47 protein-coding genes (2 of these 47 running past the window's edge) are annotated in these 57,671 nt (G+C 65.3%); 31 read left to right on the top strand and 16 right to left on the bottom strand.

The genetic code is table 11. From position 1 onward, the window contains the following. The 5 genes from P6U31_RS23220 to P6U31_RS23200 all read left to right on the top strand — a co-directional run. On the top strand, positions 1–1,989 hold the 3' portion of the coding sequence (locus P6U31_RS23220; RefSeq protein WP_407184105.1) for a hydantoinase/oxoprolinase family protein. 21 nt of this gene lie to the left of the window's left edge; only the last 1,989 of its 2,010 coding nucleotides appear in the window; its start codon lies beyond the left edge, outside the window; the stop codon is at positions 1,987–1,989. After that, positions 1,986–3,566 carry a hydantoinase B/oxoprolinase family protein gene (locus P6U31_RS23215; protein ID WP_407184104.1) on the top strand — a complete coding sequence of 527 codons (1,581 nt, stop codon included), beginning with the start codon at positions 1,986–1,988 and terminating at the stop codon, positions 3,564–3,566. The genes P6U31_RS23220 and P6U31_RS23215 overlap by 4 nt, the downstream gene beginning before the upstream one ends. A 10-nt stretch (positions 3,567–3,576) precedes the next feature. After that, positions 3,577–4,872, top strand: coding sequence for an aminotransferase class III-fold pyridoxal phosphate-dependent enzyme (locus P6U31_RS23210; protein WP_407184103.1), 1,296 nt, complete (start codon positions 3,577–3,579; stop codon positions 4,870–4,872). Positions 4,873–5,009: 137 nt separating this feature from the next. Further along, a complete protein-coding gene (locus tag P6U31_RS23205) occupies positions 5,010–5,942 on the top strand; it encodes an N-carbamoyl-D-amino-acid hydrolase (RefSeq protein ID WP_407184102.1) in 933 nt (310 codons plus the stop codon). Between the two features lie 5 nt (positions 5,943–5,947). Continuing rightward, complete coding sequence (locus P6U31_RS23200; protein WP_407184101.1) at positions 5,948–6,607, top strand: flavin reductase family protein; 660 nt, start codon at positions 5,948–5,950, stop codon at positions 6,605–6,607. Here P6U31_RS23200 and P6U31_RS23195 read toward each other — a convergent pair. Next, positions 6,604–7,266 carry an aspartate/glutamate racemase family protein gene (locus tag P6U31_RS23195; protein ID WP_407184100.1) on the bottom strand — a complete coding sequence of 221 codons (663 nt, stop codon included), beginning with the start codon at positions 7,264–7,266 and terminating at the stop codon, positions 6,604–6,606. The genes P6U31_RS23200 and P6U31_RS23195 overlap by 4 nt on opposite strands. Positions 7,267–7,324: 58 nt before the next feature. Between P6U31_RS23195 and hydA the strand changes: the two genes are divergently transcribed. The 13 genes from hydA (at position 7,325) to P6U31_RS23130 (ending at position 22,942) form a co-directional block, all read left to right on the top strand. Continuing rightward, positions 7,325–8,794, top strand: a complete 1,470-nt coding sequence (gene hydA, locus P6U31_RS23190) for a dihydropyrimidinase (protein WP_407184099.1) — start codon at positions 7,325–7,327, stop codon at positions 8,792–8,794. Positions 8,795–8,810: 16 nt separating this feature from the next. After that, positions 8,811–9,785 carry an NAD-dependent epimerase/dehydratase family protein gene (locus P6U31_RS23185; protein ID WP_407184098.1) on the top strand — a complete coding sequence of 325 codons (975 nt, stop codon included), beginning with the start codon at positions 8,811–8,813 and terminating at the stop codon, positions 9,783–9,785. Between the two features lies 1 nt (position 9,786). Continuing rightward, complete coding sequence (locus P6U31_RS23180) at positions 9,787–10,536, top strand: SDR family oxidoreductase (protein WP_407184097.1); 750 nt, start codon at positions 9,787–9,789, stop codon at positions 10,534–10,536. Next, entirely contained in the window at positions 10,533–11,969 is a 1,437-nt protein-coding gene (locus tag P6U31_RS23175) for an NAD(P)-binding domain-containing protein (protein WP_407184096.1), read from the top strand. Before P6U31_RS23180 ends, P6U31_RS23175 begins: the two co-directional genes overlap by 4 nt. A 119-nt stretch (positions 11,970–12,088) precedes the next feature. Beyond that, complete coding sequence (locus tag P6U31_RS23170; protein ID WP_407184095.1) at positions 12,089–13,708, top strand: ABC transporter substrate-binding protein; 1,620 nt, start codon at positions 12,089–12,091, stop codon at positions 13,706–13,708. A 31-nt stretch (positions 13,709–13,739) separates the two neighbouring features. Next, positions 13,740–14,771, top strand: coding sequence for an ABC transporter permease (locus tag P6U31_RS23165; protein ID WP_407184094.1), 1,032 nt, complete (start codon positions 13,740–13,742; stop codon positions 14,769–14,771). Next, complete coding sequence (locus P6U31_RS23160; protein ID WP_407184093.1) at positions 14,768–15,616, top strand: ABC transporter permease; 849 nt, start codon at positions 14,768–14,770, stop codon at positions 15,614–15,616. Before P6U31_RS23165 ends, P6U31_RS23160 begins: the two co-directional genes overlap by 4 nt. Next, positions 15,613–17,283, top strand: a complete 1,671-nt coding sequence (gene nikE, locus P6U31_RS23155; protein WP_407184092.1) for a nickel ABC transporter ATP-binding protein NikE — start codon at positions 15,613–15,615, stop codon at positions 17,281–17,283. The genes P6U31_RS23160 and nikE overlap by 4 nt, the downstream gene beginning before the upstream one ends. 154 nt (positions 17,284–17,437) lie before the next feature. Then, positions 17,438–19,039: an ABC transporter substrate-binding protein gene (locus P6U31_RS23150; RefSeq protein WP_407184091.1), complete on the top strand. Its 1,602-nt coding sequence runs from the start codon at positions 17,438–17,440 to the stop codon at positions 19,037–19,039. 17 nt (positions 19,040–19,056) lie between these two features. After that, the gene (locus tag P6U31_RS23145) at positions 19,057–19,998 is read left to right on the top strand and encodes an ABC transporter permease (protein ID WP_407184090.1); all 942 of its coding nucleotides are present in this window, start codon (positions 19,057–19,059) and stop codon (positions 19,996–19,998) included. Further along, positions 19,995–20,918, top strand: coding sequence for an ABC transporter permease (locus P6U31_RS23140; protein ID WP_407184089.1), 924 nt, complete (start codon positions 19,995–19,997; stop codon positions 20,916–20,918). Before P6U31_RS23145 ends, P6U31_RS23140 begins: the two co-directional genes overlap by 4 nt. Positions 20,919–20,963: 45 nt before the next feature. Beyond that, a complete protein-coding gene (locus P6U31_RS23135; RefSeq protein WP_407184088.1) occupies positions 20,964–21,953 on the top strand; it encodes an ABC transporter ATP-binding protein in 990 nt (329 codons plus the stop codon). Continuing rightward, positions 21,950–22,942 carry an ABC transporter ATP-binding protein gene (locus P6U31_RS23130; protein WP_407184087.1) on the top strand — a complete coding sequence of 331 codons (993 nt, stop codon included), beginning with the start codon at positions 21,950–21,952 and terminating at the stop codon, positions 22,940–22,942. The genes P6U31_RS23135 and P6U31_RS23130 overlap by 4 nt, the downstream gene beginning before the upstream one ends. A gap of 334 nt (positions 22,943–23,276) precedes the next feature. On the opposite strand, the gene P6U31_RS23125 is transcribed toward P6U31_RS23130, so the two are convergent. From P6U31_RS23125 to P6U31_RS23075, 11 genes are all read right to left on the bottom strand, one after another. Beyond that, entirely contained in the window at positions 23,277–23,564 is a 288-nt protein-coding gene (locus P6U31_RS23125; RefSeq protein WP_407184086.1) for a YciI family protein, read from the bottom strand. A gap of 71 nt (positions 23,565–23,635) precedes the next feature. Beyond that, positions 23,636–24,610 (bottom strand): sugar ABC transporter substrate-binding protein, encoded by a 975-nt coding sequence (locus P6U31_RS23120; protein WP_407184085.1) that lies wholly within the window; start codon positions 24,608–24,610, stop codon positions 23,636–23,638. Positions 24,611–24,651: 41 nt separating this feature from the next. Further along, positions 24,652–25,629 carry an ABC transporter permease gene (locus P6U31_RS23115; RefSeq protein ID WP_407184084.1) on the bottom strand — a complete coding sequence of 326 codons (978 nt, stop codon included), beginning with the start codon at positions 25,627–25,629 and terminating at the stop codon, positions 24,652–24,654. Continuing rightward, positions 25,626–26,576 carry an ABC transporter permease gene (locus P6U31_RS23110; protein ID WP_407184083.1) on the bottom strand — a complete coding sequence of 317 codons (951 nt, stop codon included), beginning with the start codon at positions 26,574–26,576 and terminating at the stop codon, positions 25,626–25,628. Before P6U31_RS23110 ends, P6U31_RS23115 begins: the two co-directional genes overlap by 4 nt. Continuing rightward, the gene (locus P6U31_RS23105) at positions 26,569–28,092 is read right to left on the bottom strand and encodes a sugar ABC transporter ATP-binding protein (protein WP_407184082.1); all 1,524 of its coding nucleotides are present in this window, start codon (positions 28,090–28,092) and stop codon (positions 26,569–26,571) included. The genes P6U31_RS23110 and P6U31_RS23105 overlap by 8 nt, the downstream gene beginning before the upstream one ends. A 38-nt stretch (positions 28,093–28,130) precedes the next feature. Next, positions 28,131–29,525: an FAD-linked oxidase C-terminal domain-containing protein gene (locus P6U31_RS23100; protein WP_407184081.1), complete on the bottom strand. Its 1,395-nt coding sequence runs from the start codon at positions 29,523–29,525 to the stop codon at positions 28,131–28,133. A gap of 62 nt (positions 29,526–29,587) precedes the next feature. Then, positions 29,588–30,472 carry an intradiol ring-cleavage dioxygenase gene (locus tag P6U31_RS23095; protein WP_407184080.1) on the bottom strand — a complete coding sequence of 295 codons (885 nt, stop codon included), beginning with the start codon at positions 30,470–30,472 and terminating at the stop codon, positions 29,588–29,590. Positions 30,473–30,486: 14 nt separating this feature from the next. Continuing rightward, complete coding sequence (locus P6U31_RS23090; RefSeq protein ID WP_407184079.1) at positions 30,487–31,389, bottom strand: NAD(P)-dependent oxidoreductase; 903 nt, start codon at positions 31,387–31,389, stop codon at positions 30,487–30,489. 21 nt (positions 31,390–31,410) lie between these two features. After that, positions 31,411–32,784, bottom strand: a complete 1,374-nt coding sequence (locus P6U31_RS23085) for an amidohydrolase family protein (RefSeq protein WP_407184078.1) — start codon at positions 32,782–32,784, stop codon at positions 31,411–31,413. A gap of 4 nt (positions 32,785–32,788) precedes the next feature. Then, positions 32,789–33,868 carry a maleylacetate reductase gene (locus P6U31_RS23080; protein WP_407184077.1) on the bottom strand — a complete coding sequence of 360 codons (1,080 nt, stop codon included), beginning with the start codon at positions 33,866–33,868 and terminating at the stop codon, positions 32,789–32,791. Beyond that, positions 33,865–34,188 (bottom strand): Dabb family protein, encoded by a 324-nt coding sequence (locus P6U31_RS23075; protein WP_128924919.1) that lies wholly within the window; start codon positions 34,186–34,188, stop codon positions 33,865–33,867. The genes P6U31_RS23080 and P6U31_RS23075 overlap by 4 nt, the downstream gene beginning before the upstream one ends. 107 nt (positions 34,189–34,295) lie before the next feature. Here P6U31_RS23075 and P6U31_RS23070 point away from each other — a divergent pair, with 107 nt between their 5' ends. The 5 genes from P6U31_RS23070 to P6U31_RS23050 all read left to right on the top strand — a co-directional run bounded on the left by P6U31_RS23070 (position 34,296) and on the right by P6U31_RS23050 (position 40,400). After that, positions 34,296–35,219: a LysR family transcriptional regulator gene (locus P6U31_RS23070; RefSeq protein WP_407184076.1), complete on the top strand. Its 924-nt coding sequence runs from the start codon at positions 34,296–34,298 to the stop codon at positions 35,217–35,219. 13 nt (positions 35,220–35,232) lie between these two features. Further along, positions 35,233–36,678, top strand: coding sequence for a xylulokinase (gene xylB, locus P6U31_RS23065; protein ID WP_407184075.1), 1,446 nt, complete (start codon positions 35,233–35,235; stop codon positions 36,676–36,678). Between the two features lie 131 nt (positions 36,679–36,809). Further along, positions 36,810–38,333, top strand: a complete 1,524-nt coding sequence (locus tag P6U31_RS23060; protein ID WP_407184074.1) for a sugar ABC transporter ATP-binding protein — start codon at positions 36,810–36,812, stop codon at positions 38,331–38,333. Further along, positions 38,326–39,363 carry an ABC transporter permease subunit gene (locus tag P6U31_RS23055; protein ID WP_407184073.1) on the top strand — a complete coding sequence of 346 codons (1,038 nt, stop codon included), beginning with the start codon at positions 38,326–38,328 and terminating at the stop codon, positions 39,361–39,363. The genes P6U31_RS23060 and P6U31_RS23055 overlap by 8 nt, the downstream gene beginning before the upstream one ends. A gap of 89 nt (positions 39,364–39,452) precedes the next feature. Beyond that, entirely contained in the window at positions 39,453–40,400 is a 948-nt protein-coding gene (locus P6U31_RS23050; protein ID WP_407184072.1) for an ABC transporter substrate-binding protein, read from the top strand. Between the two features lie 118 nt (positions 40,401–40,518). Here the strand turns inward: P6U31_RS23050 and P6U31_RS23045 are convergent, their stop codons facing one another. The 3 genes from P6U31_RS23045 to P6U31_RS23035 form a co-directional block, all read right to left on the bottom strand. Then, the gene (locus P6U31_RS23045; RefSeq protein WP_407184071.1) at positions 40,519–42,054 is read right to left on the bottom strand and encodes a hypothetical protein; all 1,536 of its coding nucleotides are present in this window, start codon (positions 42,052–42,054) and stop codon (positions 40,519–40,521) included. A 26-nt stretch (positions 42,055–42,080) separates the two neighbouring features. Then, complete coding sequence (locus P6U31_RS23040) at positions 42,081–43,256, bottom strand: glycosyltransferase family 4 protein (RefSeq protein WP_407189920.1); 1,176 nt, start codon at positions 43,254–43,256, stop codon at positions 42,081–42,083. A gap of 211 nt (positions 43,257–43,467) precedes the next feature. Then, entirely contained in the window at positions 43,468–44,814 is a 1,347-nt protein-coding gene (locus tag P6U31_RS23035; protein WP_407184070.1) for a lipopolysaccharide biosynthesis protein, read from the bottom strand. Positions 44,815–45,218: 404 nt separating this feature from the next. On the opposite strand from P6U31_RS23035, the gene P6U31_RS23030 reads away from it, so the two are divergent. Next, a complete protein-coding gene (locus tag P6U31_RS23030; RefSeq protein WP_407184068.1) occupies positions 45,219–46,442 on the top strand; it encodes an FAD-dependent oxidoreductase in 1,224 nt (407 codons plus the stop codon). A 28-nt stretch (positions 46,443–46,470) separates the two neighbouring features. On the opposite strand, the gene P6U31_RS23025 is transcribed toward P6U31_RS23030, so the two are convergent. Further along, a complete protein-coding gene (locus tag P6U31_RS23025; protein ID WP_407184066.1) occupies positions 46,471–47,607 on the bottom strand; it encodes a GNAT family N-acetyltransferase in 1,137 nt (378 codons plus the stop codon). Between the two features lie 275 nt (positions 47,608–47,882). On the opposite strand from P6U31_RS23025, the gene P6U31_RS23020 reads away from it, so the two are divergent. The 7 genes from P6U31_RS23020 to P6U31_RS22990 all read left to right on the top strand — a co-directional run. Beyond that, positions 47,883–48,878 carry a Bug family tripartite tricarboxylate transporter substrate binding protein gene (locus P6U31_RS23020; protein ID WP_407189919.1) on the top strand — a complete coding sequence of 332 codons (996 nt, stop codon included), beginning with the start codon at positions 47,883–47,885 and terminating at the stop codon, positions 48,876–48,878. Between the two features lie 295 nt (positions 48,879–49,173). Then, a complete protein-coding gene (locus P6U31_RS23015) occupies positions 49,174–51,441 on the top strand; it encodes a TonB-dependent receptor (RefSeq protein ID WP_407189918.1) in 2,268 nt (755 codons plus the stop codon). 302 nt (positions 51,442–51,743) lie between these two features. Beyond that, a complete protein-coding gene (locus P6U31_RS23010) occupies positions 51,744–52,823 on the top strand; it encodes a HoxN/HupN/NixA family nickel/cobalt transporter (RefSeq protein WP_407184064.1) in 1,080 nt (359 codons plus the stop codon). After that, positions 52,804–55,116, top strand: a complete 2,313-nt coding sequence (locus P6U31_RS23005; protein WP_407184062.1) for a TonB-dependent receptor — start codon at positions 52,804–52,806, stop codon at positions 55,114–55,116. The genes P6U31_RS23010 and P6U31_RS23005 overlap by 20 nt, the downstream gene beginning before the upstream one ends. A gap of 138 nt (positions 55,117–55,254) precedes the next feature. Further along, a complete protein-coding gene (locus tag P6U31_RS23000) occupies positions 55,255–56,574 on the top strand; it encodes a DUF3422 domain-containing protein (RefSeq protein ID WP_407184060.1) in 1,320 nt (439 codons plus the stop codon). Between the two features lie 67 nt (positions 56,575–56,641). Further along, positions 56,642–57,658 (top strand): HupU protein, encoded by a 1,017-nt coding sequence (locus P6U31_RS22995; RefSeq protein ID WP_407184058.1) that lies wholly within the window; start codon positions 56,642–56,644, stop codon positions 57,656–57,658. Beyond that, positions 57,655–57,671, top strand: partial view of a nickel-dependent hydrogenase large subunit gene (locus tag P6U31_RS22990; protein WP_407184056.1) — the beginning only. Its footprint extends 1,423 nt past the window's final position; only the first 17 of its 1,440 coding nucleotides appear in the window; the start codon lies at positions 57,655–57,657; the stop codon falls past the right edge of the window. The genes P6U31_RS22995 and P6U31_RS22990 overlap by 4 nt, the downstream gene beginning before the upstream one ends.

Here is a 57,671-nt window from a genome sequence, read left to right as displayed (position 1 = left end):
TGGGAAGTCGGCACGGATATCGGCGGCACTTTCACCGATATCATCGCGATCCGGCGCGATTCCTCCGAGGCGCGGATTGCAAAGGTGCCGTCGCGCCCCGACGCTCCGGTTCAGGCGATGCTGGAGGCGATCGAGGCGGTGGGCCTGCGCAAGAGCGAGGTCAAGCGCTTCGTTCATGGCACCACGCGCGTGACCAACGCCATCGTCGAGGGCCGCTTGCCGAAGGTGGCGCTGGTCGCGACCGAAGGCTTTGCCGATGTGCTCGAAATCGCACGCTACCGCCGCCGCGATCTCTACCGTCTCGACATTCCCCCGAAATCGCCGCCGCTGGTGCCGCCGGAGCGCTGCTTCAGCCTGGCCGAGCGCCTCGATCACGAGGGGCGGGTCCTCAAGCCGCTGGAGCAGGCTGAGATCGAGCGTCTGGTCGCCTGGCTGAAGGCGACCGGCGTTCAGAGCGTCGCGGTGGCTCTGCTTCATGCTTATGCCAACCCCGTGCACGAGAAGATGCTCGGCGAGCGCCTCAAGAACGTCGTCGCCCATGTCTCGCTGTCGCACGAGATCAATCCCGAGGCGCGCGAATATGAGCGGACCTCGGCGACCGTGTTCAATGCGGCCGCGATGCCGATCGCGGTGGAATACCTCAGCGAGCTGGAGCAGCGGCTGCCGATCGGGCCGGGCCTGCAGGTGTTTCATTCCGCCGGTGCCATGATCCCGATCTCGGCGGTGAAGCGGCGCCCGCTGGTGATGGCGATGTCGGGCCCGGCGGCCGGCGTGTCGGCCTCGGTGAGCATCGCCCGCCAGCTCGGCACCTCGCGCATGCTGACCTTCGACATGGGCGGCACCACCACCGATGTCTGCCTGATCGTGAACGGCCAGGCCGAGATGACCGACGGCCGCATGCTCGGCGACAAGCCGCTGCGCCAGCCGATGCTTGCGGTTCATTCGATCGGCGCGGGCGGCGGGTCGATCGTCCGCCACGGTCCCGGCGGCCTGACGGTCGGACCGGAGAGCGCCGGCTCCGAGCCGGGCCCGGCCTGCTACGGCCGGGGCGGCCTCGAGCCGACCATCACCGACGCCAATGCGGTGCTCGGCTATCTCAATCCCGCGACCAAGCTCGGCGACCGGATCGGCATCGATCTCGAAGCCGCCGGGCGCGTGATCGAGCCGATCGCGCACGCGCTGGGCATGAGCCTGACCAGAACGGCGCTTGGCATCATCAAGGTCGCAAACGCGACGATGGCCCGTGCGCTGCGCCGCGTCACGGTCGAGCGCGGCATCGACGGACGCGACTGCACGCTGCTCGCCTTCGGCGGTGGCGGCCCGATGCACGCCGCCGGCCTTGCCGATCTCTACGGGATTGCAGAGGTCGTCGTGCCCAGTGCATCGAGCGCGTTCTCGGCGCTGGGCTGCCTCACCGCCGATTTCAGCTTCCTGCAGCAGCAGACCTTGCGCGCGGCGCTCGACGGCATCGACCTGGCGCGCGTATCGGAGCGCATTGGGACGCTGATCGACGATGCCTCAGGGCCGCTGATCGCCAACGCCGTTTTGCGGTCGGAAATCCAGGTCGAGCTGGTCGCGCTGATGCGTTACGCGGCGCAGAACGATGCCATTCCGGTCTCCTTTACGCTGCCGCTGGACGTGGCGAAGCTCAAGAAAGATTTCCTGGCGCGACATCACGAACTGTTCGGCTACGCGACGAGCGAGCCTTGCGTCATCGAATCCGTGCGGGTCCAGGCGCGCCGCCCATCCACGACCGTCGTGAGCCGGCCGGCGGTGGCGATAAGGGCGGTGTCATCAGGTACGCGAACCTGCTCGTTCGACGACCTCCATGGGATCGAGACCGCGATCGTCGATCGTGCCGCGATGACCGATATCGTCAGCGGTCCCGCGATCATCGAGGATGCGTGGTCGACCGTGGTGGTGCCGCCCGGCTGGGAGGCGAAGCCTGATGCCGGTGGCAATCTGTTCCTGACGCGGAGGGCCGCATGACGCTCGATCCGTTCGTCGTCGAGGTCATCAGGCACGGCCTCTCCGCGGCGGCGGAGGAGATGAGTCTCGTCATGACGCGCTCGGCGCGCTCGCCGCTGCTGCGTGAGGCCGGCGACCTGTCGTCCGCGATCACCGACGGCCATGGAGGCCTGGTCGGGCAGGGCCGCGACATTCCGATCCATCTCGGCGCGATGGCCTATACCATCCCTGAATTGCTGAAGGTGATGCCGCGCGACAGCCTGAACGACGGTGACGTCGTGATCTACAATGTCGGTGCGCTCGGCGGCAATCACCTCAACGACGTCAAGGTGGTGCGGCCCGTCTTTGTCGACGGCGAGATCGTGGCGTTCGCGGTCAGCCTCGCGCATTGGCCCGACATCGGCGGCACCTGGCCCGGCAGCTATTTTTCCAAGGCCATCGACACCTTCCAGGAGGCGATGCGGATTCCGCCGGTGCTGATCGCGACCGCGGCCGGTGTCAATGCGCCGATCGTGCAACTGCTGAAGGCCAACATCCGTGACGCCGAATCCGGGGAGGGTGATCTGCTTGCTCAGATCGCAGCGACCAAGGCGGGCGAGCGGCGCATCGTCGACCTCTGCCGCGAGCACGGCAAGGCGGTGTTCATGGCGACGCAGTCGCGCCTGCACGATCTCTCCGAAATCGAGATGCGGGAGGCGCTCCGCGCGCTGCCAGACGGCGTCTACGAGGGCGAGGACTATCTGGACGACGGCAGCGACAACAACGCGCCCGCGCGCATCCATGTGAAGATCACGATCGCGGGCGACGAGGCGACCTTCGACCTCTCCGGAAGCTGCGACCGCGTCTCGAACTTCTGCAACACGACCCCGTTCATGGCGCGTTCCGCCGTCGCCTATGCCGCGCGCATCATGAGCGGGCGGGACATGCAGCAGAACGCGGGCGCGCTCCGGCCGTTGACCATCATCACGCGTCCGGGGTCGATCCTGGAGCCGGGCTGGTCGGCGTCGGTCGCCGCCGGTAATCACGAGACCTCGATGCGCATCGTCGATGCGATCTTCCGCGCGATGCAGGACACCATCCCCGAACGTTTGTCGGCAGGCGGGGCGACCACCGCAGGTGTCCTGTTCTTTGCGCAGCCGCGGCAGGACGGCTCGTGGAAGATGCTCTATGAGGTCCATGGCGGCGGCGAAGGCGCGCGGCATGACCGGGACGGCATCTCGGCAACGCGGGTGCATCTGTCCAATACCTCGAATACGCCGGTCGAGGTGATCGAGGCGAATTACGCAATCCGCCTGGAGCAGCAATCCATTCGCCGGCAGTCCGGCGGCACTGGCGCCCACCGCGGCGGCGATGGCGTCGTGCGCGTCTACCGCATTCTGGCTCCATCGATGCATCTGACCACCTGCATCGAGCGCATGGTGATCCCGCCGTTCGGCATGCAGGGCGGAAAGCCCGGCAAGCCGTGCCGCATCTCGCTGATCCGACATGGCGCAAATGTCGCAATCGACGGCAAGTCGAACCTGGTGTTGCAGCAAGGCGATCTCCTGACCGTCGAGACCTGCGGCGGTGGGGGCTACGGCATTGGAGCTGCGGAATGAGGGGATTGCCATGAGCCGATTGTTGCGAACCGGGCTGAATGCCGGCGACAGCGCGCCCATGGCCGTGGTCGGCGGCGAGGGCGTCTATTTTCATCTTGCGGACGGGCGCAAGCTGATCGACGGCAGCAATACCGGCGGTGGGCTGGGGCACCGCCATCCCGCCATGGTGGAGGCGATCCGCCGGGCGGCGGATACGCCCGTCGTCAACGAAGGCTGGACCTGGATCGGCCGCGAGCAGGCAGCGGACGATCTAATGGCCATGGCGTTCGAGGGCGAAGAGGATTGGGTCGGCGCGGTACGCTTCTGCATCAGCGGCAGCGAGGCCAACGACATGGCGCTGTCGCTCTGTCAGGCATTGACGCAGCGCGCACCGCTCGCGACGCGCGAGCGGGCCTATCACGGCATCACCGGCCTGTCGCGCAGCATGACGGTGCAGCCGCAATGGCATGGCGGCCTTGCGGTGCATGCCGGCGGCTCGAAGCTGCCGGCGCCCATGGCGCCGGTGCGGATCCTGCCGGCACCGGATGGCGCTATCTACGGCGCGCCGGCCAACAATACGTCGCCCAGCGAGTATCTCGCAGCCGCGCCGCGCCTCTTGTCGGACACGGCGGCGACGATCATCGACTACACCCAAGGCGGCATCTACTACGATGGCGCCTATCAGGACGAAGTGGCGAAGTGCGCGCGGCAGGCGGGCTCGTACTGGATCGCCGACGAGGTCGTCACCGGCGCGGGCCGTGCCGGGCGCTGGTTCGCGTTTCAAGGGGCACAAAGTCGCCCTGATATCGTGACTCTCGGCAAATCGCTCGGCGGGGGCGCGGCCGCCGTTGCCGCCGTCGTGGTGTCGAAGGAGATCGTCGAGCGGTTGAAGGGCACGAGCTGGCAGAACTATGGCACGCTGCGCGGTCATCCGATTAGCATGGCGGCCGTCAGCGCCTATCTCAAAGTTGTCACCGAGGAGAAGATTCTGGAGCACGTGCGGCGCCTCGAGCAGCTGTTCGTCCGCCGCCTGCTCGCGATCGCGCAGAAGCATCCCAGCGTGCGGCGCGTCGCGGGGCAGGGGTTGCATTGGACGGTGGAGCTGCACGGACCGGATTGGCGCTCCTGGCATGCGGACACCACCGAGGTGCCGATCGCCTCGCGCGTTGCGGAGCGCGCGCTCGAGGCCGGTGCCGTGATCGGAACCAGCGGCGAGCAGACCTCGCTGTTCCTGGCGCCGCCGCTCGTCATCTCCGAGCGCGAGGCCGAGCTGCTTTTGGACGCGCTCGACCATGGCCTCGATGTTGCCGATGAGGAGCACGGGTGAGTGCGGATCACGCCACGCACATCATGTCGGCGCGCAGGCATCCGGCTGGAAATTCCGGGCGAGGCTGCGTTAAGCTGCCCGCGCCGGCACGTCGCTGAAGCTGCGGCTTCGTCCGAGAGATCACCAGGAAATCGCTGATGCGTATCGTCAATGTTGCCGCTGCCCAGATGGGCCCGATTCAGAAGGCCGACAGCCGCGAGGCCGTGGTCAACCGCATGATCGCCCTGATGGACGAAGCCAAGAGCAAGGGCGCCGACCTGATCGTCTATCCCGAGCTTGCGCTGACGACGTTCTTCCCGCGCTGGTACGTGGAGGACCGTTCCGAGTTCGACATCTGGTTCGAGCGCGAGATGCCGAACGCGGCGACGAGGCCGCTGTTCGAGCGCGCGGCACAGCACGGCATCGCGATGAATTTCGGCTATGCGGAGCTGACGCCCGACGGCCATCACTTCAACACCGCCATCCTCACCGACAAGTCCGGCAAGATCGTCGGCAAGTACCGCAAGGTGCATCTGCCGGGCCATGTCGAGTACGACACCAAGCGTTCGCACCAGCATCTCGAGAAACGCTATTTCGAGCCCGGCGATCTCGGCTTCCCGGTCTGGCGGGAGCTTGGCGGCATCATCGGCATGGCGATCTGCAACGATCGGCGTTGGCCGGAAACCTATCGCGTCATGGGCCTGCAGGGTGTCGAGATGGTGCTGATCGGCTACAACACGCCGTCGGTGAATGCGGAGAAGAGCGAGGAGGGCGTCGAGAAGCGCCTGTTCCACAATCGATTGTCGGTGCAGGCCGGCGCTTATCAGAACGCGACCTGGGTGGTCGCGGTCGCCAAGGCCGGCAATGAGGATGGTCACCCGCTGTTCGGCGGCAGCCTGATCGTCGATCCCAATGGCGAGATCGTTGCGGAGGCCAAGACCGACGATGACGAGGTCCTCGTCCACGCCTGCGACCTTGATGCGACGGTCTTCGGCAAGACCACGATCTTCGATTTCGCCCGGCATCGCCGCATCGAGCATTACAGCCTGATCACCAGCCGGACCGGCGCGGTGCCGCCGCCGGAGAGGTGACGCCGATGGCCGGCAAGAGCATATCGCTGCGCGAACTGGACCCCCGGGATCGCTACAAGCTGCTCTGCGGCGTGGTGGTGCCGCGGCCGATCGCGCTGGTGACGACGCTCGACGAGAACGGGGCCGTCAATGCCGCGCCGTTCAGCTTCTTCAACGTGTTCTCCGAAAGCCCCGCACTGATCGTGCTCGGGCTCCAGCACAAGCCGGATCACTCGCCCAAGGACACGACCCGCAACATCCACCGCGATGGCGAGTTCGTGGTTCACATGGTGGATGAGGCTTTGTCGGCGGCGATGAACGATTGCGCGGTCGACTTTCCCTCCGGCGATAGCGAGGTTGCCGCGACCGGGCTGGCCACGCTCGCCTCCGTCGACGTGAAGGTGCCGCGCCTTGCCGCTGCGCCCTTCGCGCTCGAATGCCGGCGCCAGATCGTGTTGACCTTCTCGCCGGATCGCGAGCTCCTGGTCGGCGAGGTGCTCAGGGTTCATGTCCGCGACGGGCTGGTCGATGAGGCCAACATGTATGTCGACCTCGACGCCTACCGGCCGATCGGCCGCATGTTCGGCAATCTCTACACGACCCAGCGAGATACGTTTTCACTGACCCGCGAGAGCCATGCACAATGGCTGGCGCGGCGGGCCACCAAAGAGCTGAAGGACGCCTAGTGAGCCGAGAATTGCACCGTACCCACTGCCATGGTGACGGCCGCCTGCGTCGGGTCGATCACGGCAATGCCGAGCGCGTCCTCCAGCGGACGGCGGTGGCGCGCCATGCCGGCGCAGCCCATCACGATGGCCCGGGCGCCGTCCTCGTCGCGCAGCGCGCGGCCGACCTCGATCATCTTGGCCAGCGTTCCTTCGCCCGACGCGGTTTCGGCGACGCTCATGTTCAGCGGCCGTTCGCCCGCGAGGCGCTCCGTCAATCCCATCTGCCGGAGATAGCGCATGTGCCGGGGGATCGAGCGCTGGGCGATCGCGATGACGCCGAAAGTCTCGGCGCGGGCGAGTGCGGTCAGCACGCCGCATTCGGCAATGCCGAACACGGGCCGGTCGGTGCCTTCTCGGCAGACCTGAAGGCCGGGGTCGCTGTAGCAGGCGATGACGAAGGCCGCCGAGCTGTTGTCGCTTTCGACCAGCCGGCGCAGCGGCATCGCGACGCTGTCGACGTCGGCCTGGCTCTCGATCCCGAACGGACCTTCCGCCAGCGTCCGGCAGACCACCTCCGGCCCGCGCTCGAACTCGAGCGGCTTCAGCGCATCCTCCAGCCCTTGCGTGACGGCGGGGTTGGAGTTCGGATTGATGACGAGAATGCGCGGCCGGGACATGACGGTCTTCCCTTACGAAATTTCGAGTACGTGCCTTGAGCCTATCACGGAGTGCCTCATGACTGAACCCGCTTACGACCTGATCATCCGCGGCGGCCGCATCGCCACCACCACGGACGTCTTCGAGGCCGACGTCGCCATCACAGGCGAGACCATCGCGGCCGTCGGTAAGCGCCTTCCGGCGGCAAAGCGCGAGATCGATGCGCGCGGCAAGCTGGTGCTGCCCGGCGGCGTCGATAGCCACGCCCATATCGAGCAGCTGTCGGCCGCCGGCATCATGAATGCCGACACCTTCGAGAGTGCGACCGTCTCCGCCGCGTTCGGTGGCACCACCACCGTGATCCCGTTCGCGGCCCAGCATGTGGGTATGAAGCTGCCGCAGGTGGTGGAAGACTATCACGCGCTGGCCAGGAAGGGCGCGGTGATCGACTACGCCTTTCACATGATCATCGCGGATGCGACCAAGGAGACGGTCGAGGAGCACATCCCGGCGCTGGTGAAGCAGGGCCATGCCTCGATCAAGATCTTCATGACCTATGACCGGCTCAAGGTCGACGACGAGCCCTTGCTCGACATTCTGCTGGCCGCGCGCCAGTCCGGCGCGATGCTCTGTGCCCATGCCGAAAATCACGGCATCATCGCCTGGATGGTGAAGCGTTTGCTTTCGCGCGGCTACACCATGCCGAAATATCACGCCGTCAGCCACGCCCGCGTGTCGGAGGCCGAAGCCTTCACCCGGCTGATCGGCATGGCGGCGCTGATCGATCAGCCCATCATGATCTTCCATGTCTCGACCGCCGAAGGCGCCAAGGTCATCCGCGACGCGCGCGGGCAGGGGCTCAAGGTGTTCGCCGAGACGTGCCCGCAATACCTGTTCCTCACCGCTGGCGATCTCGACAAGCCTGGCGCCGAGGGTGCGAAATGGATGTGCAGCCCGCCGCCGCGCACGCATGCGGACCAGGAGGCACTGTGGCAGGCGCTCGCGCTCGGCGATCTCCAGACGATTTCCTCCGACCACGCGCCGTATCGCTATGACGAGACCGGTAAGCTGCGCGCCGGTCCCAATCCGAACTTCAAGCAGGTTGCCAACGGGCTGCCGGGGCTTGAGCTGCGGCTGCCGCTGCTGTTCGACGCGATGGTGTCGAAGGGACGGCTGGGCCTGGAAAAATTCGTCGAGCTGACCGCGACCGCGCCGGCAAAAATCTACAATCTGCATCCGCGCAAAGGCTCGATCGCGGTCGGCGCCGACGCCGATATCGCGATCTGGGATCCCAACCGCGAGACCGTGATCGCCGACGAGATGATGCACGACCTCGCCGGCTACACGCCGTTCGCGGGCCGCAAGCTGAAGGGATGGCCGGTGACGACGCTCTCGCGCGGCCGGGTGATCATCGACGGCAACAAGTGCCTCGCGTCCGCCGGCAGCGGAAAGTTTTTGGCGCGCAGCGGCGGCGAGGCGGCAAAGCCGACCGGCCGGCTCGTCGCCGACATGGATCCGGAACGGAATTTCGGGGCAAAACTGCTGTGACGGCGGATCGCGCGCGATGAAGATCGTCATCTTCGGCGGCACCGGCTTTGTCGGCCTCAATCTCGCCGAGGTGCTGCTCGCGCGCGGACACGAGGTGACGCTGCATGACCGTGCGCCGCTGCCGCCGGCTGCGCAGCGATCCATGGCCGATCATCACGAGCGGCTCAAGGTCGTGCTGGGCGACGTCACCGACGCCGAGGCCATCGACGCTCTCATCGCCGAAGGCTGCGACGCGATCGTGCTGGGCGCCGCGGTCACCGCGGGCGATGAGCTTGAACGCGCATCGCCGGCGCGCGTTCTCGAGATCAACGTGATGGCCCAGATCCCGATTCTGCAAGCCGCGATCCGCCATGGTGTTCGCCGCCTCGTCAATCTCTCGTCGGCATCGGCTTACGGCCCTGCAGGTCACCGCGTTTCGGTGCTGGACGAGGAGACGCCCTGCGATCCCGTTTCCTTCTACGCGATCAGCAAGTTCACCTCGGAGCGCTCCGTGGCGCGCCATGCCGAGCTCTTTGGCGGTGATTTCCTGAGCGTCCGCTTGAGCGCAGTGTTCGGTCCGTGGGAGCGGCCCGGCTCGGTGCGCGATACGCCGAGCCTCCAGCACCAGATCCTGGCGGCGTTCGCGCGCGGCGAGCCGGCGCTGCTACCCGCGCCGGGGGTGAAGGACTGGACCTACGCGCCCGACGCCGCTGAAGCCGTCGCCGTGCTGATCGAGGCCGAGCGTCCGCGGCATCGTCTCTACAACATCTCCAGCGGCGTGGCATGGTCCGCGCTGCAATGGGGTGAGACCTTTGCGGCCCTGCATCCCGGGCTGCAGTGCCGGCTCGCGGCGCCCGGAGAGAAGACCTTCATCAAGCTCCACGGCGGCGACCGTGCGCCGATGTCGGTCGCGCGGATGGCCGACGAATTCGGCTGGCGCGCCCGGTTCGGCTGCGCGGAGTCGGCAGCCGCGATGAGCGCCTGGTGGATGCAGCACAAGGAGGGGATTTGAGATGCGGCTGCAGGGGCGCACGGCGATCATCACGGGAGCAGGGTCGGGTATCGGCCGCGCCAGCGCAAAACTGTTCGCGGAGGAGGGCGCGCGGCTCGCTCTGGTCGATCGCGATGCGGCGGGCCTTCAGGAAACGCTGAGCCTTGTGAGCGAGGCAACGATCCATGTCGGCGACGTCGGCGATGCCAGTCTCGCCGAAACCGTGGTCAGCGACGTCGTCGGGAGGCACGGGCAGGTCGATGTCCTGATGACCGCCGCCGGCTTCTCCTGCGGCGGCACGGTGCTGACGACGAGCGTGGACGACTGGGACGCGGTGTTCCGCGCCAATGTCGGCGGCACCTGGCTGTGGGCGCGGGCGGCGGTGCCTCACATGCAGCGGCGGAAAAGCGGCTCGATCATCACGCTGGCCTCGCAGCTTGCGATCGCCGGCGGCAAGGGCAACAGCGCCTATATCGCCGCCAAGGGCGCGATCGTCAGCCTGACGCGGACCATGGCGGTGGATTTCGCCACCGACGGCATTCGCGTCAACGCGATCGCGCCGGGCGCGATCGACACGCCGATGCTTCGCCGCAGCTTTGCCCGTCACGCCAATCCGGACGAGGTGCGCGAAGCCTCGCGCAACCGCCACGCCATGAAGCGTTTCGGCGTGCCTGAGGAGATCGCGCAAGCCGCGCTGCATCTCGCCAGCGATGCCTCCTCGTTCACGACCGGGACGGTGATGGTGGTCGACGGAGGCTGGCTCGCGGCATGAGCGACGCGCTGACACAGCTCGAGGCGCAGGTTCGCGCCGATCTCGCCAGGATCGCGCATCCCGGCGCCGCGTGGCTTGAGCCGAAGACCGGGCCGGACGGCAAGCCGGCGCTGGATGTCCTCATCATCGGCGCGGGCCAATCCGGCATCGCGATCGGCTTCGGCTTGATGCGCTCGCGCGTCAGCAACGTCCTGCTGCTCGACAAGGCCGCGGAGGGGAAAGAGGGCCCTTGGCTCACCTATGCCCGAATGCCGACGCTGCGCAGCCCGAAGGACTATACGGGGCCGGACCTCGATATTCCGAGCCTGACCTACCAGTCCTGGCACGAGGCCCGCTTCGGCAGGGAGAGCTGGCAACAACTCGGCCTGATCGAGCGCGAGCATTGGGCGGCGTATCTGCTCTGGGTGCGGCGCACGGTCGGCTTGCCGGTGCGCAATGATTGCGAGCTTCTGGAGATTGCACCGGCGGCTGGTGGCCTGCTCGCCGCGCGCGTGACACAGGCTAGCGCGATCGAGACGCTCTACGCTCGCAAGATTGTGCTGGCGACGGGGCAGGAGGGTATGGGCGGCTGGATCATTCCGGAGCCGCTGCGTCATCTGCCATCGAGTGTGGTCGCAACCGTCGCGGACGATATTGACTTCGAAGGCTTGCGCGGCAAGCGCGTCGCGGTGATCGGCGCGGGTGCATCCGCCTTCGACAATGCGGCGACTGCGTTGGAAGCCGGCGCCGCCGAGGTTCATCTGCTGTGCCGCCGCGCGCAGATCCAGCTGATCCAGCCCTATCGCTGGCTGACCTTCCGCGGCTTCCTGCGTCATCTCAGCGATCTCGACGATGCCTGGCGCTGGCGCTTCATGCGCACCATCCTGGAGATGCGCGAGGGCTTTCCGCAGGCAACCTACGACCGCTGCTCGAGTCACGCCAATTTCACGCTGCACGAGGGCGCGCCGGTCGAAGCCGTGCGTGAGGCCGGCAAAGCGGTGGAGTTGCAGACGCCGCACGGAAGCCTCACCGCTGATTTCGTCATCTGCGGCACCGGCATCGACATGAACTTCGCCGGGCGCGGCGAGCTCGGCCATTTCGCCGGCAATATTGCGACCTGGGCCGATCGCTACCAGCCGCCGGCAGGCGAGCGCAACGAACGGCTCGGCCGCTTCCCCTACCTTGCCGACGATTACGCCTTCACCGAGCGCGTGCCGGGCAAGACGCCATGGATCTCCGATATCCATCTCTTCGCCATCGCCTCCACCATGAGCTTTGGTGCGTCTGGATCCTCGATCAACGCCATGACGACGGCGGTGCCGAAGCTGGTTCACGGCCTGACGCGCGTCCTGTTTCGCGCCGATGTCGTGCGGCACTGGGCCGCGCTCAGCGCCTATGACGTGCCGCAGGCGGTGGTCACGCGGCCTGCGCGAAAAATGGAGGAATTGCAGTGATCACCCATGCGCCGCCGCGACGAAGCGTCCGCAAGCGCGCGCCATGAGACTGGCGCGCAACTTGCTTTCTTCTTAACCTGCCTTGCTGGCGCTCTCGTTCGAAATTCAGGGAAAAACCAATGCGTTTTGTGTCTTTCAGGTCGGCGTCCTCCGTCCTCGCCACCACCGCGCTGTTGCTCATCGCCACCGCGCCTACGCAGGCGCAAACCCGGGCCGAGACGCTGCGTTACGTCACCGGCGCATCCGTCAACACGCTCGATCCCAACATTCCCGGCTCGACGCGCGAATCCTTCGCCCTGAGCATGAGCACCTACGACCGGCTGGTGGCGTTCGGCCGCAAGCAGCTCAACGGCAAATGGGTGTTCGATCTCGACAAGATCACGGGCGAACTCGCCGAATCCTACGAGGTCAGCCCCGACGGCTTGAAGCTCACATTCCGCCTGCGCAAGGACGCCAAGTTCCAGGACGGCTCGCCGGTCACCGCCGAGGACGTGAAATGGTCGCTCGATCGCTGCGTCACCGCGCCGATCCTCGGCAAGGCGCAGTTGCTGACGGGCTCCCTGACGTCGGCCGACCAGTTCAAGGTGATCGATCCCCTGACCATTGAGGTGACGCTGCCCAAGCCCGACAAGCTCGCGCTCCCCAACCTCGCCACCGTCTATCCCATGATCATCAACGCGAAGGTCGCCAAGGAGCACGCAACGCCTGACGATCCCTGGGCGACGGCCTGGCTGAAGGAGCATACCGCCGGCAGCGGCGCCTATGTGATCGAGAGCTTCAAGCCCGGCGAGCAGGTGATCGTCAAGCGCAACGAGGCCTGGAATCGCGGCTCCCCCGACAAGCCGGCCTTCTTCAAGCGCGTGATCATCCAGTCGGTGCCGGAGCCGGCGACCCGCGCCAACCTCGTCGAGCGCGGCGATGCCGATCTCGTCGTCGACCTGCAGGCCAGCGACGTGCAATCGCTGGAGGCCAAAGGCAAGCTCAAGGTGATCTCGACGCCGCAATACAATTCGATCACCTTCGTCTCGATGAACAACCAGATCCCGCCCTTCGACAACGTCAACGTCCGCCGCGCCGTCGCCTTCGCGCTGCCGTATGACGACATGTTCAAGGCCGCCCTGTTCGGCCGCGGCGCGCCGCTGTTCGGCGCGAGCTGGCCGGACGGCAAGCCGTTGAATGGCGTCTATCCGTTCCAGCAGCCGGTGCAGCTGGATCTCGATAAGGCCAGGGAATATCTCAAGGCCGCCGGCCTGCCGGAAGGTTTCTCGACCACCTTCAGCTTCAACGTCGGCCAGGCCTCGACGGCCGAGCCGATGGCGGCGCTGGTCAAGGAGTCGCTTGCCAAGATCGGGATCAAGGTCGACATCCAGAAGCTGCCGGATGCGCAGATGTCGACACAGATCAACGAGAAGAAGCTTCCCTTCTTCACCGAAGGCATCGTCGCCTGGCTGCCGTCGACCGATTACTTCTACCGCAACTTCTACACCGGCAATCAGCGCTGGAATTATAGCTCGATCAACAATCCGGACCTTGCCGCGATCGCGCAGGAAGCCCGCTTCGAGCCGGACAAGGCCAAATACGAGGAAGCCGGCCGCAAGCTCAACGCGATGCATTTCGACCTGATGCCGCAGGTCATGCTGTGGCAGCCGAACCAGGACGCCGTGATGGCCTCGTCGATCGAAGGCTACACCTACGAATTCCATCGTCAGGTCGACTATCGCGATGTCAGCCGCAAGTGATATCGGTAGGCGAGGGAGGCTCTGAACGGCGATGACCGGTCTAGGCGCAACGATGGTGCGGGCGGGCAGGCGGCTCTTGTCGTCGCTGCCGGCGCTGTTCGGCGTGCTGGTCTTCACCTTTCTGCTGATGCGCGTCCTGCCCGGCGACCCCGCCGTGTTCTTCGCCTCGGGGCCCAATGCCGGCAAGGAGGAGATCGAGCAGATCCGCAAGCAGATGGGGCTCGACAAATCGGTGCCGGAGCAGCTGGTGTTCTATCTCTCCGATATCGGCCGCGGCAATCTCGGCCGCTCCATGATGACCGGGCAGCCGGTGCTGAAGGATCTGCGCGAGCGGCTGCCGGCCTCGCTCGAGCTCACCTTCACCGCACTTCTGATCGCGCTCATCGCGGCAGTGCCGCTCGGCGTGCTCGCGGCGCTGCGGCCCGGGTCGATCGTCGATCACGGCGTGCGGCTGTTCTGCGCGCTCGGCGTCTGCGTGCCGACCTTCGTTTCGGGCCTGCTCTTGATCTACGTCTTCTACTATCTGCTCGGGCTCGCGCCCGATCCCACCGGGCGGATCGACGTGTTCACGTCGATGCCGCCACAGCGCACCGGCTTTCTGTTGATCGATTTCCTGCTCGCCGGCGACATCGAGGGTTGGTGGACGGCCTGCAAGCAGTTGATCCTGCCGGCGGTGAGCATGGCGCTGTTCGTGATCGCGCCGCTGGCGCGCATCACCAGGGCCTCGATGCTGGTGTCGCTCGGCAGCGATTTCGTGCGCACCGCGCGCTCGGTCGGATTGTCCTGGCGCAAGGTGGTCGTCACCTACGCGCTGCGGAATGCGATCCTGCCCGTCATCACCATCGCCGGCATCGTGTTCTCGACCATGCTGGGCGCCAATGTGCTGGTGGAGAAGGTGTTCTCCTGGCCGGGCGTCGCCTCCTATGCGCTCGATGCGCTGCTGTCCTCCGACTACGCGCCGGTGCAGGGTTTCGTGCTGCTGATGGCCAGCTTGTTTGTGCTGGTCAATCTGGTCGTGGACATCTGCTACGGCATCGCCGATCCCCGGGTGTCGATCGGATGACCAGCGCAACCCTTCGCCATTCGGTCTGGATCCTGCGCGGCAACCCGCTGACCGCCGTTGCAGCGACCGGCGTGCTCCTGTTCGTCCTGGTCGCGATCTTCGGGCCATGGATCGTGCCCTACGATCCCGTGGCCTCGAATGTCTCGGAGGCCCTGCTGCCGCCAAGCGCGGCGCACATTGCGGGCACGGACCAGCTCGGCCGCGACGTGTTCAGCCGTCTCATTATTGCCGCGCGGCTCGACCTTGCCATCGCCGTCTCCGCGGTCGGCATCTCCTTCCTGATCGGAGCCGTGGTCGGCTCGTTCTGCGGCTATGCCGGCGGCCGGCTCGATCGCGGCGTCGGCCGCTTCGTCGACGTCATGATGGCCTTTCCGCTGTTCGTGCTGGCGATGGCGATGGTCGCGGCGCTCGGCAACCGCATCGAGAACATCGTGATCGCCACCGCGATCATCAATCTTCCCTTCTACATTCGCTTCGCCCGCGCCGAGGTCAATGTGCGCCGCAATGTCGGCTGGGTCGAGGCGGCCCGCGCCTGCGGCGAGAGCCATTTCTCGGTGGTGCTGCGCTTCCTGCTGCCGAACATCCTGCCGGCCATGGCGGTGCAGATCTCGCTCAATCTCGGCTGGGCCATCCTGAATGCCGCCGGTCTGTCCTTCATCGGTCTCGGCGTCAAGCCGCCGACGCCGGAATGGGGCATCATGGTTGCGGAGGGCGCGCGCTTCATCTCGGCGGGACGATGGTGGCTGGTCGCGTTTCCGGGCCTCGCGCTGATGATGGCCGTGCTGTGCTTCAACCTCCTCGGCGACGGCATGCGGGACATTCTCGATCCCCGGATGCGCACATGAGCGAGGCATTGCTAGCGATCGACGATCTCCACGTCACATTCTCGACGCGGCGCGGCATGGTCGAGGCGGTGCGCGGGGTGACGCTCTCGGTCGCGAAAGGCGAGATGCTCGGCCTTGTCGGCGAGAGCGGCTCGGGCAAGTCGGTCACCGGCTTTGCCACGACGCGGTTGCTCGATGCGGCCGGGCGCATCACCGGCGGCAGGATCCTGTTTCGCGGCCAGGACGTGACGAAGCTGCGCGGCGATGACCTCCGTCATCTCCAGGGCGCCGCGATGTCGATGATCTTCCAGAACCCAAGGGCCGCGCTGAACCCGATCCGCGCGATCGGCCTGCAGATCGCGGACGCGATCCTCACCCACAAGAAGATATCGAAGGACGCCGCGCGCGCCGAGGCGCTGGACCTGTTGCGCGCCGTCCAGATCCGCGATCCCGAAGCGCGTATGAACGCCTATCCGCATGAGCTTTCCGGCGGCATGTGCCAGCGCGTCATGATCGCGATCGCGATCTCCTGCAATCCTGCGCTGTTGATCGCGGACGAGCCGACCACCGGCCTCGACGTCACCACCCAGAAAGTGGTGATGGACCTGCTCGCGGACATCGCCGCGGCGCGCGGCATGGCCACCATCCTGATCACGCATGATCTCGGCCTTGCGGCGCGCTATTGCCGCCGCATCGCGGTGATGGAGCGCGGCCGCATCGTCGAGGAGGCTGATCCCAGGACGCTGTTCAGCACGCCCCGGCATGCCTATACGAGACGGCTGGTGGCGGCATCGCCGACCGCGACGTCCCGGATCGAGGATCTCGTGACGGAGGAGGAGCGGGAGCGCCATGCGGCCGTCGTCGGCAAGCCCCGGCCTGAGCTCGCGCACGGCACGCCGCCGCTATTGGAAGTGCGCAAGCTTGGTAAGCGCTTCGACCAGGGCTCCGCGGCCGTTGCCGACTTCTCGATGACGATGGCCGGCGGCGAGAGCGTCGGGCTCGTCGGCGAGTCCGGGTCCGGCAAGAGCACGACGTCGCGGATGATCTGCCGGCTGATCGACCCGAGCGAAGGCGACATCGTATTCGACGGGCATTCGATCGGCCACGTGGCCTCGCGCGACTTTCACCGTTCGCCCCTGCGAAAAGACATCCAGATGGTGTTCCAGGATCCGAACGAGAGCCTCAACCCCCGCTTTACGGCGTTCGATTGTATCGCACACCCCCTGATGCGGCTCGATGGCATGCGCGCAGGCGAGGGCTTGCGCAAACGCGTTGAGGAATGCGCCGAGCGGGTGGGATTGCCACTGGATCTGTTGCCGCGCTTTCCGCACCAGCTCTCAGGCGGCCAGAAGGCCCGCGTCGGCATCGCCCGCGCCATCGCCTGTCGGCCGCGGCTCCTGGTGCTGGACGAGCCGACCGCCGCGCTCGACGTTTCCGTGCAGGCGGTGGTGCTGCAACTGCTCGACCGCCTCAGGCGCGAGAACGACATCGCGCTGCTGTTCGTCAGCCATGATCTCAACGTGGTGCGCATGCTGTGCGACCGCACCATCGTGCTGCGCAATGGCGGCATCGTGGAGCAAGGCGAGAGCCGGGCGCTGTTCGACAACCCGAAGACCGACTACACGCGCAAGCTGGTCGAGGCGATCCCGCACATCGAGACCGGCGCAATGCTGGCGACGGCTCTTTGAGGCCTGGCTTGAGGCTCAAAAGCGGCTCAGGTTGCAATGAGATCCTGCTGGCGAAGGGCCGGTTAGTGGCATACCATTTGCAGGCCAATGGGCTCTGGTTTCACCTGCTCTTGGCCAACGATGGCCGGCATCACGGCATTACTGGGAGGACTTCATGGATCGCAGGACCGTATTGAAGGGACTGGCCGGCGCGGGCGGTCTGGCATTGACCGGCATCTCGGCTCCGGCCATCGCGCAGGGCGCATCCGCGCGGACTCTGCGCTTCGTGCCGCAGGCCAATCTCGCCAATTTCGATCCGATCTGGGGCACGCAATATGTCGTGCGCAATGCCGCCGCGATGGTCTGGGATACCCTCTACGGCATCGACGCGCAGCTGCAGCCGCAGCGCCAGATGGTCGAATCCGAGGAGACCTCGGACGACGGCAAGATCTGGACATTCAAGCTGCGCCCGGGCCTCAAATTCCATGACGGCGAACCGGTGCTGAGCAAGGACGTCGTTGCGAGCCTGTCGCGCTGGGCCGCGCGCGATCCAATGGGCCTGATGATCCTCGCGATCCAGCAGGAACTGACCGCCGTCGACGACCGCACCTTCAAATGGGTCCTGAAGCAGCCCTTCCCGAAAATGCTCTACGCGCTCGCCAAGAACAACGCGCCGTGCTCCTTCGTCATGCCCGAGCGTATCGCCAAGACCGATCCGTTCAAGCAGATCACCGAATATGTCGGCTCCGGCCCGATGAAATTCGCCAAGGGCGAATGGGTGCCCGGCGCGAAGGCCGTGTTCGAGAAGTTCGCCGATTACGTGCCGCGCCAGGAGAAGGCGTCCTGGCTCGCGGGCGGCAAGCAGATGCAGCTCGATCGCGTCGAATGGATCGTGATGCCGGATCCGGCCACCGCTGCCGCGGCGTTGCAGAACGGCGAGGTCGATTGGTGGGAGAACCCGATTGCCGACCTCGTGCCCGTGCTGAAGAAGAACAAGAACATCAGCGTCGATATCGGCGATCCCCTCGGCAATATCGGCTCGTTCCGCATGAACCATCTGTTCGCGCCCTTCAACGACGTGCGGGCGCGGCGCGCGGTGCTGATGGCGCTCAGTCAGGAAGACTATATGCGCGCGATCGTCGGCGACGACACCGCGCTGTGGAAGCCGCTGCCCGGCTTCTTCACGCCGGACACGCCTGTTTATAACGAGCTCGGTGGCGAGATCCTCAAGGGCAAGCGCGATTTCGACGCGGCCAAGAAGCTGCTTGCCGAGAGCGGCTATTCCGGCCAACCGGTGACCTGCCTCGTTGCGCAGGACCAGCCGATCACCAAGGCGCAAGGCGACGTCACCGCGGATCTGTTGAAACGGCTCGGCATGAATGTCGACTTCGTCGCGACCGATTGGGGCACGGTCGGCTCGCGCCGGGCGCAGAAGACGCCGCCGGGGCAGGGCGGCTGGAACATGTTCCACAGCTGGCATGCCGGCGCCGATTGCATCACGCCCGCCGCCTACACCGCCATCCGCGCCAATGGCGAGAAGGCCTGGTTCGGCTGGCCCAACAGCCCGAACACCGAGAAGGAGATCACGGGCTGGTTCGAGGCCAAGAATGTCGAAGAGGAAAAGGCCGCGATCGGCAAGGTCAACAAGGCCGCGCTCGAGGACGTCGTCTACGCGCCGACCGGCTTCTTCCTGACCTACACCGCATGGCGCAAGAACGTTTCCGGCATCACCAAGGGGCCGCTGCCGTTCTTCTGGGGCGTGTCGAAGTCCGCATGATGGTGCGTTGAGGCCAGATGCTCTCCTACATCCTCCGTCGCATCGTCGCGACCTTGCCGGTCATGGCCATCGTCGCGCTGTTCGTGTTCAGCCTGCTCTACATCGCGCCCGGTGATCCCGCCGTGGTGATCGCGGGCGACCAGGCGAGCCCGGAGGATGTGGAGCGCATCCGTCAGAGCCTCGGCCTCGACCGTCCGTTCCTGGTCCAGTTCGGAAGCTGGGTCTGGCGCATCCTACACGGTGATCTCGGCACCTCGATCTTCACCAACCTGCCGGTCTCGGCGATGATCGCCCAGCGTCTCGGACCGACGCTGTCGCTGATGATCGTCACGCTGCTGCTGACGATCATGGTGGCGGTGCCGCTCGGCGTGGTGGCGGCCTGGAAGGCCGGCAGCCTGATCGACCGCATCATCATGGGCTTTGCCGTGTTCGGCTTCTCGCTGCCCGTCTTCGTGGTCGGCTACATGCTCGCCTACATCTTCGCGCTCGAGCTCGAATGGCTGCCGGTGCAGGGCTATACGCCGCTCAACCAGGGCTTCTGGCCGTGGCTGGAGAATCTGATCCTGCCGGCGATCGCGCTCGGCTGTGTCTACATCGCGCTGGTCGCGCGCATCACCCGCGCCGCCATGCTCGAAGTCTTGCAGCAGGACTATATCCGCACCGCCAAGGCCAAGGGCCTCGGGCAGGGCGGCATCCTGTTCATTCACGCGCTCAAGAACGCGGCGGTGCCGATCGTGACCGTGATCGGAATCGGCATCGCGCTCCTGATCGGCGGCGCGGTCGTGACCGAGAGCGTGTTCGCGATCCCCGGCCTCGGCCGGCTCACGATCGATGCGATCCTGCGCCGCGACTATCCGGTCATCCAGGGCATCGTGCTGCTGTTCAGCTTCGTCTACGTCCTCGTCAATCTGATGATCGACGTCATTTACACGCTCGTTGACCCGAGGATCCGCTATTGACCGACGCCACCGTCAATCCGCAATCGCTTCCGGCCGGGCTCGTCCTTGCGCCGCAACTGCCTGAAATCTTGCGGCCGGTCACGATTCGGCGCGGCTTCATCGGGTTTTTGCGCGGCCATCCCACCGTCGCGATCGGCGGCGTGCTGCTGCTGATGCTGGTCCTGATCGCGGTATTCGCGCCCTATCTCGGAACGGTCGATCCGACCGCGCTGGCGCCCGCCAAGCGTACGCGTGCACCCTCGGCCGATTTCTGGTTCGGCACCGACGTGCTCGGCCGCGACATCTATTCGCGCGTGCTGTTTGGGGCGCGGGTCTCGCTCACGGTCGGCCTGTCGGTTGCGATCTTCGCGTCCGCGGCGGGGCTGGCCATTGGCATGGTCTCCGGCTTCATCCGTTGGGCCGACGGCATCCTGATGCGCTTCATGGACGGCCTGATGTCGATCCCGCCGATCCTGCTCGCGATCGCGCTGATGGCGCTGACGCGCGGCAGCGTCGGCAACGTGATCCTGGCGATCACCGTCGCCGAGATCCCGCGCGTCTCGCGTCTCGTCCGCAGCGTCGTGCTGTCGCTGCGTGAGCAGCCCTATGTGGATGCTGCGGTCGCCTGCGGCACGCGGACGCCGATGATCATTCTGCGTCACATCCTGCCGAACACGGTCGCGCCGATGCTGGTGCAGGCGACCTATATCTGCGCCAGCGCCATGATCACCGAGGCGATCCTGTCCTTCATCGGCGCCGGTACGCCGCCGACCATTCCGTCCTGGGGCAACATCATGGCCGAGGGCCGCGCGCTGTGGCAGGTCAAGCCCTATATCGTGTTCTTTCCGGCGGCGTTCCTATCCGTCACCGTGCTCGCCGTGAATCTTCTCGGCGACGGCCTTCGCGATGCGCTCGACCCGCGCATGGCCAAGAGTCTGTGATGGCGTGCCTGTGATGCTGCTTGTGATGGATCGAGGCTGACCGAAATGGCGCTGCTCGAAGTCGAGAACCTGCAGACCCACTTCCGCACGCCCGGCGGTATCAATCGGGCCGTCGACGGCGTGTCCTTCCATGTCAATGAGGGCGAGACACTGGCCATCGTCGGCGAATCCGGCTGCGGCAAGTCGGTGACCTCGATGTCATTGATGCGGCTGATCCCGGAGCCGCCGGGCAGGATCGCGGGCGCCATCCGCTTTGCTGGCAGGGACCTGCTGCAACTCTCGGATCGCGAAATGCGCGCGATCCGCGGCAACGATATCTCGATGATCTTTCAGGAGCCGATGACGAGCCTCAATCCGGTTCTGACCGTCGGCCGCCAGATCCGCGAGACGCTGATGATCCATCAGGGCCTGGACAAGCAGGCCGCCGAGACGCATGCGATCGAGATGCTGACGCTGGTCGGCATTCCCGAACCGAAGCGGCGCGTGCGCGAATATCCGCACCAGCTCTCCGGCGGCATGCGCCAGCGCGTGATGATCGCCATCGCGCTCGCCTGCAATCCAAAGCTCCTGATCGCGGACGAGCCGACCACCGCGCTCGACGTCACCATCCAGGCGCAGATCCTGAAGCTGATGCTGGATCTGAAGCGCCGCGTGGGCGCGGCCATCATCCTGATCACCCACGACCTCGGCGTCGTCGCCGAGATCGCCGAACGCGTCATGGTGATGTATGCCGGCCGCAAGGTCGAGGAGGCGCCGGTGGCCGAGCTGTTCCGCTCCCCGCGCCATCCCTATACGCAAGGCCTGTTGGGGGCAGTGCCGAAGCTCGGCTCCTCGCTATCAGGCACCACGACGCGGCTCGCCGAGATCCCGGGGCAGGTGCCCGACCTGCGCAAGCCGATCACCGGCTGTGTCTTTGCCGGGCGCTGTGCGCTCGCGACTGACCTCTGCCGGCAATACGCGCCCGGTCTCGAGGAGAAGGGCCCCCGCCACATCGCCGCCTGCCACTACGCCGCCAAGGGAGCCATTGCGGCATGAGTCCTCCGCTGCTCCAGGTCAACGACCTCAAGAAGCACTTTCCGGTGAAGGGCGGGCTGTTCAACCGCAAGTCCGAATTCGTCTATGCGGTCGACGGCGTCTCCTTCGAGATCGCGCGTGGCGAGACGCTGTCGCTGGTCGGCGAATCCGGCTGCGGCAAGTCGACGGTCGGCCGCGCCATTTTGCGGCTGTTCGACATCACCGCGGGACAGGTGATCCTCGATGGGCAGCGCATCGATGATGCCGCGCCAGGCACGATGCGCCAGATGCGCCGCCGCGTGCAGGTGGTGTTCCAGGATCCGTTCTCGAGCCTCAATCCGCGGATGCGCGTGCGCGACATCCTGGCCGAGCCGATCCGGAATTTCGGCCTCGCCAAGTCGGCGGAGGATCTCGAAGTCCGCGTCACCTCGCTGATGGACATTGTGCGCCTGCCGCGCGAGGCGCTGAACCGAAGGCCGCACGAGTTCTCCGGCGGCCAGCGCCAGCGCATCGGCATTGCACGTGCACTCGCGGCCGAGCCCGAGCTGATTGTGTGCGACGAGGCGGTCTCGGCGCTCGACGTCTCGGTCAAGGCGCAGATCGTCAACCTCCTGCAGGACCTCCAGCGCGAGTTCGGCCTTGCGCTCCTGTTCATCAGCCACGACCTCGCGATCGTCGAGCACATGACCCACCGCGTCGCCGTGATGTATCTCGGCAAGATCGTGGAGGTCGCGCCGCGCCGCGAGATCTTTGCGGCCCCGAAGCACCCCTATACCAAGGCGCTGTTGTCCGCGGTGCCGCTGCCGGAGCCCGGCGCCCAGCGCAATCCGATCATCCTCAAGGGCGATGTGCCGAGCCCGATCAATCCGCCGAAGGGATGCCGCTTTCACACCCGCTGCCCACTCGTCTTCGACCGCTGCCGGGTCGAGGAGCCGGTGCTGCGCGCGGCGGGAGCCGAGCAGTGGGTGGCCTGCCATCTCGAAGACGGGACGGCGCCGACGAGCAGCTAAAGCATGATGAAATTAGATCCGGCGGGCTGTCGGTGATTCACCTCTCCCCGACGGGGAGAGGCGGATTGCCCTGGCGATGCGAAGCATCGTCCAGCGCAATCCGGGTGAGGGGCCGCGGGCACTCAACGAGACCAGATCCCCTCACCCGGACCGCATCTTCGATGCGCTCCGACCTCTCCCTGCGGAGAGGTGAATCGACCCCTGAGCGCATATCGGTTCAACCAAACTCAACCTGCTTTGAAGGGGGAGAACTGACGTTCGAAATTCGTTTGCAAAAACAAGCCCCGTTCTACTGTGCATGGGGTTGTTTTCGCAGTTTTGACGGGGGGCGGGCTCACCCCTGCCGGCGCAGGAAGCCGGTGATCGTGACTTTGTCCCAGATTCCGGCTGCGGCAAAGGGATCGGCGCGATTGAAGGCTTCGACCTCGCTACGGCTGGGCGACTCGATCAGGAACAGGCTGCCGATCATGGTCTGACCGTCATCGGACACCAGCGGACCGGACATCACGATCTTGACGCCGAAGCGCGAGGTGTCGCTCAGGAACGCCTTGTGGGCATCGTAATTGGCAAGCCTGGTCGGCAGCGCACCGGGGCGGTCGATGGCGTGAATGGCGAACAGCATGGTGATCTCCGTTTCTTGGCTTTCGTTCTTGGGACGGCCGCATCGCGGCCGTCCGGATGTGAGGGGTGGATTTACTTGGCGCCGAGCTTGCCGGCGTCCTCGAAGGTCGGGCAGGTGCGCTGCTCCAGCGGGACGTCAAACGGCTGGTAATTGTCCTTGGTGATGACGGTGGGCTTCAGCACGATCTCGGCAATGACAGGCTCATTGCGCAAGGCGCGGATCGCCATCATGGTGCCGAGGCAGCCCTGCGCAAAGCCATTGTAATCGCCGCTGGCGAGCAGCTTGCCGGACTTGATCGCGTCGATCGCCTCCTTGGTGCCGTTGATGCCGATCACCTGCGCCTTGCGGTTCGCACCGTCGAGCGCCTCGATCGCGCCGACCGCCATGGCGTCGTTGGCGGCCAGCACGCCGTCGATCTGCGAATTCGACTGCATCAGGTTCTCCATGACCTGGAGCGCCTGGAGCCGCTGGTAGTTGCCTGGCTGCGAGGCCAACAGCTTGGCGCCGGGCGCTTCCTTCAGCGCGTCGTTGAAGCCGCGCACGCGGTCGACATTGGTCAGCGAACCCTTGACACCCTCGATGATGACGATGTTGCCCTTGCCGCCAAGCGTCTTCAGCAGGAAGCGCGCGGTCTCGAGCCCGAGGCTATAGTCGTCGGCGCCGACGAAGGACAGGAACTTGCCGCCGGCGGAACGGTCGGTGATGTTGACGACGGGGATCTTGGCTTCGTTGATCTTCTCGACGCCCGGCACCATCGCCTTGTAGTCGACCGGCGTGAACACGATCGCGCTCGGCTTCTTCACCACGACGTCCTCGATCTGGCTGAGCTGCTCGGGAATCGAATCCGGCTTGGTCGGGATGTACTGCAGCGTCTTCGCGTTCAGCGCCTTCGCCATGTTGTCGGCGCCGACGCGCACCGTCTGGAAGAACGGGTTGGTCTGGTTCTTGGTGAAGACGGCGATGGTCTCGCCGTCAGCACGCGCTCCAGTCGTGAACGCGGCCGCCATCAGTAGCGGCAGCGCGAGATAAGCCAGTTTCCGTGTCATGTTGCCTCCATCCCTCATTTTGCTTGTTGGATTGCTAGAACTCATTGCGTGCGGCGACGGGTCTTCATGTCGAGCCAGACCGCAAGAATGACGATGATGCCTGTCACCAGCGGCTGCCAGTTGGCGCTGACCGAGAGCAGGTTCATGCCGTTCAGCACCAGCGTCAGGATCAGCGCGCCGATGAAGGTGCCGAACACGGTGCCGACGCCGCCGAACAGCGAAGTGCCGCCGATCAGCACCGCCGCAATCGCCGGCAGGGTCAGGCTCTCGCCGATGTCGGCCTCGGCCGAATTGAGCCGCGACAGGAAGATGATCGAGGCGAGTCCGGCCATGATGCCGGAGACGGCGTAGACCAGCAGCAGGCGCCGCGCGACCGGAATGCCGGACAGGCGAGCCGCGACCGGGTTGGCGCCGATCGCGTAGATCTCCTGGCCCCAGATCGTGCGCTGTGCGAACAGCGTTCCGATCCCGAGGAATACCAAGAGCAGATAGACCGGGATCGGCAGGCCGAACAGATAGCCGCTGCCGATCTGGCGAAAGCCGGCCGGAAAGCCGTGCAGCGTCTCGCCCGCCATGTACCAATAGGTCAGGCCGTTCAGCACCCAGAGCATGCCATAGGTGGCGATGAAGGAGGGGATACGCAGCGCGGTGACCATGATGCCGTTGAGCAGGCCGACGAGGCCGCCGGAGGCAAGCCCGGTGACGATGCCGAGCGCCGGCGAGCCGGTCTTGTGGATCACGGTGCCGGCGATGCAGGCGGACAGCGCGACATTGGCGCCGACGGACAGATCGAGGCCGGCCGTCAGAACCACCAGCGTCAGGCCGGAGGCGATGAAGAAGGTCAGGCTCGCCTGCCTCAGCACATTGAGGATGTTACCGAGGCTCAGGAAGGAATCGCTGAGCACGGCGAGCACGGCGCAGATCAGGAACGCCGCCAGCAGGCGATAGAACAGCTGGATCGCATCCTGCGACAGGAAGGAGCGGGGCGGCATCATCGCCTCTTTGGTGATGTCGGTCATGCGCGGCTCCTGAGGCCGTCGAGGAACAGGGCAACGATGACGAGGACGCCGACGCTTGCGACCTGCACCGAGGACGGCAGCGAGATCAGGTTCAATCCGTTGCGCAGCACGCCGACGGCGAGGACGCCGAGCAGGGTGCCGAGCAGCCAGCCATTGCCGCGCTCGAACGAGGTGCCGCCGACGGCAACCGCGGCGATGGCATCGAATTCCAGGCCGAGGCCGGCGGTCGGATGGCCGGAATTCATCCGCGCCGTCATCAACAGGCCCGCGAGCCCGGCCATGGCGCCGCCGATCGCATAGACCGCGATCAGCAGCTTGTTCGGCGAGAGCCCGGCATAGCGCAGCGCCTCGCGGTTGCCGCCGAGCGCGAAGATGTAGGTGCCGAAGCGGGTGTGATAGAGCAGGCCGTGGAACGCCGCGTATGTCACCAGTGCCATCACGATGGGCACGGGCACGCCGAGCAGCGTCGCCGAATAGATGTCGCGCACGCTGTGGGGGATGCCGACCACGCTCTGGCCGTCGCTGACGATCAGCGACAGGCCCTGCGCCATGCCGAGCGTGCCGAGCGTCGCGACGAAGGGCGGGATGCCGAGGATCGCAACCAGCCAGCCGTTGGCGACGCCGAACGCCGCACCGACCAGCAGGCCGGCACCGAGACCCAGCAGCATCGACTTGGTCGCGAGCGACACGATGGCGACACAGAGGGAGGTCAGCGTCAGCACCGCGCCCATCGACAGGTCCAGCCCCTCGGTCATGATGATCAGCGTCATCGGCAGCGCGAGCATGGTCAGGATGGTCGACTGCACCAGCACGTTGGAGAGGTTGGCGACCGACAGGAAGCCCGGCGCGATCGCGCCGAACAGGGCGATCAGCAGCACCAGCACGATGGCAACGCCGGGAATGCGTTGCAGCGGATTGGGCTCTGAAGCGACTGCGGCCTCACGCATGATGCATCCCCAATCGCACGATGTTCTCCTCGGTCAGTTCGTTGCGGGTCAGATGGCCGGCAATCCGCCCTTCGCGCATCACATAGGCGCGGTCGCAGACATGGCAGATCTCGATCTGTTCGGACGAGATCATCAACGCAGCGGCGCCATCGGCGACGAGCCGGTCGATCAGCGCGAAGATCTCGGACTTGGCGCCGATGTCGATGCCCCGCGTCGGCTCGTCGAAGATGAAGAGCTTTGACCCGGCTGCCAGCCATTTGCCGATCACGACCTTCTGCTGGTTGCCGCCCGACAGCAGGCCGACGGTCTGGCGCGCACTCGGTGTCGCAATGCGCAGCTGCCGGATCAGGCCGTCGGCTGTCCGCTGCGCCGCGCGCTGGTCGAACAGCCCACTCGGGAACAGCTTCTTCAACGCCGCCACCACGAGGTTGTCACTCACCGAACGCAGCAGCGCGAGGCCTTCGCTCTTGCGGCTCTCCGGGATCAGCGCGATACCGCGGCGGGCAGCAAGATCGGGCTCGCCGAAAATCGCCTTGCCGTCGAAGATGATCTCGCCCGACGTCACGGGATCCGCGCCGAAGATGGCGCGCGCGACTTCGCTGCGGCCGGAGCCGACGAGGCCACACAGCCCGACGATCTCGCCCCTGCGCACCTCGATGTTGATGTCGGAGATGCCGGTCGGGGAGGTCAGACCCTTGACTTGCAGCAGCACCTCGCCCGGCTTGTCGGCGAAATTCCTGGGATAAGTCGTGTCGACATTGCGGCCGACCATCATGCGCACGAGCTGGTCCGGCGTCACGTCGGTGGGGCGAACTCCGTCGATACGGCGGCCGTCGCGCAGCACCGTGATGCGATCGCCGATCGCGAACACCTCGGCCATGCGATGCGAGATATAGACGATGGCGACACCGTCGGCCTTCAGCCGCGCGATCAGCGCGAACAGGAGTTCGGTCTCGCGGTCGGACAGCGCCGCGGTCGGCTCGTCCATCACGAGGATGCGGGCATTCTGGCTGATCGCCTTCGCGATCTCGACCATCTGCTGCTGGGCGACGCCGAGCTTGTCGACGATGGTGGAGGGATCGATATCGAAGCCGATCGTATCCAGCACACGCTTGGCGTCGGCCAGGATCCGGCGGCGATCGATCGTGCCGGGGATGCGGCCCTTCGGCTCGCGGCCAAGAAAGATGTTCTGGGCGATATCGAGATAGGGGACCAGGGAGAATTCCTGGAAGATCACCGCAATCCCGAGCTTCTGCGCATCGGCGGTCGAGGAGATCGCGACCGGTTCGCCGTTGTAATAGAACTCGCCGGCGTCGGCACGGTAGGCGCCGCACAGCACCTTCATCAGGCTTGACTTGCCGGCGCCGTTCTCGCCGAGCAGCATGTGCACTTCGCCGGGGTAGACGGCAAAGGACACGTCGTCCAGCGCCTTGACGCCGGGGAATTCCTTGCTGATGCCGCGCAGCTCCAGCAGCGGCGCAGGCGAGGTGACCTCGATCGGCAGCGCGTCGCTCATGACCTCTTGCTCATGCCTTGTCGCTCATGTCTTGTCGCTCATGCCTTGGCTCCGCCTGAGAAGATCTTTCCGGGGTTCATCAGTCCGTCCGGATCGAGGGCGGTCTTGATTGATCGCATGACGTCCACGGCCTCGCCGAGCTCATCGGTGAGATAGTCGATCTTGCCGAGCCCGATGCCATGCTCACCCGTGCAGGTGCCGTCCATGGCGATGGCACGGGCAACCATGCGGGCCTGCAGCGCCTTGGCGCCTTCGCTCTCCTCGGGCTTTGCCGGGTCGATCAGGATCAGCATGTGAAAGTTGCCGTCGCCGACATGGCCGACGATCGGCGCGGTGAAGCCGTGCTCGTCCGCATCGCGCCGCGTCTCGGTCAGGCATTCCGCCAGCCGCGAGATCGGCACGCAGACATCGGTGATCACTGCGCGGGCGCCGGGTCGCAGGCCGAGGCCTGCATAGAGCGTGTTGTCGCGGGCGTGCCAGAGCCGGCTGCGGTCCTCCGGTGCCTTGGCCCAGGCAAAGCCATGGCCGCCATGATCGGCGGCAATCGCCTGCGCGGCTTCGGCCTGCTCGGCGACCGAGGTCTCCGAGCCGTGGAATTCGAAGAACAGGGTGGGCGCTTCGCGATAGCCGAGTTTTGCGTAAGCGTTGATGCCGCGCATCATGACGTCGTCGAGCAGCTCGATCCGCGCGACCGGAATCGCGGACTGGATCACGGAGATTGCGGTGTCCACGGCATCGTGCAGGCTGTCGAAGCTGCAGACCGCCGCCGAGATCGCCTGCGGCACGGGGTGCACCTTCAGCGTGATCTCGGTGATGATTCCGAGCGTGCCTTCTGCGCCGACGAACATGCGCGTCAAATCATAGCCGGCCGCTGATTTGCGCGCCCGCCTGGCGGTGCGGATCACGCGGCCGTCGGCCAGCACCACCTCGAGGGCCATGACATTGTCCTTCATGGTGCCATAGCGCACCGCCATCGTCCCGGACGCACGCGTCGAGGTCATGCCACCGATCGAGGCGTCGGCGCCGGGATCGATCGGGAAGAACAGTCCGGTATTGCGCAGCTCGGCATTGAGCTGCTTGCGGGTGATGCCGGGCTGCACCACGACATCCATGTCGCTGTCGTGCACGGCCAGCACCTTGTTCATGCGTGCGAAGTCGAAGCAGACGCCGCCGGCGACGGCAGCCGCATTGCCTTCGAGCGAAGTCCCGGCGCCGAACGGGACGATCGGCATGCCCGCGCCCGCGCACAGCTTCACGATCTCGGCGACCTCCTGCGTCGTCTCGGGGAAGACGACGATGTCGGGCGGCAGGCTCCGATAATGCGACTCGCTCTGCCCATGCTGATCGAGCACGCCGCGCGCGACGCTCGCGCGCGGGCCGATCATGCCGGTGAGGCGATCGGCCAATATGCTCGTGCTGACCCGCGGTCCCATCCTTAAGCTCTCTGTCTGCTCCGATCGCGGACTCTTGCCGGTCCGCTGCGTTGCCGTCCGGCTTAGGCGGCTCTTGCGTTGCTCGCAACCTGCTTCAAACCGAAATCGTAGTTGAGATGAAAATACGCGCGCTCCACCATGCGACCATCCGGCGCACGGCCGGCGGGATGGCTTGCGAATTCGCGGATCAGGCTGTCCTTGACGCCAAACACCACGTCGCTGTCGAGATATTGGTCGCCGGCAACGAACACGTGCGTCACCAGCTGCTCGAAACCAGGCGCTGAGATCATGAAGTGCACATGCGCCGGGCGCCATGGATGGCGTCCCTGCGCCTCCAGCATCTCGCCGACCGGCCCGTCATGCGGAATGGGGTAGGCGGCCGGCTTGATCGACCAGAAATGAAAGCGGCCGTTGGCGTCGGTGTGGAAGCGGGCACGCATGGCGAGATCGCCGATCCGGTCGAGCTGCTGCACGTCGTAATAGCCGTCGTCGTCGGAGTGCCAGACGTCGACGACGGCGCCTGCGAGCGGCTTGCCGTCGACGGTCGAGACCGAGCCGGTGACCAGCATCGGATTGCCCTCCATCGGGCCGGAGATATCGTCGCCGCTGTTCTTCTCCGGCGCGGCCTGGACAAAGAACGGCCCGAGCACGGTGGTCTCGGTCGCGCCTTCCGGGATTGGATGGTTGATCGCATCGACCAGCATGGAGACGCCGAGCGTGTCCGAGAGCAGGATGAACTCCTGGCGCTTGTCGTCGCACATGTGCCCGGTGCGGGTCAGGAAGTCGATGCCGTATTCCCATTCCTTCTGGGTCGGACGCACCTCGCGGACGAAGGCATGAAGGTGTCGAACCAGCGCTTCGCTGACCTGCTTGATGCGCGGGTCGGTCGCGCCGGCGATCCGCTCCAGCACGGCGTCCGTGATCGTGGTCTCGTTGAAGTTGCGCATAGGAGCTCCGTGGATCAGAGTTTTGGCTCGCCGAGGCCGGACAGCCGTTCGAGATGCTTGACCGTCGCGATGAAGTCGGTGTCGCCGTCGCCCTGCGCGACCAGCGAGCCATAGGTTTCGCGCACTTGCGCTGCGAGCTGAAGCGGGACGCCGACGGCGTGACCGGCACCCAGGATCAGGTCGAGGTCCTTGGCCATCTGCTTGCAGGAGAAGGTCGACTCGAAGTCGCGTGTCCTCAGTGGCGCGGTCTTGTACTTGACCATGGGGGAGGCCACCGCACTGTCGTCGAGCACCTTCAAGATGTCCTGCCAGGCAATGCCGCCCTTGCGCGCCAGCGCCAGGCTCTCCGCCATCATCGCCGCCGACACGGCGATCATCAGATTGACCGAGAGTTTTGCATAACGCGCTTCCTCGGCGGGGCCGAGATAGGTCTGGGCGCGGGTGAAAGCTGCGAACAGCGGCTTTGCGCTATCGAAGGCGTCTTTCGGTCCCGAGACGAAGCAGGTCAGAGCGCCAGTGTGAACGATGCTGGCGTTGCCGGAGACCGGTGCGCGAAGGTAGAGAATGCCGCGGGACTGCGCGGCGGCAGCAACTTCGGTGGAGGCCTCGACGCTCACCGTGCTGGTCTCGATCAGAACAGCACCGGGCGCCATCGCGGCGATGAGGCCGGTGGGGCCGAGCAGCGCGCCGCGCAAGGCGGCGTCGTCGGGCAGGGAGGTGATAACCGCGGCCTTGCCGCTCACCGCCTCGGCGGGCGATGCGGCAATCGCAATGCCCTGCGCGCGAGCCTCGCTGATCCGCGCCGCGCTCTGATCGAACGCGGCCACGGTGTAGCCGGCCCTGGCGACGAGCAAGGACATCGGCAGGCCCATCTTGCCGATCCCGATGAAAGCAACATTCTTCGAAGCGTCTGTCATTGTTGTTGTCCGTTGGCGCCTTCAGGCGGCGCGCTCCTGTCGTTCAATGTTCTGCACCAGCCGCCGGCCGGATTGCGCCAGCAGTTCCTTCTTCGTCTCGAGTCCCTCGACCAGCAGCCGGCCGTTCCGCTTCTTCCAGGCGCCGCCGATCATCACGGCCTCGATATTGGCAAGGCTCGTCTGCATCACCACGGTCGCGACGGGATCATGCACCGGATGGAGATTGAGATCGGAGGCGTTGATGATGACGAGGTCGGCCTGCTTGCCCGGGGTCAGCGAACCGATCTGGTGCTCGCGGCCGAGCATGCGGGCACCTTCCGTCGTGATCCAGCGCAATGCCTCGCGCACCGGGATGGTCGTGGTCGCCGGAATGGTGCCGCTGCTCTTGCGCGACTCGGCATTGTCGAGCGCCCGCTGCATCGATAGCGCGATGCGTGCGGCAGAGAAGAGATCACCGGCCAGCACGGATTCGAGATCAATGCCAACCGTCGGCCGCACGCCACGCCTGAGCAGACGTCCGGTGATCGGAAAGCCATGGCCCTGAATCATCTCGTTCTCGGGCGTGACCGAGAACGAGACGCCGAGATTCACGAGACGATCGAGCAGATCATCGGACAGATCGTTGCCATGGACGATGTTGACGCTCGGGCCGACGAGACCAGCCTCAATCAGTTTTTCCCAGCCGCCGGGGGTCTTGGCCGGGCCGCCACCCTGATGCATCGATGCGGTCAGCCTGAGCTCCCGCGCCAGGCGAAAATCCTGCATGGCGACGTCGAGCGTCGAATAATGCGGGCCGAGAATGGCAAGCCCGAGCGTGACGAGGCCGTCGCGGTCGGCGAGAGGGCCTGCCAGCAGCCGCTCGACCTCGCGGCGCGGATGCGGCACTTCCGAGAAATGCGGCTCGCCCGGTTTCGGCTCCGGCTTGGGCGAGCCGTGGAAGAAGGCGGCGCGGATGCCGCTCTCGATCAGCCCGCGCACGGCGGCGTCGGTGTGATCGGGCGTCGGATTGTTGTGGCACCAGTCGACCAGCGTGGTGACGCCTTGGTTGATCTGGTTCAGCGCGCCGACGAGCGTTGCGATGTGGATGTCTTCGGGCCGGAATACGGTCGCGAGCCCGGCATGCATGCGGCGGAAATATTCCAAGAGCGTCCAGTTCGCGGCAAAGCCGCGCAAGCCGGTCTGCCAAGTGTGCATATGCGCGTTGATGAGGCCGGGAATGACGATACGGCCCGTGCCGTCGATGATATCGGTTTCAGCAGCCCCGCTGCCGAGATCGATCGAAGGGCGCATTTCGACGATGCGGCTGCCCTCGACCAGCACGTCGCAGGTCGCGAGATCGCCGATCGCGTCATCCATGCTGATGACGGCTGCGGATCTGATCAGCGTGCGGCGCATCGCCTCAAGCCGCCGCTTTGATCGCGACCGGGGGCTCGCCGGCCCAGGCGCGTGCAATCAGCTCGCGAATGGCGTTTCGGTCGAGCGGACGCGGATTCCAATAGGCGTTGGTGACGGCGAGATCGGCCGCCTTGTCGATGCCGCCCTCGGGCATGCCGATGTCACGTAGCGCCAGCTTGGCACCTAGTCGCTTGGCAAGGTCATAGAGCCCCCGCGCTGCATCGGTCGTGCCGATCGCGCGCGAGATGCGCGCCATCGCGTCGGGCACATCAGGCGCGTTGTAGGCCAGCGCATGCGGCAGCACGATGGTGTGGGTCTCGGCGTGCGGCAGGTCGAAGGTCCCGCCGAGCGTGTGACAGAGCTTGTGGTGCAGCGCCATGCCGACGGTACGGAGGCAGACGCCGCACAGCCAGGCGCCATAGAGCGCTTCGGTGCGCGCCTCGCGGTCGTCGCTTCTGGCGGCAATCGCGGGCAGGGCGCGGGCCAGCGCACGGATGCCTTCTTCCGCCATCAGCGAGGTCACGGGATTGGCGTCGCGTGCGTAGAGCGCTTCTACCGCATGGGCGATGGCGTTGATGCCCGATGTCGCAGCCAAGCTCGGCGGCAGCGTCAGCGTCAGATCGACATCGTAGATCACGGTCTCGGGCAGGATCGCGGCATCGCGCACCGTGGTCTTCAGGCCGTTCTCGGTCTGGCCGACGATCGGCGTCATCTCGGAGCCGGCATAGGTGGTGGGAATGCAGAGCTGGTTGACGCCGGTGCGCAAGGCGAGCGCCTTGCCGAGGCCCGTGGTCGAGCCGCCGCCGAGCGAGACGACGCAGTCGGCCTCACACGCCTTCATCGCCGCGAGCGCGCGCTCGGTGACCTCGACCGGCGTGTGCATGGTGGCGCCTGGAAAGATACCGGCATAGAGCGGGCCGAGCGCGGCCCCAAGGCTCTTGCCTTGCGCCTCCTGCTGGGGCGTCGTCAGCACCAACGCGCGCTTGCCGCCGAGCCGCTCGACCTCGGCCTTGGCGCTAGTCAACGTTCCGCTGCCGAACACGACGCGGCAGGGCAGATTTTCAAAGGTGAACGAACCGATCATGCGCCGGTCTCTTTGATGGGATAATCGACCTGGAAGCGTCCGATCCGCAAGTCGCCCAAGGCCTCGCGGACCCGCAGATGTTCCGGATGGTTGGCATAGGCGCTGAGCGCTGCCTGGTCGGTGAACTCGGAGAACAGCACCACGTCGCAAGCGTAATCGACATCGCTGACGTCCATGCCGACTTCGATATGAGTGAGGCCGTCGATCCGGCCCTTGAGGCCCTCGAACAGGGTCTTGACCTTGAGCCGGGCAGCGGACCGCTCCGCGGGGGTCTCCCCGCGCAGCCGCCACATCACGATGTGCCTGATCGGGCCCGACATTTCCTGATTTCCTCGCCTGCCATTGTGCTTTGTTGGAAGTATTTTGCCTTGCAGAAATCGGAATTAAAGGTCAAAATTTGTAAGTCTCTTTTCCTGTTTCCGCAAAAATGGACCGGCTGCTCCAACTCGAAGTCTTCTCCAAAACAGCCGAGCTCGGCAGCCTGTCCAAGGCTGCCGAAATGCTGCGGATGTCGAACGCGGCCGCCAGCCGCCATCTCAGTGCGCTGGAGGAGCGCCTTGCCGTCCGGCTGATCGAGCGCAACACGCGCCGGCAATGGCTGACCGAAGCAGGGCAGGAGTTGTTGCAGCGCTGCAGCACGCTGCTGAACGAGCTTGCCGAGGCCGAAGACGCCGTCTCCGACCGCGCGCTGTCGCCGAAGGGGATGCTGCGCGTAACGTCTTCGCTGTCCTTTGCGATGATCTATCTCGCGCCGATGCTGCCCGCCTTTCGCGCGCTCTATCCTGATCTCAGCGTGCAGATCATCAGCGCGAACCGCTATCTGGACTTCATCGAGGCTGGTATCGACGTCGCGATCCGCACCCGGGAGCACGAGCCGGATTCCAACATCATCGTGCGCCGCATCGGCCAGATGCACCGCGTGCTGGCGGCGGCTCCGTCATATCTGGAGAAGCACGGCCGGCCTGAGCATCCGGCGGATCTCGCCCGTCACAACATGCTGATCTACAACCTCGCCAACGATCCCTATTCGCTGCGGCTGAGCCAGGGCAGCACGACGCAGACGGTTCGGATCGCGCCGACGCTCGACAGCAATGATGGCCAGATCATCTGTGGTGCGGCGCGTGCCGGGCTGGGCATCCTGATCCAGCCGCTCTACATCGTGCAGGGCGATATCGCGGCCGGCCGGCTGGTGCCCGTGCTGAGTGACTGGCAGCTGCCGTTACTGACCATGAACATCGCCTATCAGAACCGCGTCAGGCTGCCGGCCAAGATCAGGGTCTTCTCGGACTTCCTGGTCAGCCACATCCGCGAGCATTCGGAGCCGGGGATCTGGATCGACGCGGCGAAGTGAGCGGGAAGCACCCATGTATCTCGGCATCGATCTCGGCACCTCCGCAGTCAAGACCGTTCTCGTCGACGATGCCCAGCGCGTGATCGCAAGCGAGAGCCGGCCGCTGACGATCGCCTCGCCGCAGCCGGGCTATTCCGAGCAGGACCCGGCGCAGTGGATCGATGCGGCCTTCGCCACGCTGGATGCCCTGAAGGCCTCGCATGCCGGCGCGCTGGCGGCGGTCAAAGGGATCGGGCTGTCCGGCCAAATGCATGGCGCCACGCTGCTCGATGCGAGCGCGAAGCCGCTGCGGCCCTGCATCCTCTGGAACGACGGGCGCGCAGCTGCAGAGTGCCGTGTCCTGGAGCAGCGCTGGCCGGCCTTGCGTGCGACGACGGGCAATAAGGCGATGCCGGGATTCACCGCGCCGAAACTGCTCTGGATCGCGACGCACGAGCCTGACGTCTTTGCGGCGACCAAGCTCGTGCTGCTGCCAAAGGCCTATCTGCGCCTGGTGCTGTCAGGCGAGGCCGTCGAGGACGTCTCTGATGCGTCGGGATCCCTGTGGCTCGATGCAGCGCGTCGGGACTGGTCGGACGCGGCACTGGCCGCGACCGGTCTGTCGCGCCAGCACATGCCGCGCCTGGTCGAAGGATGTGCGCCCGCGGCGCGGCTGCGCGGTGAGCTCGCGCGGCGCTGGGGCATGGCCGGACAGCCCGTGATCGCGGGTGGCGCCGGCGACAATCCGGCCGGCGCCGTCGGCATTGGCGCGATCGAGCCGGGCACCGCGTTCGTATCGCTGGGAACCTCGGGCGCCTTGCTGGCTCCGACCAACACAATAGCCGCCAACCCCGATCGCGTCGTGCACACGTTCTGCCACGCCATTCCCGGCATGTGGATTCAGGCCGGCGCGATCCTCTCCGCCGCCTCCTGCCTCGCCTGGGCCGCGCGTCTGTTCGGCGTCACCGAAGCCGAGTTGCTGGCACCGCTTGGCTCGCGCCCGCAGGCGCCGTCGCCGGTAAGCTTCCTGCCTTATCTCGCGGGCGAGCGTACGCCGCACGACGATCCCGCCGTGCGCGGCATGCTCGATGGTTTGAGCCATGGCACCGATCGCGCGGCGATCGTGCAGGCGGTGCTCGAAGGCGTTGCCTTCGCGCTGGCCGATTGCCGCGACGCGCTCGCGGATGCCGGCATTGCGATTGGGCAAGCCGACGTCATCGGCGGTGGCTCACGCTCGGAGTTCTGGCTCTCGGTGCTGGCCAGCGTGCTCAATGTTCCAGTCCATCGCTTTGCCGGCGGCGAGACCGGCGCAGCGTTCGGTGCGGCGAGATTGGGGCGACTTGCTGTCACTGGTGAGGCGATCACCACCGTCTGCACGCAGCCGCAACGCATCGAGACGTTCGAACCTGACGCCGGGCTGACCGATGCCTATGCCGAGCGGCTTCCCGCCTGGCGCGAACTGTATCGCCGACGCCACTAACCCCGCCGCGATGTTGCATTCGGCAGTGTTCGGTATTGCCCTGGCTTGCGGTGTTTTGTTTAATGGGTGAGCCGCGCTGACAAAACCGATTGAGACGCGGGTAGGAAACGCATTGTGCGCCGGGAGGCACGATGAACGATCCGATCCTCGAGATGCGTGGGGTCTCCAAGACCTTCTTCGGCATCAAGGCGCTGCGGGCTGTCGATCTCACTGTCTATGCCGGCGAAATTCATGCGCTGATGGGCGAGAACGGCGCCGGCAAGTCGACGCTGATGAAAATCCTGTCCGGCGCCTACAGGCCTGATCCCGGCGGCGAGATCCGCATCGAGGGGCATCCGGTCCGGATCGAAGGTCCGCTCGGCGGCCGCAGCGCGGGCATCTCCATCATCTATCAGGAGCTGTCGCTCGCGCCCAATCTCAGCGTCGCCGAGAATATCTATCTCGGGCGGGAGATCTCGCGTTCGGGCTTGCTGGCGCGCGGCGTCATGCGCGAGGGTGTCGGCCCGATCCTGAAACGGCTCGGCGCGGACTTCCTGCCCTCGACGCTGGTGGCGCATCTCTCCATGGGCCAGCGGCAACTGGTCGAGATCGCGCGTGCGCTGCACGCGAGATCGAAGATCCTGATCATGGACGAGCCGACCACCGCGTTGTCGGCCGCCGAGAGCGAGCGGCTGTTCGCGCTGATCCGCCAGCTCCGCGCCGAGGGGCTTGCCATCATCTACATCTCGCATCGCATGGACGAGGTCTACGCGCTTGGCGACCGCGTCACCGTGCTGCGCGACGGGCGGCTGGTCGGCTCGCTCGAAAAGTCCGAGATCCGCGCCGACACCATCGTGCGGCTGATGGTCGGGCGCGACGTCTCCTCGTTCTACAAGAAGGACCACGATCCCGAGGCGGGGCGGGGACATCCCGTGCTCGCGGCAATCGACATGGCCGATGATCAGCGCGTCAAGGGCTGCTCGCTCACCGTGCATGCAGGCGAGGTGGTCGGCCTCGCCGGCCTGATCGGCGCGGGCCGCACCGAGCTCGCGCATCTCATCATCGGTGCCTCCCCCAAAACCTCCGGCCGACTCGAGTTGGAGGGACAGCCGGTCGAGATCCGCAATCCCGGCGAGGCGCTCGAAGCCGGGATCGCTTATCTGACCGAGGACCGCAAGGCGCTCGGCCTGTTCCTCGACATGTCGTGCCTGGACAACATCAACCTCGCGGTGCTCGGCCGCGATGCCAAGCTCGGCTGGTTCCTGGATCGTGACAAAGCACGCGAGCGCGCCGACAGGGCATTCGCTGGCCTCAGCATTCGCGCCGCCAATGTCGGCGTCCTGGCCGGGGCCCTGTCCGGCGGCAACCAGCAAAAGGTGCTGCTGTCGCGGCTTCTAGCCATTGCGCCGAAGGTCCTGATCCTCGATGAGCCGACGCGTGGCGTCGATGTCGGTGCCAAATCCGAGATCTATTCGATCATCGACAATCTGGCCAAGGCCGGCACCGCGATCCTCGTCATCTCGTCCGATCTGCCCGAAATCATCGGCATCTGCGACCGCGTTGTCGTGATGCGTAGCGGGCACATCGCCGGCGAGGTGACGCGCGGTCCCAATTCGCCGCTGACGCAGGAAGACATCATGGCGCTTGCCACGGGGATGGAGCATCTCGATGCCTGACAATGGTGCAGCGAAGGCCCAGCCCGCCGCGACGACGAACGGTGCTGCCGCCGAGACGAGGCGCCAGCGGGTCAGGGTGCTGATCAGCGCGCTCGGCATGCTGCCGGTGCTGCTGATTCTCTGCATCGGCTTTCATTTCCTGTCCGAGGGCCGCTTCTTCACCGGACAAAATCTCGGCATCGTGCTGCAGCAGGCCGCGGTGAACACCGTGCTCGCCGCGGGCATGACCTTCGTCATCCTCACCGGCGGCATCGATCTGTCGGTCGGCTCGATCCTGGCGGCCTCCGCGATGGCCGGGTTGACGCTCTCCAAGCTGCCGGAGCTCGGAACGCTGTGGCTGCCGGCGTCGCTGCTCACCGGCCTCGGTTTCGGAATTGTCAACGGCGCGCTGATTGCGCTGCTCCGCCTGCCGCCTTTCATCGTCACGCTCGGCTCGCTGACCGCAGTGCGCGGCCTGGCGCGGCTGCTCGGGGCCGACACCACGGTGTTCAATCCCTCCATTCCCTATGCTTTCATCGGCAACGGCTCGCTGACACTCGTTCCCGGTGTCGCCTCGATCCCGTGGCTCTCGGTGATTGCCTTGCTCGTCATCCTGGTCTCTTGGCTGGTGCTGCGCCGGACCGTGCTCGGCGTGCACATCTATGCGGTCGGCGGCAATGAAAGCGCGGCGCGGCTGGCCGGCATCAAGGTCTGGGCGGTGCTGATCTTCGTCTACGGTGTCTCCGGACTTTTCGCCGGGCTCGGCGGCGCCATGCAGGCAGCGCGGCTCTACGCGGCCAACGGCCTGCAGCTCGGCCAGTCCTACGAGCTCGACGCGATCACCGCCGTGATCCTCGGCGGCACCTCGTTCGTCGGCGGCATCGGCTCGATCTGGGGCACGCTGGTCGGCGCGCTGATCATCGCGGTGCTGTCGAACGGCCTCATCCTCATCGGTGTGTCCGACATCTGGCAGTACGTGATCAAGGGCCTCGTGATCATCGGAGCCGTGGCGTTGGATCGTTACCGGCTGCAGGGATCGGCCAGGACCTGAGAGCCTTGGCGCGTGCCCGCGCGATGCGAATTCCGTTGCGGCAACTGGTCTGCCGCGCCGGGGACGAAGACAGACCAGGGAGGAAGTCCATGTTGAAGACGATCATGCTTGCCGGCGCCGCGACAGCGCTTGCCCTGACCATCGCGCCATCCTTCGCCAAGGAGCTCAAGTCGATCGGCGTCTCGCTGGGATCAATGGGCAACCCGTTCTTCGTCGCGCTGTCGAAAGGCGCCGAGTTCGAGGCGAAGAAGACCAATCCCAACGTGAAGATCACGACGGTCGGCTTCGAATACGATCTCGGCAAGCAGGTCACCCAGATCGACAATTTCATCGCGGCCGGCGTCGATCTGATCCTGCTCAACCCCGGTGATCCCAAGGCGATCGGGCCGGCGATCAAGAAGGCGCAAGCCGCGGGCATCGTCGTCGTCGCGGTCGACACAGCGGCCGAAGGCGCCGATGCCACCGTGACCACGAACAACGTGCAAGCCGGTGAGATCTCCTGCCAGTACATCGTCGACAAGCTCGGCGGCAAGGGCGACGTCGTCATCGAGAACGGGCCGCAGGTCTCTGCCGTGATCGACCGCGTCGTCGGCTGCAAGAACGTCTTCGCGAAGAATCCCGGCATCAAGGTGTTGTCGAGCGATCAGGACGGCAAGGGCTCGCGCGAGGGCGGTCTCACCGTCGCGCAGGGCTATCTGACCCGCTTTCCCAAGATCGACGCCATCTTCGCCATCAACGATCCGCAGGCGATCGGCACCGATCTTGCGGCGCGCCAGCAGAACCGCACGGGCATTGTCATCACGGCGGTCGACGGCGCGCCCGATATCGAGGCGGCGCTGAAGGACCCGCAGTCGCCGCAGATCCAGGCCTCTGCTTCGCAGGACCCGTTCTTCATGGCGCGGCGGGCCGTGCAGGTCGGGGTCGGCATTCTCAATGGCCAGAAGCCGGCCTCGACCGTCGAGCTGCTGCCTTCGAAGCTGGTGACCAGGGACAACGTCGCCGAGTACAAGGGCTGGACCTCGGATCGCTCTCAATAGGTCGCGGCTCCCGGCGACATTCGAACGACAAGGTGATCGACCGTGGCCTCGCCGCTGCGCTGACAATGGGTCAGCGCGGCGGCCGTCTTGGCCAAGGAGGGCAGGGACGGCCGCCGCTTCAGCCGGCGGTATAGGGGCTGGTTCGCGCAGGTGACACGATCGATGGCAATCTGCTCGCGAAGGCGCGGGTCTTGGGTTGGATGTGCGATCCGTCGATCACCTCGAGCCGGCCGCAGCGGTTCAGGGTGTGGAGCTTCCTGCCGGGCCACAGCGGTCCCGGTTTCAAAGAATGGCGAACGACTTGCTTGAAGGTCGTTGGCGACAGTTCGACCACCTCCGCCAGCGCGAGCGCCGCGCCGTATCCGTCGGTGCAGTTCTGGACCGGGCGCCACAATTTGTCATTGATCGTGACGAAATTCCCCGCCGGCCGCGTGCTCGCGCGGTCGATCAGGACCGGATTGCTGGCGTGGGGCAACCAGGGCCCCAGGAGGTGATCGGCATAATAGATCGCCAGCGAGTCCGAGTAGCCGCCAGTTCCGTCGCGCCAGGCTCCGAACAAATAATGCAGGCCGTTGTGCCGCGTGATCGTGACGTCAGCCAGCTCCAGCCCTGACAGCAGCGTCGCGTGCCGCTCCCATTTGTCAGGGAATCGCACGCATCTGTAGAGAGCAACGTCGGCGTGGATCGAGCTCTCCGGGATCATCCACAACTCGCCACCGTCTTCGATCAGAAACGGATAGGAGAGGTGCCAGGGCTCTTCCAGCACCGGCACGACATCGCCGGTCGGCCCGTCGGCACCGAACTCGATCGCCGAGATCATGCCCTTGCCGACGCGATGGTCGAGGTCCTCGAAGAAGACGAATGTCCGCCCCTGCCAGGTGATCGGGAACGGGTCCGCGTAAAAGTGGTTGCCCGGATCTGCCAGAACGTTCCAGCTTGGCCCAGAGAGATCTCCGGTCTGCCAGACGCCCGCATTGTCATTGAAGCGCCATCCGATATGCCAATGGGGGGCATAGCAGCAGAGGCGATAGATCTCCTTGGCGATCGAGGCGGCAAGGCCGCGCGCGACGTAGCCAATGGGGCCGTGGCGCGAGCCGTTTCCGGCGGGGCGCGCCAGCTGCGGCACAATCCGCGGCCTTCCCGACAGGATCGCCGCCACCATGGTCAGTGTTCGCGCCATGACGGTTTCGAGCGCGCCGCTGAGGCCTGCGGCAATTTCGCTGGATGGATGACCGCGATCGACGACCGAGCCATCGACCTCGTTGACGATGTCGATCACCGGCAGGTCGCCGGCCAGAATGGCGGCGAGCGCGGCATTTTCGCCTGCAACTCCATTGAACAGCGGACGGAGATAGAGCCGGGCGGAGCAGTTCGGATCGCGCGCGCCACCGGTGAAATCGACGATCACGTCAGCAGTCGCGGTGCGAGCCCGCATCGGTTCCGGAATGTTGGTCAGCCGGTTGGCGCCGCTCGGCTTGCCCTTGTGCAACACCACGCGTTCGAGCTCGAACAGGGCGTCGAGGCCCGCGGGTCGCGGCTCGGCCGTTGCAGCCCACGCGATTTGGACCGGAACATCCCGGCCGTTGACCGACAGCGTCTCGCGGTTCATCCACCGCCGCGCGTACGCGCGTTCACAGCGAAACTCGATGATCATGTCGAGCCCGTTTCCATGGTATCAGGTCAAATGACCTGGCCGAGAATTCGAACGTATTCCTCCACCATGGCATCTACCGAATAGCGCAGCCTCAGGCCTTTGGCGTTTTGTCGCAGCTCGTCGCGCAAACGGTGGTCCGTCAGCAGCGTGGAAACGGCCGCCGAGAGCTTCGCATGATCGGCGGCATCGACGAAGAGGGCAGCCGGCTTGCCCTCATAGGACAACACCTCGCGCAGGACCGGAAGATCGGTGACGACCGACGGCACACCGGCGTTGGCAGCCTCGACCGCAGCCAGACCGAAAGTCTCGGCCTTTGTCGGGAATACGAACACATCCAGACAGGCGAGAAAGTCCGCCATCCGGCTGGGAGGAATTTCCCCGAGCAAATGCAGCCTGTCCGACACCTTCAGGTCATCCGCCAGCTGTCTCAGCCGGGCCTCGTCGGCGCCCTGGCCGGCGAGCGCGAGGTGCCAGGAAGGTTCATCCGGCAGCAGACGGATCGCCGCATCGAGCCGCTTGTGCGGATGCAGCCTTGCGGCGCAGCCGAGCAGGACGCGGTCGGCCGGCAAGTTGAACTCTCGTCGGGCCGCCTCCTTCGACAGGGTGAGGGCCTTGTCATCGAAGCCGTGCGGCACATGCACCATGCGCGACCGGTAGGCCGCGGGATAGCGCGAATATTCGCGCTCCATGTCCTGCGAATTGAGCGTGATGCGGTCGAAGAAGCCGAGGCTGCCCATGGCGATGTCGGCAGTGCGAAGCGGCCAGCTCATCGCCAGCGCGGAGGAAACCTGATTGGCGACGACCGGTGCGCGACTGACGAGGCGCGTCACGCCGCCGCCGATGATGTTGCCGAAATGCTGGAAGGTCAGGACGGCGTCAGGCTTGACCGTGCGGACGTGACGGCCGAGCGTCCACAGCATCTGCAACAGCGCTATCGGGTTGCCCGGCCGCCTCGGCGTGCAATAGAGCGTATCGGGCGGCTCGTCGAAAGAATCCGATTTGCGGAAGAAGAAGAGGTTGGTGACGCGGTGGCCGCGCGCGGTCAGCCCGGCGCCGAGCAGCCGGGAGATCTCTTGCGCACCGGCGTTCTCGGCCTGGGTTTGCGCGAGAAGCACGTGGAGTTTTCGTCCGCCGCCGTTCGACCGCGCGAGGTCGGTCGCGGTGGTCTCGCCCAGTTCTTTGTTCGGCTGATAGTGGAGCACGGATCCCCGACCCGTTAGAAACGAAATCTTCACCTTCTTAACTCCGTACCTATCACGCGGGTATCGCGCGGACACCGACTCGAAACAAACGAAGTTAATGCGCGGCTTGCCCGTCGACATCGTTCGTGCCGTTTTTTCGCTGGTTCCCGAACGATGATCGGGGAGCGCGTTAACCAATCGGTCTTGCGCGCCGCCGATGCGTGAACGCCGGCTACTCAGCGGAGTCGGCGCCGCGGACCGCATAGTTGCCGCGTTTCATGGCGGTGAAGCGCAGCAGCACTAGAATTGAAGGATCGACCCCCGATCGCCGGCGGCAGAGCACGTTCAGGGCAATGGTCGCGAGTGCAAGCGACACTGTGGCCGAGATCGCGGCGCCTAGCACGCCAAGCCAGGGAATGAGGACGAGAAATCCCGCGAGCCGCAGTGCGACGTTGGCGGCCACGACAGGAACATAGATTCGTTCATGGCCGGTCAGCTGCAGGATCGCAGCGGACGGGCCGCCCGCAGCCTGGATGGCCGTTCCGATAGCGAGCACGATCAGCACCGAATGCTGTTCGGTAAAATGAGGTCCGAACAGGTTGAGGAGATAAGGGCCGCCGATCCAGATCGTGGCAAGCCCGGCGGCCACGCAAAGCGCGGTTACTTCCGCCATCAGCCGCAGCGTTCGCTCGAACTCCAGATGGTTCTTGCTGAAATACAGCGATGGCAGCCGGCGCGCGCCGAAAGTGTATAGCGCGGCGGACACCATGGCGAAGATGTTGGCGAGGCGCGAGGCGGCAAAGTAGATTCCGGCCGTCGTCGGATCCAGCATCCAATAGACCAGGATCACGTCGAAATACTGGTTCGCGACCTCGAGAATGGATGCGAGCCAGAAATGAAGGGTGCTCGACCGCCAGCGGGACGTTTCGGAACGGGCTGCGGTGCCGCGCAAATTGGGCAGCGCGCGCGCCGTTGAAACGATCTGCGCGGTCAGTCCGACCGACATGGCAATGGTCATTACCGCGAACAACTCGGCGGGATCGAGTTGCCGGTGCGCGAGCAGCATCACGACCAGGAAAAGAACAACGATGACCCGCCAGAAAAACTCGCGATTTCCCTCGCCCATGAGAATGCTGACCAACGATCGTGCAATTTGGCTGCCGAGCATCACGCCTGCGTTCACGGCCGTGTAGGCACAAGCCGCGAGTATGAGGAGCCAACCGTCGCCTCTCATGTTCGCCACCAGAGCGATGCCAACGGTCACGGTCAGCATGGCGAGTGAGACAATCTTGAGGCTCGACAGGAGGACGCCTTTGGTGAGATCCGGTCTGCCGCCGACCTGATACTCGTTCAGGAAGCGCACCAGCAACGATTCCTGGCCGACCAGTCCCACGACGGCGGCGATCTGGGCAACCGAAAGCCAGGTCGCAAAGATACCGAAGCCGTCGGGCGACATCGTTCGTGCCGCCAGCGAGAACAACGCAAACGCAAGCGCGCCGCTGCCGACCTTGAGGAGGATGGTCCCGACAACACCGCGCGTGACGTCACGCCGCAACAACTGGAGGATGGATTCGATCATGGAAGTTTAAGGAGCCGCTCTCTCCCGCGGAGACAAGTTCCGATGTTGACGACAACCTAGCATGTCGGAAAATCGCGAGGGTTAATGCGCGAGGCCCAGAATCCTGGCAGCGACGATATGGTCGCGAGGTCCGTTGCTTCACTGTGGAACATCGTCGTCCTCATTGTCCCGGATCGAGCAAGGCCGGCTCGAACCATGTGACGGCATGCCGCCGCGACGCGCCTGCGCTGCCCGCAACCGCAATTTACGGGGAGTCCCGAGCAAGGAGCGTGCCGCCCTCGTCGGGATGGCCGCACTTTGCTCCGTTAACCTCGATATCGAGAAATGATCGCGTTTGGTCCTGTGATGCGACATCAGGCCGGGGAATTGCAGGTACGACTTTGGTTGACGTGGGAGCCTGGATCATGACGGCGGACAGAACTGAGAGCGAGCCGCTTGCCGCAGCCGACAGTTCGAGAACCGTTGCGGATATCGCAATCGTCGGCGGCGGCCTTGCCGGATCGCTCGCGGCGGCCATGCTGGCGCGGGCAGGGCACCGCATTGCCCTGATCGACAAGCGGGCGGTCTATCCGGACGAGTTCCGGGTCGAAAAGATCGGCGGGCATCAGCTGGCGATGCTGCGCAAGCTGGGCTTTCTCGACGCGCTCGAGAATGCCGCCTGTCGATACGATCAGGTGCTCAATATCCGGGAAGGCAAGGTGGTCGATGTCAGCGTCGGCCAGGCTTACGGATTTCCCTATGCCGATCTGGTGGCCATGGCGCGCAGCCAGATACCCGATCCATCCAGCCTGATCGTCGACGAGGTCATCGCGATCAGCTGCAGCGACGACCTCCAGCATATCGAGCTGGCGTCCGGACGAGGCGTGACGGCGCGCCTCGTCGTGCTCGCCACGGGAATGGCGGGAGTTCTCGGCTACAGGCTGGGCATCAGGCGTCGCGTGCTGGCGGAGCGGCACTCTGTTTCGTTCGGCTTCACGATTGCCCGCCGGGACGGTCGCCCGTTCGATTTCGAGGCGCTGACCTGCTATGGCGAGCGGACGGCGGACGGCATCGACTATCTCAGCCTGTTTCCCGTCCGGGCCGGCATGCGCGCCAATCTCTTCATGTTCCGAGACCCGACCGATCCGATCATGCGCGAGCTGCGCCGCGAGCCGGAAGCGACCGTCTTGCGTCTGCTGCCGGGATTGCAGCCCTATCTCGGCGATTTCAGCGTCATCGACCGGGTCCAGAACTGGGTGATGGACCTGACCGTGGTTGAAGGACACCTCCAGCCCGGCGTCGTGCTCATCGGCGATGCGTTCCAGACCAATTGCCCCGCGGCCGGCACGGGCGTTGCGCGTCTGCTGGTGGACGTCGATCGTCTTTGCACCGAATACGCGCCGCGATGGCTCACGACATCAGGCATGGGCCGGGATAAGATTTCGCAGTTCTATTCCGATCGCGACAAGGTCGTGGCGGACCAGCAGTCCCTGAAGATGGCGCGCTTCCGCCAGGCCCTGACCTCCCGCAACGATATCGGCTGGGATGTCCGGCGCCGGCTGCACTTCCTGCGGCGCAGCCTGACGCACCGTGTCGATCAAATGCATCCGGGCTGGCTTGGACGCGTTCGCGGGGCGCTGCGCGCCTGAGCGTTGCGGCGCATCGCCCCCCGCCGGATCAGCGCGTGAGCGTCGGGGTGCGGGCGAGCAGGAGCCGCCAATCGGCTAGTCGCTTGGCTGCCAGCTTCAGCCACGGAGCCTGCTTCAGCGCGAACAGAGCGATGGCGCCCGCGGTGCTGCCTACCTGTGTGACCGCCCACATCGGCGAAGGCCGTGCGCCGAACAATCTCTTGTACGGCTCGTCACCAATGGTGAAATCGAGCATCTGATCTCCGCGCTCGATGCAAGCCCGTGTCACTTGCTCGAACATCAGCGCGCCGAGAGACTGGCTCTTGTATCCGGCAATGTCGAAGGCGCTCATGATGACGAGAAAGCTGCCCCGATGACATAGTCCGAGCACGGCAGCAATCACCTCGCCGTCCATCTTCATGGCGTAGAGGCGCACAAAGCTGCCGAGACCACGAAGCGCCACGTCGGAATAGAAGCGGAAATATTCGGGACGCTGGAGCAGATCGCCGTCGCCTTGCGCCTGAAAGCTAGGACCGCGAAATCTCTTCATCACCTCCAGCGCCTCGAGGACGGAGGCGCTGTCGTTGCAGCACGAGAAGCTCAGCGTGCCCTTCTTCTGGAGCTGGCGGTATTTCTTTGCGAGCTCCTTCTGATAGGAGCGATCGATCGCACTGCTCCGCCACTGCTCGAACGGCGCGACGAGAACCGTGGCGTAGGCATTGGTATCCATCGCCACGCGGCGGGGCGCAGCCAGAAGGTTTTCGATCGGAAGCCGCCCGTCGGGCAGCTTGGTCATTCGGAACAGATCGAAGGGACGAACGAGGCGCCGAATCTCCGCGCATGCCCCCGCGTCGTCGAGCAGCTGCGAAAACACGTCCGGGCTACAAACCGGGGCCAGATAGTCGGAGACGCGCAGGTCGGCGAATTCGACCGTTCGGATCGGGCCGCGCCGGATGCGGAGCAAGGGCAACACCATCGCAAGGGCTCGCGTGGCGCGGTGGCGGACCACGACGACCAGAGGTGTCGCACCCGCGTCGGAGGCGAGCCTGGTATAGAGGCTGTGCAGCCAGATCGGATGCTGGAACGCGGTGGCGGCCGAGTGCTCGAACAGCTCCGTATATTCCGCAGACAGAAAGTCGAATGACGGCTCAATGGCGACGTCGAATGTGTTGCTCAGCTTGGTCATGCGCAATCAACAATTCGCGAGGATCGATCGAGCCCCGGCCGCGCTTTATAGCAGCGTCGTTACGAGCTCGACACCGGCGGCGGGCGCTTTGCATTAATGCGCTCAACGCGGTTCGTATCGTTACCAATTTCTTAAACGATCTGTCAGGCGCGGGGATTCGGGCCGCCACCGGCGTGCGCCCGTTGCCTCGGCAGTGCAGGGCAGCGATCTTCCCGCGCGGATTTTCAGATATTCCCAGTCGTGTAACATGGTCGCACGGTCCTGAATGCGAGACGATGTCCCTCTTCTCACGACGAGAACTGCTCGATATGGCGGCGCGGGTCGCGGCGCTCGCCGCCTGGCCCGCTGGCGCTGCCGCTGATGATTACCCGTCCCGGCCCATAAGGCTGGTCATTCCCTATACGGCCGGCGCCGCGGGCGATCAGATCGGCCGTCCCTGGGCCGAAAGGACTGCCTCGCTGCTGGGACCGATCTACATCGAAAATGTCGGTGGCGCTGGCGGTGCGATCGGCACCGCCGCGGTGGCGCAGAGCGCACCCGACGGCTATTCCCTTCTGCTCGGCAATGGCAGCACCCAGGTGATGATTCCGTTGTCTTCGGCGCAGCCCGCCTATGACGCGGTCCGTGATTTCCGCGCCATCTATCGCTTGATCACCAGCACGCTTGCATTCGCGGTTCATCCTTCCTTGCCGGTGAAGGATCTGCGGGAGCTCGTAGATTTTGCCAAGGCTAATCCGGGCAAGCTTTCCTACGGCACCCCGGGCGTCGGCACCGGCAACCATCTCGTGGGGGAGATGTTCAAGCTGCAATCCGGCCTCGCAGCGGATTTCGTCCACGTGCCCTATCGGGGCATGGCGTCGGCGACCAATGATCTGGTGAGCGGACAGATCTCCGCGGTGATTGCGGTGGTCTCGAGCCAGCTCCTGCAACTGCATCATGCTGGCAAGCTGCGGCTGATCGCCGTGACGAGCGATCGACGCTTGAGCGGCGCGCCGGAAATTCCGACGGTGATCGAATCCGGCATGCCCGGCCTCAGCTATGCCGGCTGGTTTGGCTTGTTCGCGCCAAGAGCGACCCCGGATGCGATCGTGGAACGGATCGCTGCGGCGACCCGCACCGTGATGGCCGATCCTCGATTGCAGGAAAGCTATCGTTCCCAAGGTCTGGAGCCGGACATCGATTCGGGTCCCGACAAGTTTCAGCGACTGGTCGAAGACGAGCTGGTCCACATGGCTCCCATCGTCAAGTCGATCGGGCTCAAGCGCGACTGACAGCGATAAGCGCACGCCGTGTGGGCATTGCTGCGGCATGCGACCGCACCGATTTGGAATCATCCAAGCGCGTTTTGAATCGTTCCAGACGTTTGCCTCACGGTCGGCAATGATCGAGGCATTCTAAGTCGCGGCGCGCGCATTTGCGTTGTCGTCACGATGGCGTCTTCTTAAAGAGGCGATGCGTGCCGGCCGAGTTCGGAGACAAGGGCATTTTCGATCCACGGTCGCTGCGGATTGAGCGCATTGCCGCGTTACTGCGGGTTGCGCGCCATTGAAGAAGGACTTCCTGGGAATGCGACGTCGGGGTGGGGTTGGGACGCTAGCGCGCTTTGCTGCGGCGCTGCTGGGTGGAGTGGCGTTGCTCACGTGGTTCGAACTACCTGCTCGATCCCAAACGCCGCAGGGCGGCAGCTCACTTCCACCGGTGACTGTCGAAGCTCCGGCGCAACAATCGGCCCGTCGCGCGCCGACCAGGCGAAACGAGGTCCGGGCCCGATCGGCGTCGCGGCGCCCGCCGCAAGCTCAAACCGCCCAGACTGTCGCAGCGCGATCGCAACCGGGTGTCGTGCCCGCCTTTGCTGGCGGCCAGGTCGCTCAAGGGGCGCGGCTGGGAGTGCTCGGAAATACCAGCACCATGAAGTCACCGTTCAACGTGACGAGCTACACGGACAGGTTCATTCAGGACCAGCAGGCGGCAACGGGGGCGGACGCCTTGATCCTCGATCCGTCGGTGCGAAGCTCCCATCCGACGGGCGGCGTGGTGGACTCCTTCAACATTCGCGGATTCCCGATCAACGAAGGCAACAATGGCGAATTCGCCTTCGAGGGTCTTTACGGAATCGCGCCGACATATCGCATCTTCACGGATTACGTCGAGCGCATCGAAGTGCTCAAAGGTCCCTCGGCGGCGCTCTCGGGCATGGCGCCCAATGGCGGCGTTGGCGGCGTCATCAATGTCGTGCCCAAGCGTGCCGAGGAGGATTTGACCCGCTTGACCGCAAGTTACGGCTCGACCGCACGCTTCGGCGGTCACTGGGATGTTGCGAGGCGCTACGGGGATGGCAGGGAGTGGGGCGTGCGGGCCAGCGGGAGCGTGCGTGACGGCGACACACCCATCAACCGCCAATCCGAAACGACCGGCGTCGGATCGCTGGCCCTCGACTATCAGGGCGAACGGTTCAGGTCCTGGCTCTATCTCATCGCACAAACCGATCGGTTCGATGCGCCGTCACGTCCATTTCTGATGGCTCCCGGCCTGCAGGTGCCGAAGGCGCCGGACGGCAAGCTGAACGTGACCCAGCCTTGGGAATGGTCACGCATCAACGACCAATCTGCTTTGCTGCGAACCGAGTACGACGTTAGCGATCAGGTCACGCTGTTTGCAGATGTCGGCGGCTCCAAGACCAATGTCGAGCGGTTCTTCGGCGTTCCGACGATCATCAATACGAGCGGTGACACGACCTCGACTCCACAGTTCTTCGGCCTCAGCATCGACCGAACCACATATGATGGTGGCGTTCGCGCCCGCTTCGATACAGCCTTCGTTCATCATTCCGTCGCCTTCCAGGCCTCGGTCTATCGCGACGCACTGTACCGGCGGCTGACCAACGGCAGCCTGGTGACGTCGAACATCTACAATCCGACCGTTGCGCCGACTCAGTTCGCCAACGAGATCAGCGATCGCCCTCGGCTTTCGGACAGCGAGCTCACGGGGTTTTCGGTTGCCGACACCTTGTCCGTGCTCGACGAGCATGTCCTGCTGACCTTGGGTGTTCGGCGCCAGGGTATCGAGGCGCACAACTACCTCTCCAACGTCGGGACGCTGAGCTCGTCCTATGACAAGAGCGCGGTCACGCCGGTGGTCGGCCTCGTCGTCAGGCCCCTGGACAACATCTCCCTGTACGCAAACTACGTCGAAGGTCTCGCCCGGGGCGACGTGGCTCCCCAGAACGCATCCAATTTCGGTGAAGTGCTGCAGCCTTACGTCGCCAAGCAGTACGAGGCCGGCATCAAGGTGGAGTTCGGTCGGATCGCAACCACCTTCAGCGCTTTCGAGATATCGAAGGCGAGCGGCGAACTGTCCGCCGGGCGTTTCGCTGCGACCGCCGAGCAACAGGTCCGTGGGCTCGAATTCAACGTCTACGGCGAGATCATGCCGGATGTGCGTGTCCTCGGAGGCATCTCGCTGCTGGACGGCACCCTGACGAAGACCGCCGTCGCAGCCAATGTGGGCAACACCCCGATCGGCGTGCCGAACATTCAGGCCAATATCGGGGCGGAGTGGGACCTCCCGTGGATGCGGGATCTCACCTTGAACGGAGCCGTCATCTACACCGGCAGGCAGTTCGTCGATAGCGCGAACAAGCAGCCGATCCCCGAATGGACGCGGCTCGACCTCGGTGCCCGCTATACCACCGCGATCAACGGCAGGAAGACGGTCTTCCGCGCCAACATCCAGAATGTGACCGGCGAGAGTTACTGGTCCAGCGTGGCTTCCTTTGGAACATTCTTCCTGGGCGCACCACGCACATATCTGCTGTCGATGACCGTCGACATGTGATCGCGGCCCTTGCAATTGCGTGAAGTGCTGCCGGGCGCGTGACGGCGCGGTCGTGGGAACCGTCGGCGTCAGCGCGGCTCTGCCGACCGTCAAGTTGACGGTCGAGGTGGATAGTCGCTTGCCAATAGACGCGCCGCCGCCCGTTCTGCGGCGGTCATGGGCTGCGCAGAAAATGCTCCGCTAAATCAATGCGATGAGCTCTATTCCTGGGTGCTCTACGGCGGCGCGGCCGAAACTGGCGCGGCTCTTGCTCTTGTCAGTATGAGAGTTCTTGATAAACCTCATACTGCGGGATCGAGTGGATGGAGCAAGCGGTGAGGCGGACTTTGCGGGCGATTGAATCCGGGACAGTGGTGCTGTTCGGGGCGCTCATCGCCGCCAACATCGCCGCGTGGGCCTGGGCCTTCGCGCTGTTCGGCGACCGGCCGACGGTGCTGGCGACCGCGCTGCTGGCCTGGGTGTTCGGTCTGCGCCATGCCGTCGATGCCGACCACATCGCCGCCATCGACAACGTGGTGCGCAAACTGATGCAGGCGGGCGGCGCCCCGCACAGCGTCGGTCTCTATTTTGCGCTCGGCCATTCCACCGTCGTTGTGGTCGCGACCATATTGCTTGCGCTCGGCGTGGTGAGCCTTGGCGGCGACAGCCTGCTCAAGGAGATCGGCAGCCTCATCGGCACGTCGGTGTCGGCGCTGTTCCTGCTCGTGATCGCGGCCATCAATCTCGTCATCTTCGTCGGCCTGTGGCGAACGGTTCGGGCCGCACGGGAGCAGGGCGTTCACGATGCCGAAGGGCTCGAGGCGCTGCTGGCCAAGCGCGGCTTCCTCGCGCGCCTGCTCGGACCGCTCTTCCGCATGGTCACAAAGCCCTGGCACATGTATCCGCTCGGCTTCCTGTTTGGGCTCGGCTTCGACACGGCGACCGAGATCAGCCTGCTCAGCATCTCTGCGAGCGAAGCCGCGCGCGGCGCTTCGGTCGCAGACGTGCTGGTTTTCCCTGCTCTGTTCGCATCCGGCATGGCGCTGGTCGACACGGCCGACTCCGCGCTGATGGTGAGCGCTTACCGATGGGCCTTCGTCGATCCCTTGCGAAAGCTCTGGTATAACCTCACGATCACCGGCGCGTCCGTCGCGGTCGCGCTGTTCATCGGCGGTGTCGAGGCGCTCGGTTTGGCCGCCGACCGGCTCGGCCTGTCCGGGACGATATGGACGCTGGTCGACGGTCTCAACGAGTCGCTCGCCAATGTCGGCTTCGCCGTGATCGCGCTGTTTGCGATCGCATGGCTTGTCTCGGTCGTGCTTTATCGTCGCATCTTCGAGGGCAGCCGGCACCGGGCCGCAACGAAAGCGCTGGAATGCGCCGATGCGACCGAAGCGGCGTGAGCCCTGTCGTGGCGGCGGCGCATTGACGGCACTTTCGGTCCTGGTGCTGCTCGCGGATGGCGGTCGTGCTCTCGCGCAGAGCAACAGCGGCCAGCGCGAATTGCCGCCCATCGAGGTCGGCGGTGACGCGACGTCGGAGCGCAAACGGCCGGTCGGATCGCGCCGCACCGGCAAGCCCTCCGCCGCAGGCCATCGCATCCTCGTGTATCCAGCGGCGACGCAGACCTCGGATGGGCACAGCGCCACCTCGCGTGCAAACGGTCAGCCCAGCATGGCCAGCGAGATCACCATCTCCGGCGAAGAGCTCAACGCCCGCCCTTTCACGCGGCCGGGCGAGGCGCTCGAGGCCGTGCCGGGTCTCATCGTCACGCAGCATTCCGGCGAGGGCAAAGCCAACCAATATTTCTTGCGCGGCTATAATCTCGACCATGGCACCGACCTCGCCATCACCGTCGACGGCATTCCGGTCAATATGCGCACCCACGCGCACGGCCAGGGCTATGCCGACCTCAACTGGCTGATCCCGGAAACCGTCGCCGCGGTGGACGTGCGCAAGGGGCCGTACTTCGCCGACGAAGGCGACTTCGCCTCGGTCGGAAGCGTGCACATCGGCCTGCTCGACCGCACCAGGGGGCTGGCGCAGGTCACCGCCGGCAGCTTCGGCTATCGCCGCCTGCTCGGTATGGATTCCGCGAAGATCGGTGACGGTGCGTTGCTCATGGCCGGCGAGATCGGCACTTACAATGGCCCGTGGGACAATCCGGACAATGTGCGAAAGCTCAACGGTCTCGTGCGCTACAGCCAGGGCACCGTGACCGACGGCGTGTCCGTCACCGGCATGGCCTATGCCAACAGATGGAATTCGACCGACCAGGTGCCGCAGCGTGCGATCGCGGCCGGTTTTCTCGGCCGCTTCGGCTCGGAAGATCCAAGCGATGGCGGCAACACCAACCGCTTTGCGCTCTCGGGCCGCATCGCGCAGAGCGACGATCTCGGCGCGTGGAAAGCCAACGCCTATGTGGTGAAGAGCCAGCTCGATCTCTTCAACAACTTCACCTACTTCCTCAGCGATCCCGTGCTCGGCGACCAGTTTCACCAGCATGACGACCGCCTGATGCTGGGGGCCAACACCTCGCGCACGCTGAACGGTTCGTTGGCGGGGTTGCCGATGCAGACCACCTTCGGCCTGCAATCGCGCTACGACTCGATTGATCTGGCGCTCGCCAACACATTCCGGCGTGGCTTCCTGTCGAACATCCGCAGCGACAAGGTCGGCGAGGGCAGCGTCGGCGTCTATGCCGAAAATACCGTGCGTTGGACCGATTGGCTGAGGACGACGGTCGGATGGCGCGGCGATTACTATGCCGCCGACGTCACGTCGCGGTTCAGCACCAACAATTCCGGCCGGGTAGACGCTGCGCTCGGCAGCCCCAAATTCCGCGTGGTGCTTGGCCCGTTCAACCAAACCGAGCTCTTCTTCGGCGCCGGCTACGGCATGCATTCCAATGACGCCCGCGGTGCGACGACGACGGAGGACCCGAGCGATCCCACGAAGAGGCTCACGCCGTCACCGCTGCTGGTGCGGACCAGGGGTGCGGAGGTCGGCGTGCGCAGCAGGATCGTGCCTGGCCTCGACACTTCGCTCAGCGTCTTCATCCTCGATCAGGATTCCGAGATCCTGTTCGCAGGCGACGCCGGCGACACCTCGGCGACCCGGGCCAGCCGCCGCTATGGCTTTGAATGGACCAACCATTACCGGCCCAGTTCCTGGATCGACATCGACGCCGATCTCGCGATGACTCATGCGCGCTTTCGCGGCTATGACAGCGAGCAGGCGGAGGTCTATGCCTCGCTCGCCGGCTATCCCGAGGCACAGATCGGCAAGGCGCCCGGCAACTACATTCCGAACGCGCCGGCGATGGTGGCATCGGCCGGCGTCACGCTGGGCGAGAAGACCGGATGGTTCGGGACCTTGCGCTGGCGCTATCTGGCGTCGAGCCCGCTGACGGAGGACAACGCATTCCGCTCCTCTGCGACCAGCATCTTCAACGGGCGGCTTGGCTACCGCATCGACAATGGCTGGCGGCTCCAGCTCGACGTCCTCAATCTCTTCAATGCGAGGGCGAACCAGATCACCTATGCCTATGGCTCGATGCTCAAGACCGACACGCTCTATAACCTCTGCACGTCGGGCACTGCGCCGCTGGCAGTCTGTCAGAATGGCGTGATGGACTATGTGCTGCACCCCGTGGAGCCGTTGACGTTCCGCCTCACCATCGCCGGAGCGTTCTAGGCTCGCTCCGGTCGCGAATAGAATGAAGCGGCGCTTGACACTTCTGCCATCCGGGATTGCTAGAGCATGGGTGTCTTATGGTAGTGAACCGCCAGGTGGCGGCACATCGCGGCCTGACAGCGCAGCAGGGGACCGTCGATGAACCGTGACCTCGATCTCGCCGACTTTGAACTGCATCCGCAGCGTGGTGCGGTGCTGGCCGAGGTGCATGCTCGCCCATTCACCCGGTTGACGGCGCCGGTCACGGTGCTCCGCCTGGCTTTTCTCGGTCAGGGCGAGGCCGCTGCAGCGGACCGGCAGAAGTTCGTGGCGTTCTGTATGGCGCACGGGCAGACTCCGCCGGAGGACGGGACCAAACATCACCAGGTGACGATCGGCGCCACGCAGCTCCGCTGGGAGCAGCACTCGGAATTCAGCACCTTCACCTGGATCCTGGGCGGCTCCGAGACCTCCGTCCGCCGGTTCGGTGAGATCGACGCAGAGTCCGCAGCGCTGGTCCGGTCCCTGCATCAGTCCGGTCAATTGCTGGTCGCGGTCAAGCTCGAGGTCGAGCAGACCTCGGCGGCGCTGGAGCGTGCACAGCAGCTTTTCGAAAGGAGCAGCCTCGCCATCGCAGCGGTCCGCAGCGGGCCCGCCGTCGTTGCATCGGACTTTCGCACCGACGATCAGGGCTTCATTCGCATCCTTGTTTGCAACGACGGTCTGTCGCCGGGCCGTCTCGGCGCCCTCGTGCAGCGCGTGCTGGAGATCGAGACCTACCGCACGCTGGCGCTGCTCGGCCTGCCCGCTGCGCTCGAGCTTGCGCCCTCAGTCGATCATATCGGCCGGCGGCTCGTCGAAGTGCTCGAGGAGATGCAACGCGCCGAAGACCTCAAGCTCAACAATCATCTCTTGACGGAACTGACCGCGCTCGCAGCTTCGCTCGAAAAGGGAGCTGCCGCCAGCTCGTTTCGTTTCGGCGCCAGCCGGGCTTACAACGACATCGTGCAGGCCCGCCTTGCGGTGATCGAGGGTGGCGAGATCGCGGGCTATCCGACTTGGTCCTCCTTCCTCGCTCGCCGCATGGCACCTGCGATGCGCACCTGTGCGACGATGGAGGACCGGCAGGCCGATCTGTCGATCAAGCTCGCGCGCGCGGCCGATTTGTTGCGCACGCGCGTCGATGTCGAGCTGGAAGAGCAAAATCGCGATCTGCTGCGCTCGATGAACGACCGCACCCGGCTTCAGTTGAGACTTCAGAGCACGGTCGAGGGGCTGTCGGTGGCGGCGATTGGCTATTACGTCGTCAGCCTGTTCGGCTATCTGGCCAAGGGCGCCCATGATGGCGGCCTGCATGTCGAGCCTTCGCTGGCAACCGCAATCTTCGTGCCGGTCGCCGTGGCCGTGATCTGGATCGTCACCCGCAATATCCGCAGGCGGCACTTGAAGCACGACGAAATGTCGGGCGCTCACGACTGAGGACGCCAACGAGCCTCTTGCGCTTCGCCCGTGAGCGGTCGAAGCTGGGGCGACCGGGAGACACGAGATGAGCCGATCCGATGCGATGACCAATGTGCTCTGGCTGCAGGGCGCCAGCTGCGGCGGCTGCACCATGTCGATCCTCGAAAGCGGCGCCTCCGGCTGGTTCGACGAGCTGCGTCAGTTCGGCGTCAACCTGCTGTGGCATCCGTCCGTGAGCGAGGAGACGGGTGAGGAGGCGGTCGAGATCCTGCAGTCGGTGCTCGACGGCAAGGTGAGGCTCGACCTTCTCCTGCTAGAAGGTTCCGTCGCCCGCGGACCGAATGACACCGGGCGCTTCAACATGCTCGCGGGCACCAACCGGTCCGTCTATCGCTGGATGCTCGATCTTGCGCCGCACGCGGGCTATGTGATCGCGGTCGGAAGCTGCGCGGCCTATGGCGGCGTGCCGGCCGCCGGATCGAATCCGACCGATGCCGTCGGCCTGCAGTTCGAGGGCTCCGATAGCGGTGGCGCGCTGGGCGCGGCTTTCCGCTCGCGGCTCGGTCTTCCCGTCATCAACGTCGCGGGCTGCGCGCCGCACCCGGGCTGGATGATGGAAACCATCTTGGCACTGACCACCAAGGATATCGCAGCGAGCGATCTCGACGGATACGGGCGGCCGAAGTTCGTCGCCAACCATCTTGCCCATCATGGCTGCTCCCGCAACGAGTTCTACGAGTTCAAGGCCAGTGCCGAGACCATGTCGGAGCGCGGCTGCCTGATGGAGCATCTCGGCTGCAAGGCGACGCAGGCGGTGGGCGACTGCAACCAGCGCTCCTGGAATGGCGGCGGCTCCTGCACCAAGGGCGGTTATGCCTGCATCGCCTGCACCTCGCCGGGATTCGAGGGTGCCCAGAACTTCCTGGAGACGGCAAAACTCGCCGGCATTCCGGTCGGCCTGCCGACCGACATGCCGAAGGCCTGGTTCGTCGCGCTCGCTGCATTGTCGAAATCCGCGACGCCGCGACGCGTCCGGCTGAACGCAACCGCCGATCATGTTGTCGTGCCGCCGGGCCGCACCATGACCAAGACCAAGCCATGACGCGGATCACGAT

Source organism: Bradyrhizobium centrosematis (genome assembly GCF_045571495.1).
GTDB classification, from domain to species: domain Bacteria; phylum Pseudomonadota; class Alphaproteobacteria; order Rhizobiales; family Xanthobacteraceae; genus Bradyrhizobium; species Bradyrhizobium centrosematis.
Note: the sequence above shows the minus strand (reverse complement) of the source record. Positions and strands in the feature narration are given on the sequence as shown.

What these genes read in the sequence shown, in the direction of transcription:
- P6U31_RS22995 (WP_407184058.1), top strand. Translation starts at nt 56,642, where the DNA reads ATGAGCCGATCCGATGCGATGACCAATGTGCTCTGGCTGCAGGGCGCC.
- P6U31_RS23175 (WP_407184096.1), top strand. Translation starts at nt 10,533, where the DNA reads ATGAGCGACGCGCTGACACAGCTCGAGGCGCAGGTTCGCGCCGATCTC.
- P6U31_RS23115 (WP_407184084.1), bottom strand. Translation starts at nt 25,629, where the DNA reads ATGACCGACATCACCAAAGAGGCGATGATGCCGCCCCGCTCCTTCCTG.
- P6U31_RS23085 (WP_407184078.1), bottom strand. Translation starts at nt 32,784, where the DNA reads ATGCGCCGCACGCTGATCAGATCCGCAGCCGTCATCAGCATGGATGAC.
- P6U31_RS23080 (WP_407184077.1), bottom strand. Translation starts at nt 33,868, where the DNA reads ATGATCGGTTCGTTCACCTTTGAAAATCTGCCCTGCCGCGTCGTGTTC.
- P6U31_RS23130 (WP_407184087.1), top strand. Translation starts at nt 21,950, where the DNA reads ATGAGTCCTCCGCTGCTCCAGGTCAACGACCTCAAGAAGCACTTTCCG.
- P6U31_RS23205 (WP_407184102.1), top strand. Translation starts at nt 5,010, where the DNA reads ATGCGTATCGTCAATGTTGCCGCTGCCCAGATGGGCCCGATTCAGAAG.
- P6U31_RS23060 (WP_407184074.1), top strand. Translation starts at nt 36,810, where the DNA reads ATGAACGATCCGATCCTCGAGATGCGTGGGGTCTCCAAGACCTTCTTC.
- P6U31_RS23215 (WP_407184104.1), top strand. Translation starts at nt 1,986, where the DNA reads ATGACGCTCGATCCGTTCGTCGTCGAGGTCATCAGGCACGGCCTCTCC.
- P6U31_RS23030 (WP_407184068.1), top strand. Translation starts at nt 45,219, where the DNA reads ATGACGGCGGACAGAACTGAGAGCGAGCCGCTTGCCGCAGCCGACAGT.
- P6U31_RS23000 (WP_407184060.1), top strand. Translation starts at nt 55,255, where the DNA reads ATGAACCGTGACCTCGATCTCGCCGACTTTGAACTGCATCCGCAGCGT.
- P6U31_RS23150 (WP_407184091.1), top strand. Translation starts at nt 17,438, where the DNA reads ATGGATCGCAGGACCGTATTGAAGGGACTGGCCGGCGCGGGCGGTCTG.
- P6U31_RS23110 (WP_407184083.1), bottom strand. Translation starts at nt 26,576, where the DNA reads ATGCGTGAGGCCGCAGTCGCTTCAGAGCCCAATCCGCTGCAACGCATT.
- P6U31_RS23165 (WP_407184094.1), top strand. Translation starts at nt 13,740, where the DNA reads ATGACCGGTCTAGGCGCAACGATGGTGCGGGCGGGCAGGCGGCTCTTG.
- P6U31_RS23070 (WP_407184076.1), top strand. Translation starts at nt 34,296, where the DNA reads ATGGACCGGCTGCTCCAACTCGAAGTCTTCTCCAAAACAGCCGAGCTC.
- hydA (WP_407184099.1), top strand. Translation starts at nt 7,325, where the DNA reads ATGACTGAACCCGCTTACGACCTGATCATCCGCGGCGGCCGCATCGCC.
- P6U31_RS23035 (WP_407184070.1), bottom strand. Translation starts at nt 44,814, where the DNA reads ATGATCGAATCCATCCTCCAGTTGTTGCGGCGTGACGTCACGCGCGGT.
- P6U31_RS23090 (WP_407184079.1), bottom strand. Translation starts at nt 31,389, where the DNA reads ATGACAGACGCTTCGAAGAATGTTGCTTTCATCGGGATCGGCAAGATG.
- P6U31_RS23055 (WP_407184073.1), top strand. Translation starts at nt 38,326, where the DNA reads ATGCCTGACAATGGTGCAGCGAAGGCCCAGCCCGCCGCGACGACGAAC.
- P6U31_RS23095 (WP_407184080.1), bottom strand. Translation starts at nt 30,472, where the DNA reads ATGCGCAACTTCAACGAGACCACGATCACGGACGCCGTGCTGGAGCGG.
- P6U31_RS23145 (WP_407184090.1), top strand. Translation starts at nt 19,057, where the DNA reads ATGCTCTCCTACATCCTCCGTCGCATCGTCGCGACCTTGCCGGTCATG.
- xylB (WP_407184075.1), top strand. Translation starts at nt 35,233, where the DNA reads ATGTATCTCGGCATCGATCTCGGCACCTCCGCAGTCAAGACCGTTCTC.
- P6U31_RS23020 (WP_407189919.1), top strand. Translation starts at nt 47,883, where the DNA reads ATGTCCCTCTTCTCACGACGAGAACTGCTCGATATGGCGGCGCGGGTC.
- P6U31_RS23180 (WP_407184097.1), top strand. Translation starts at nt 9,787, where the DNA reads ATGCGGCTGCAGGGGCGCACGGCGATCATCACGGGAGCAGGGTCGGGT.
- P6U31_RS23045 (WP_407184071.1), bottom strand. Translation starts at nt 42,054, where the DNA reads ATGATCATCGAGTTTCGCTGTGAACGCGCGTACGCGCGGCGGTGGATG.
- P6U31_RS23200 (WP_407184101.1), top strand. Translation starts at nt 5,948, where the DNA reads ATGGCCGGCAAGAGCATATCGCTGCGCGAACTGGACCCCCGGGATCGC.
- P6U31_RS23005 (WP_407184062.1), top strand. Translation starts at nt 52,804, where the DNA reads ATGCGACCGAAGCGGCGTGAGCCCTGTCGTGGCGGCGGCGCATTGACG.
- P6U31_RS23050 (WP_407184072.1), top strand. Translation starts at nt 39,453, where the DNA reads ATGTTGAAGACGATCATGCTTGCCGGCGCCGCGACAGCGCTTGCCCTG.
- P6U31_RS23195 (WP_407184100.1), bottom strand. Translation starts at nt 7,266, where the DNA reads ATGTCCCGGCCGCGCATTCTCGTCATCAATCCGAACTCCAACCCCGCC.
- P6U31_RS23160 (WP_407184093.1), top strand. Translation starts at nt 14,768, where the DNA reads ATGACCAGCGCAACCCTTCGCCATTCGGTCTGGATCCTGCGCGGCAAC.
- P6U31_RS23125 (WP_407184086.1), bottom strand. Translation starts at nt 23,564, where the DNA reads ATGCTGTTCGCCATTCACGCCATCGACCGCCCCGGTGCGCTGCCGACC.
- P6U31_RS23170 (WP_407184095.1), top strand. Translation starts at nt 12,089, where the DNA reads ATGCGTTTTGTGTCTTTCAGGTCGGCGTCCTCCGTCCTCGCCACCACC.
- P6U31_RS23100 (WP_407184081.1), bottom strand. Translation starts at nt 29,525, where the DNA reads ATGGGACCGCGGGTCAGCACGAGCATATTGGCCGATCGCCTCACCGGC.
- P6U31_RS23105 (WP_407184082.1), bottom strand. Translation starts at nt 28,092, where the DNA reads ATGAGCGACGCGCTGCCGATCGAGGTCACCTCGCCTGCGCCGCTGCTG.
- P6U31_RS23210 (WP_407184103.1), top strand. Translation starts at nt 3,577, where the DNA reads ATGAGCCGATTGTTGCGAACCGGGCTGAATGCCGGCGACAGCGCGCCC.
- nikE (WP_407184092.1), top strand. Translation starts at nt 15,613, where the DNA reads ATGAGCGAGGCATTGCTAGCGATCGACGATCTCCACGTCACATTCTCG.
- P6U31_RS23135 (WP_407184088.1), top strand. Translation starts at nt 20,964, where the DNA reads ATGGCGCTGCTCGAAGTCGAGAACCTGCAGACCCACTTCCGCACGCCC.
- P6U31_RS23120 (WP_407184085.1), bottom strand. Translation starts at nt 24,610, where the DNA reads ATGACACGGAAACTGGCTTATCTCGCGCTGCCGCTACTGATGGCGGCC.
- P6U31_RS23185 (WP_407184098.1), top strand. Translation starts at nt 8,811, where the DNA reads ATGAAGATCGTCATCTTCGGCGGCACCGGCTTTGTCGGCCTCAATCTC.
- P6U31_RS23015 (WP_407189918.1), top strand. Translation starts at nt 49,174, where the DNA reads ATGCGACGTCGGGGTGGGGTTGGGACGCTAGCGCGCTTTGCTGCGGCG.
- P6U31_RS23075 (WP_128924919.1), bottom strand. Translation starts at nt 34,188, where the DNA reads ATGTCGGGCCCGATCAGGCACATCGTGATGTGGCGGCTGCGCGGGGAG.
- P6U31_RS23025 (WP_407184066.1), bottom strand. Translation starts at nt 47,607, where the DNA reads ATGACCAAGCTGAGCAACACATTCGACGTCGCCATTGAGCCGTCATTC.
- P6U31_RS23010 (WP_407184064.1), top strand. Translation starts at nt 51,744, where the DNA reads ATGGAGCAAGCGGTGAGGCGGACTTTGCGGGCGATTGAATCCGGGACA.